This is a genomic window from Streptomyces sp. NBC_01171 (assembly GCF_045039805.1).
Classification (GTDB): domain Bacteria; phylum Actinomycetota; class Actinomycetes; order Streptomycetales; family Streptomycetaceae; genus Streptomyces.
This window is the reverse complement of the sequence record NZ_CP108609.1, coordinates 2,626,311-2,683,981: the sequence shown is the minus strand read 5'-3', so window position 1 is coordinate 2,683,981 and position 57,671 is coordinate 2,626,311. Positions and strand designations below refer to the sequence as shown.

Annotated in this window: 46 protein-coding genes and 1 pseudogene (2 of these 47 cut by a window edge); 28 read left to right on the top strand and 19 right to left on the bottom strand. The window is 72.5% G+C overall.

The window, feature by feature from the left end; all coding sequences use genetic code 11:
* The 4 genes in view from OG448_RS12145 to OG448_RS12130 are tightly spaced (at most 32 nt apart) and all read right to left on the bottom strand, a layout consistent with a single transcriptional unit that may run on beyond the window.
* Positions 1-1,223, bottom strand: partial view of a glycoside hydrolase family 3 N-terminal domain-containing protein gene (locus OG448_RS12145; RefSeq protein ID WP_405553477.1) — the 5' portion only. The gene continues 1,084 nt to the left of window position 1, outside the view; 1,223 of the gene's 2,307 nt are visible here — the first part of the coding sequence; it begins with the start codon at positions 1,221-1,223; the stop codon falls past the left edge of the window.
* Between the two features lie 32 nt (positions 1,224-1,255).
* On the bottom strand, positions 1,256-2,074 hold the full coding sequence (locus OG448_RS12140; protein WP_405553475.1) for a carbohydrate ABC transporter permease: 819 nt from the start codon (positions 2,072-2,074) through the stop codon (positions 1,256-1,258).
* A gap of 4 nt (positions 2,075-2,078) precedes the next feature.
* A complete protein-coding gene (locus OG448_RS12135) occupies positions 2,079-2,939 on the bottom strand; it encodes a carbohydrate ABC transporter permease (protein ID WP_405553473.1) in 861 nt (286 codons plus the stop codon).
* Entirely contained in the window at positions 2,936-4,243 is a 1,308-nt protein-coding gene (locus tag OG448_RS12130) for an ABC transporter substrate-binding protein (protein ID WP_405553471.1), read from the bottom strand. Before OG448_RS12130 ends, OG448_RS12135 begins: the two co-directional genes overlap by 4 nt.
* Positions 4,244-4,361: 118 nt before the next feature.
* Here OG448_RS12130 and OG448_RS12125 point away from each other — a divergent pair, with 118 nt between their 5' ends.
* Positions 4,362-5,396 (top strand): LacI family DNA-binding transcriptional regulator, encoded by a 1,035-nt coding sequence (locus tag OG448_RS12125; RefSeq protein WP_405553469.1) that lies wholly within the window; start codon positions 4,362-4,364, stop codon positions 5,394-5,396.
* A gap of 24 nt (positions 5,397-5,420) precedes the next feature.
* Here OG448_RS12125 and OG448_RS12120 read toward each other — a convergent pair whose 3' ends face one another.
* The gene (locus OG448_RS12120; RefSeq protein ID WP_405553467.1) at positions 5,421-6,605 is read right to left on the bottom strand and encodes a THUMP-like domain-containing protein; all 1,185 of its coding nucleotides are present in this window, start codon (positions 6,603-6,605) and stop codon (positions 5,421-5,423) included.
* A gap of 90 nt (positions 6,606-6,695) precedes the next feature.
* On the opposite strand from OG448_RS12120, the gene OG448_RS12115 reads away from it, so the two are divergent.
* The 4 genes from OG448_RS12115 (at position 6,696) to groL (ending at position 10,738) form a co-directional block, all read left to right on the top strand.
* Complete coding sequence (locus OG448_RS12115) at positions 6,696-7,601, top strand: polysaccharide deacetylase family protein (RefSeq protein WP_405553466.1); 906 nt, start codon at positions 6,696-6,698, stop codon at positions 7,599-7,601.
* Positions 7,598-8,362 (top strand): polysaccharide deacetylase family protein, encoded by a 765-nt coding sequence (locus OG448_RS12110; protein ID WP_405553464.1) that lies wholly within the window; start codon positions 7,598-7,600, stop codon positions 8,360-8,362. The genes OG448_RS12115 and OG448_RS12110 overlap by 4 nt, the downstream gene beginning before the upstream one ends.
* Positions 8,363-8,683: 321 nt before the next feature.
* Positions 8,684-8,992 (top strand): co-chaperone GroES, encoded by a 309-nt coding sequence (gene groES / locus OG448_RS12105; protein ID WP_018543953.1) that lies wholly within the window; start codon positions 8,684-8,686, stop codon positions 8,990-8,992.
* A gap of 117 nt (positions 8,993-9,109) precedes the next feature.
* The gene (groL, locus tag OG448_RS12100) at positions 9,110-10,738 is read left to right on the top strand and encodes a chaperonin GroEL (RefSeq protein ID WP_405553461.1); all 1,629 of its coding nucleotides are present in this window, start codon (positions 9,110-9,112) and stop codon (positions 10,736-10,738) included.
* Between the two features lie 98 nt (positions 10,739-10,836).
* On the opposite strand, the gene OG448_RS12095 is transcribed toward groL, so the two are convergent.
* Both OG448_RS12095 and OG448_RS12090 read right to left on the bottom strand, forming a co-directional pair.
* Complete coding sequence (locus tag OG448_RS12095; protein WP_030811798.1) at positions 10,837-11,610, bottom strand: SDR family oxidoreductase; 774 nt, start codon at positions 11,608-11,610, stop codon at positions 10,837-10,839.
* A gap of 53 nt (positions 11,611-11,663) precedes the next feature.
* Entirely contained in the window at positions 11,664-12,332 is a 669-nt protein-coding gene (locus tag OG448_RS12090) for an MOSC domain-containing protein (protein ID WP_405553459.1), read from the bottom strand.
* 80 nt (positions 12,333-12,412) lie between these two features.
* Between OG448_RS12090 and OG448_RS12085 the strand changes: the two genes are divergently transcribed.
* On the top strand, positions 12,413-13,312 hold the full coding sequence (locus tag OG448_RS12085; RefSeq protein WP_405553457.1) for a LysR family transcriptional regulator: 900 nt from the start codon (positions 12,413-12,415) through the stop codon (positions 13,310-13,312).
* Between the two features lie 53 nt (positions 13,313-13,365).
* Here the strand turns inward: OG448_RS12085 and OG448_RS12080 are convergent, their stop codons facing one another.
* Positions 13,366-13,689: a WhiB family transcriptional regulator gene (locus OG448_RS12080; RefSeq protein WP_030811804.1), complete on the bottom strand. Its 324-nt coding sequence runs from the start codon at positions 13,687-13,689 to the stop codon at positions 13,366-13,368.
* 381 nt (positions 13,690-14,070) lie between these two features.
* Between OG448_RS12080 and OG448_RS12075 the strand changes: the two genes are divergently transcribed.
* From OG448_RS12075 to OG448_RS12060, 4 genes are all read left to right on the top strand, one after another.
* Positions 14,071-14,682 carry a response regulator transcription factor gene (locus OG448_RS12075; RefSeq protein WP_003948568.1) on the top strand — a complete coding sequence of 204 codons (612 nt, stop codon included), beginning with the start codon at positions 14,071-14,073 and terminating at the stop codon, positions 14,680-14,682.
* 484 nt (positions 14,683-15,166) lie between these two features.
* Positions 15,167-15,754 (top strand): sigma-70 family RNA polymerase sigma factor, encoded by a 588-nt coding sequence (locus OG448_RS12070; RefSeq protein ID WP_030811807.1) that lies wholly within the window; start codon positions 15,167-15,169, stop codon positions 15,752-15,754.
* 247 nt (positions 15,755-16,001) lie between these two features.
* Complete coding sequence (gene guaB, locus OG448_RS12065; RefSeq protein ID WP_405553455.1) at positions 16,002-17,510, top strand: IMP dehydrogenase; 1,509 nt, start codon at positions 16,002-16,004, stop codon at positions 17,508-17,510.
* Between the two features lie 137 nt (positions 17,511-17,647).
* Complete coding sequence (locus tag OG448_RS12060; protein WP_030811813.1) at positions 17,648-18,772, top strand: GuaB3 family IMP dehydrogenase-related protein; 1,125 nt, start codon at positions 17,648-17,650, stop codon at positions 18,770-18,772.
* A 59-nt stretch (positions 18,773-18,831) separates the two neighbouring features.
* On the opposite strand, the gene OG448_RS12055 is transcribed toward OG448_RS12060, so the two are convergent.
* Entirely contained in the window at positions 18,832-20,034 is a 1,203-nt protein-coding gene (locus tag OG448_RS12055; protein ID WP_405553453.1) for a nucleotide sugar dehydrogenase, read from the bottom strand.
* Positions 20,035-20,327: 293 nt separating this feature from the next.
* On the opposite strand from OG448_RS12055, the gene OG448_RS12050 reads away from it, so the two are divergent.
* Positions 20,328-22,034, top strand: a complete 1,707-nt coding sequence (locus tag OG448_RS12050; RefSeq protein ID WP_405553451.1) for a glycerol-3-phosphate dehydrogenase/oxidase — start codon at positions 20,328-20,330, stop codon at positions 22,032-22,034.
* Positions 22,035-22,114: 80 nt separating this feature from the next.
* Here OG448_RS12050 and OG448_RS12045 read toward each other — a convergent pair.
* Positions 22,115-23,176 (bottom strand): annotated as a pseudogene (locus OG448_RS12045) (serine hydrolase domain-containing protein); the annotation flags it as partial.
* A 171-nt stretch (positions 23,177-23,347) separates the two neighbouring features.
* Here OG448_RS12045 and OG448_RS12040 point away from each other — a divergent pair.
* The 8 genes from OG448_RS12040 (at position 23,348) to OG448_RS12005 (ending at position 37,549) form a co-directional block, all read left to right on the top strand.
* Positions 23,348-25,306, top strand: coding sequence for a serine/threonine-protein kinase (locus tag OG448_RS12040; RefSeq protein ID WP_405553450.1), 1,959 nt, complete (start codon positions 23,348-23,350; stop codon positions 25,304-25,306).
* A 161-nt stretch (positions 25,307-25,467) separates the two neighbouring features.
* Positions 25,468-27,912 carry a protein kinase gene (locus OG448_RS12035; protein WP_405553448.1) on the top strand — a complete coding sequence of 815 codons (2,445 nt, stop codon included), beginning with the start codon at positions 25,468-25,470 and terminating at the stop codon, positions 27,910-27,912.
* 168 nt (positions 27,913-28,080) lie between these two features.
* Positions 28,081-29,640, top strand: coding sequence for a serine/threonine-protein kinase (locus tag OG448_RS12030; protein WP_405553446.1), 1,560 nt, complete (start codon positions 28,081-28,083; stop codon positions 29,638-29,640).
* 96 nt (positions 29,641-29,736) lie between these two features.
* Complete coding sequence (locus tag OG448_RS12025; RefSeq protein WP_405553444.1) at positions 29,737-31,305, top strand: protein kinase domain-containing protein; 1,569 nt, start codon at positions 29,737-29,739, stop codon at positions 31,303-31,305.
* A gap of 94 nt (positions 31,306-31,399) precedes the next feature.
* On the top strand, positions 31,400-33,004 hold the full coding sequence (locus tag OG448_RS12020; protein WP_405553442.1) for a serine/threonine-protein kinase: 1,605 nt from the start codon (positions 31,400-31,402) through the stop codon (positions 33,002-33,004).
* Between the two features lie 66 nt (positions 33,005-33,070).
* Positions 33,071-33,934, top strand: a complete 864-nt coding sequence (locus tag OG448_RS12015; RefSeq protein ID WP_405553440.1) for a serine/threonine-protein kinase — start codon at positions 33,071-33,073, stop codon at positions 33,932-33,934.
* A 124-nt stretch (positions 33,935-34,058) separates the two neighbouring features.
* Complete coding sequence (locus OG448_RS12010; RefSeq protein WP_405553438.1) at positions 34,059-35,672, top strand: succinic semialdehyde dehydrogenase; 1,614 nt, start codon at positions 34,059-34,061, stop codon at positions 35,670-35,672.
* Between the two features lie 56 nt (positions 35,673-35,728).
* The gene (locus tag OG448_RS12005; RefSeq protein ID WP_405553436.1) at positions 35,729-37,549 is read left to right on the top strand and encodes a GMC family oxidoreductase N-terminal domain-containing protein; all 1,821 of its coding nucleotides are present in this window, start codon (positions 35,729-35,731) and stop codon (positions 37,547-37,549) included.
* Positions 37,550-38,212: 663 nt separating this feature from the next.
* Here the strand turns inward: OG448_RS12005 and OG448_RS12000 are convergent.
* Positions 38,213-38,482, bottom strand: a complete 270-nt coding sequence (locus OG448_RS12000) for a chorismate mutase (protein WP_391295201.1) — start codon at positions 38,480-38,482, stop codon at positions 38,213-38,215.
* Between the two features lie 319 nt (positions 38,483-38,801).
* Here OG448_RS12000 and guaA point away from each other — a divergent pair, with 319 nt between their 5' ends.
* The 4 genes from guaA to OG448_RS11980 all read left to right on the top strand — a co-directional run bounded on the left by guaA (position 38,802) and on the right by OG448_RS11980 (position 43,536).
* Positions 38,802-40,382, top strand: coding sequence for a glutamine-hydrolyzing GMP synthase (gene guaA / locus OG448_RS11995; protein WP_405553434.1), 1,581 nt, complete (start codon positions 38,802-38,804; stop codon positions 40,380-40,382).
* A gap of 145 nt (positions 40,383-40,527) precedes the next feature.
* A complete protein-coding gene (locus tag OG448_RS11990) occupies positions 40,528-41,322 on the top strand; it encodes a class II aldolase/adducin family protein (RefSeq protein ID WP_405553432.1) in 795 nt (264 codons plus the stop codon).
* A 194-nt stretch (positions 41,323-41,516) separates the two neighbouring features.
* Positions 41,517-42,800: a hypothetical protein gene (locus OG448_RS11985; RefSeq protein WP_405553430.1), complete on the top strand. Its 1,284-nt coding sequence runs from the start codon at positions 41,517-41,519 to the stop codon at positions 42,798-42,800.
* A gap of 205 nt (positions 42,801-43,005) precedes the next feature.
* Positions 43,006-43,536: a DoxX family membrane protein gene (locus tag OG448_RS11980; RefSeq protein WP_405553428.1), complete on the top strand. Its 531-nt coding sequence runs from the start codon at positions 43,006-43,008 to the stop codon at positions 43,534-43,536.
* A gap of 43 nt (positions 43,537-43,579) precedes the next feature.
* Here OG448_RS11980 and OG448_RS11975 read toward each other — a convergent pair whose 3' ends face one another.
* Positions 43,580-43,795: a hypothetical protein gene (locus OG448_RS11975; protein ID WP_405553427.1), complete on the bottom strand. Its 216-nt coding sequence runs from the start codon at positions 43,793-43,795 to the stop codon at positions 43,580-43,582.
* Entirely contained in the window at positions 43,782-45,395 is a 1,614-nt protein-coding gene (locus tag OG448_RS11970) for a PspC domain-containing protein (protein ID WP_405553425.1), read from the bottom strand. Before OG448_RS11970 ends, OG448_RS11975 begins: the two co-directional genes overlap by 14 nt.
* Before the next feature lie 221 nt (positions 45,396-45,616).
* On the opposite strand from OG448_RS11970, the gene OG448_RS11965 reads away from it, so the two are divergent.
* A complete protein-coding gene (locus tag OG448_RS11965; RefSeq protein ID WP_399566702.1) occupies positions 45,617-46,909 on the top strand; it encodes a PspC domain-containing protein in 1,293 nt (430 codons plus the stop codon).
* Entirely contained in the window at positions 46,906-47,670 is a 765-nt protein-coding gene (locus OG448_RS11960) for a LuxR C-terminal-related transcriptional regulator (RefSeq protein ID WP_405553423.1), read from the top strand. The genes OG448_RS11965 and OG448_RS11960 overlap by 4 nt, the downstream gene beginning before the upstream one ends.
* 46 nt (positions 47,671-47,716) lie before the next feature.
* Here the strand turns inward: OG448_RS11960 and OG448_RS11955 are convergent, their stop codons facing one another.
* Positions 47,717-48,817 (bottom strand): NlpC/P60 family protein, encoded by a 1,101-nt coding sequence (locus tag OG448_RS11955; protein ID WP_405553421.1) that lies wholly within the window; start codon positions 48,815-48,817, stop codon positions 47,717-47,719.
* 446 nt (positions 48,818-49,263) lie between these two features.
* Here OG448_RS11955 and OG448_RS11950 point away from each other — a divergent pair, with 446 nt between their 5' ends.
* Positions 49,264-49,617: a hypothetical protein gene (locus tag OG448_RS11950; RefSeq protein WP_030811871.1), complete on the top strand. Its 354-nt coding sequence runs from the start codon at positions 49,264-49,266 to the stop codon at positions 49,615-49,617.
* On the opposite strand, the gene OG448_RS11945 is transcribed toward OG448_RS11950, so the two are convergent.
* Entirely contained in the window at positions 49,595-50,602 is a 1,008-nt protein-coding gene (locus OG448_RS11945; RefSeq protein ID WP_405553419.1) for a hypothetical protein, read from the bottom strand. The two genes, OG448_RS11950 and OG448_RS11945, sit on opposite strands and share 23 nt — an antisense overlap.
* A 161-nt stretch (positions 50,603-50,763) precedes the next feature.
* On the opposite strand from OG448_RS11945, the gene pcrA reads away from it, so the two are divergent.
* Positions 50,764-53,253: a DNA helicase PcrA gene (gene pcrA / locus OG448_RS11940; protein ID WP_405553417.1), complete on the top strand. Its 2,490-nt coding sequence runs from the start codon at positions 50,764-50,766 to the stop codon at positions 53,251-53,253.
* Between the two features lie 57 nt (positions 53,254-53,310).
* Here pcrA and OG448_RS11935 read toward each other — a convergent pair whose 3' ends face one another.
* From OG448_RS11935 to OG448_RS11925, 3 genes are all read right to left on the bottom strand, one after another.
* Entirely contained in the window at positions 53,311-54,771 is a 1,461-nt protein-coding gene (locus OG448_RS11935; protein ID WP_405553415.1) for a M23 family metallopeptidase, read from the bottom strand.
* 191 nt (positions 54,772-54,962) lie between these two features.
* Positions 54,963-55,538 carry an SMI1/KNR4 family protein gene (locus OG448_RS11930; protein WP_405553413.1) on the bottom strand — a complete coding sequence of 192 codons (576 nt, stop codon included), beginning with the start codon at positions 55,536-55,538 and terminating at the stop codon, positions 54,963-54,965.
* A gap of 62 nt (positions 55,539-55,600) precedes the next feature.
* Entirely contained in the window at positions 55,601-56,455 is an 855-nt protein-coding gene (locus tag OG448_RS11925; RefSeq protein WP_405553412.1) for an esterase/lipase family protein, read from the bottom strand.
* Positions 56,456-56,690: 235 nt separating this feature from the next.
* Here OG448_RS11925 and OG448_RS11920 point away from each other — a divergent pair, with 235 nt between their 5' ends.
* Positions 56,691-57,110 carry a cobalamin-dependent protein gene (locus OG448_RS11920; protein ID WP_391295168.1) on the top strand — a complete coding sequence of 140 codons (420 nt, stop codon included), beginning with the start codon at positions 56,691-56,693 and terminating at the stop codon, positions 57,108-57,110.
* A 6-nt stretch (positions 57,111-57,116) separates the two neighbouring features.
* Here OG448_RS11920 and OG448_RS11915 read toward each other — a convergent pair whose 3' ends face one another.
* A protein-coding gene (locus OG448_RS11915) for a DUF5691 domain-containing protein (RefSeq protein ID WP_405553410.1) crosses the window boundary here: on the bottom strand, positions 57,117-57,671 show its 3' end. It continues 1,047 nt past the right edge of the window; the window shows 555 of its 1,602 coding nt (coding positions 1,048-1,602); its start codon lies beyond the right edge, outside the window; its stop codon occupies positions 57,117-57,119.

Genomic DNA, 57,671 nt, shown 5'->3' with positions numbered 1-57,671 from the left:
CGGGTGCCGGGGGCCAGCGGGAGCAGTCCCGCCGGGTTCTCCAGCAGGATCACCGACTCCTCCGCCAGCCTCCGGGCCAGCGCCCGCCCCTCCGGGGAGTCCAGAGTGACGGGACCGGCCGGCTCCGGGTCCCAGTCGGGGTCCAGCAGGCCCAGCTCGCACTTCTGGAGCAGCACCCGGCGGGCCGCCCGGTCCACCAGGGCCTCCGGGACGCGGCCCGCCTCGACGGCGTCGACCAGCGCGGTTCCGTAGCAGTCCACAGTGGGCAGCTCCACGTCCACGCCCGCTTCCAGCGCCAGGTGGGCGGCCCCGGCGCGGTCCTCGGCCAGCCGGTGCTGGGTGCGCAGGAAGCCGACGCCGAAGTAGTCCGCGACCACCGTGCCGGTGAACCCCCACTCCTCGCGCAGCACCCCGGTCAGCAACCGGGCGTCGGCCGAGGCGGGCACCCCGTCGGTCTCGGTGTACGCGGCCATCATCGACCGGGCCCCGCCCTCGCGCAGCGCCAGTTCGAACGGGGGCAGCGTCACGTCGGCCAGCTCCCGCGCGCCCGCCCGCACCGGCGCCAGATTGCGGGCGCCCGCCGAGGCCGCGTACCCGGCGAAGTGCTTCAGCGTGGCCACGGTCCCGGCCGACTCCAGCCCGCGTACGTAGGCGGCGCCGACCGTGCCGACCAGATACGGGTCCTCGCCGATGGTCTCCTCCACCCGGCCCCAGCGTGCGTCGCGGACCACGTCCAGCACCGGGGCGAGGCCCTGGTGGACGCCGGCCGCGCGCAGGTCCCGGCCGATGCGGGCGCCCACCTCGGCCACCAGCTCCGGGTCGAAGGAGGCGCCCCAGGCGAGCGGCACCGGGTAGGCGGTGGCGCCCCAGGCGGTGAACCCGGCCAGGCACTCCTCGTGGGCGAGGGCCGGGATGCCGAAGCGGTTCGCGGCGGCGATCCGGCGCTGGGCCGCGGCGAGCGCGCGGGCCCCCTGCCCGGGGTCGACGGGGGCGGTGCCGAAGGAGCGGGTGAGCTGGCCGAGGCCGTGCGTGATCAGCTCGTCCCAGTCCGGCACCGCGCTCATCTCGCTCTGCAGCGGGGCGACTTCACCGCCGTCCGGACCGGCGCCCACCCAGACGCCGTACAACTGGGCGGTCTTCTCCCGCAGCGTCATCCGGGACAGCAGGTCCTCGACGCGTTGGGCGGCGGGCAGGGCGGGGTCGCGCCAGGCGGCGGAGGTCATGGAACTCCTGTCGGGAGACGTGGGGGAGGGGGTCACTTGCCGCCCGCGCCCATCAGGCCGCCGACCAGGGTGCGCCGGGCCACCAGGTAGACGGCGAACACGGGGACGCCGGAGAGGACGACCGAGGCGAGCAGGGCGGGGATGTCCACGCCGAACTGGCTGACGTAGGTGAACAGACCGAGGGTCAGCATCCGGCTGTCCTCGGACTGGGTGAAGATCAGCGGGAAGAGGAAGCCGTTCCACGCCTGGAGGGACGCGTAGACCACGACGGTGCCGATGCCGCCCCGGGCCAGCGGCACGACCAGCCGGAACAGCATCCGGGCCGGGGACGCGCCGTCCAGGGCCATCGCCTCGTACAGCTCCTCGGGGATGTCCCGCAGGGTGCCGGTGAGCACCAGCACCGACACCGGCATGGCGAAGGCTGCGGTCGGCAGGGCGACGGCGAGCAGGCTGTCGTAGAGGTCCAGCTTGGTGATCATCAGGTAGAGCGGGACCACCACCGCCTGCGCGGGGACGGCCACGCCCAGCAGGAACAGCCGGAACGCCCCGCCCGACCAGAAGCCGCGGGTGCGCACGGCCACGTACGCCAGCGGGACGCACAGCACCAGGACGATCCCCACCACCACGGCCGCGACCAGCACGGTGTTGGCCAGGAAGTGACCGAAGCCGTTGTCCAGGACGGTGCGGTAGTTGGCGAGGGTGGGGTGGCGCGGCGGGCGGAGGGCGTTGGTGCCGAGCGCCTCGTCCTGGCGGGTCAGGGACACCGAGACCATGACGTAGACCGGGACGAGGACGACGGCGAGCCAGATCACCGCGCCCAGGCCCGCCAGCGGGTTGGCCGGGCGGGTCACCGCGTCACATCCCTTCCCGGGTGCTGCGCATGGCGCCGAAGCCGGTCACCCGGACCAGCAGCAGCGACAGCGCGGTGGCGGCCACGACCAGGAAGGACGCGATGGCGCTCGCGTAACCGAAGTCGTACGCCTTGAAGCCCGCCTCGTACATCAGGTACGGCAGGATCGCGGTGTCGGTGCCCGGACCGCCCTGGGTGAGGATCAGCACGGTCTCGAAGTAGGTCAGCGAGCCGACCACCATCAGCACCAGCGAGGTCGCCGCGGTGTTGCGGAGCTGGGGGAGCGTGATGGAGCGGAACCGGCGCAGCCGTCCGGCGCCGTCGATCGCGGCCGCCTGGTACAGCACCTCGGGGATCTGCCGGGCGCCGCCCTGGTAGATCAGGGTGTGGAACGGGATGAACTGCCAGCCGCCGACGAAGACCAGGGCGAGGAACGCCCCGGAGGTCGTGCCGAGGGTGTCGCCGGGCACGATGCCGAAGTTGGGGTCGAGCAGGGCGTAGAACAGCAGCGAGACGGCGGTCGAGGAGAGCAGGAACGGTACGAAGAAGACCGCCGACAGCACCGCCCGGTTGCGCTGCGGGCCCGCCGCCCACACGCCGAGGAGCAGGGCGGCGGTCGTCTGGAAGGCGCAGCTCACCACGGTCAGCGCGACGGTGACGGCCAGCGAGCGGGTCAGCCGGCCGTCGGTCAGCAGGGCGTGCCAGTTGGCGAGTCCGGCCGGGCGCGGCTCGCCCAGGCCGTTCCAGGAGGTGAAGGACAGGCCGAACGCCAGGGCCATCGGGACCAGGGCGAAGAAGCCGAAGAACAGCACCGCGGGCAGCGCCCAGGAGGGGTGCGGGCGTCCGGCGCCCCTCGCGGCGCTCACTTCAGCTCCTTCAGCGCCGCCACGAACCGCTCCGGCGACGACTTGCCGACGAACAGCTTGTTGACCTCGGTGAGCATCGGCGTGGCCGCGTCCGGGTCGACCGCCTGGTCCCAGCTCAGCGTGAAGGCGGGGGCCTCGCGGACCATCCGGTACTGGAAGCGGGCGAACTCGGGGCTGGGCGAGGCGTCCAGCAGCTTGTCGGCATTGGCGGTGGCGGGCACGTCGCCGTTGGCGATCAGCTCGCGGGCGTAACTCTCCGAGGCGCAGGTCCGCAGGAAGGCGAGCGCGGTGTCCTTGTTGCGGGTACGGGTGTTCACCGACCAGTAGTTGGTGGGGTTGCCGACCACGTTGCGGATGTCACCGGCGCCGCCGTCGAACTCCGGGAACGGGCACCAGCCCAGGTGCTCGCGGGCGAAGTCCGGGAACTTGCCGAGCTGGGTGGAGTACTCCCAGGACCCCATCAGATGCATGGCGGCCTTGCCCTTGGCGAGCGCGGCCGGTGCCCCGCCGTTGGTGTACGCGACCGAGCTGAAGCCCTTGCCGAAGGCGCCGTCGTCGACGAGTTCCCGTACCGTCCGGGCGGCCTTCAGCACGGCGGGGTCGCCCCAGCCGGCCGGGTCGCCGTTCTTGACCCGGTCGAAGACCTTCGGGCCGCCGATCCGGTCCACCAGGTACTCCAGCCACATGAGTTCGGGCCAGATGTCCGCGCCGCCGAGGGCGAAGGGGGTGATCCCTGCCTTCTTGAGCTTCGTGTTGTTGTCGAGGAGCTGGTCCCAGGTGGCGGGCGGCTTCAGGCCGTGCTCGGCGAACAGGGTCTTGTTGTAGAAGAGGATCACCGGCTGCATGCCGCGCATCGGGATGCCGTACTCCCGGCCGCCGAGGGCGCCTGCGGCGAGGACGGAGGGCAGGAAGCCGTCCTTCAGCACCGGGTCACCGGCGATGGTGCCGGTGAGGTCGAGGATCTGGCCGGCCTCCTGGTACGCCTTGATGGAGCCGCCGCCCCAGTTGAAGAACACGTCGGGGGCGTTGGGCGAGCCCATCGCGGTGCGCAGCTTGGCCGGATACTCCGCGCCGGGCACCTTCTCCAGCCGGAGGCTGCCCTTGGTCTCGCGGGCCGCCGCCGAGGAGTTGAACCGGGAGACCGCCTTCGCCTGCACCTTCGCCGCGTCGTCGCCGTACACGAACGCCGTGAGGGTGCCGTCCGAGCCGCCGGGGCCGCCGGAGCCGCAGGCGGTGAGACCGGCGGCCGAGACGAGGGCGGTGGTGCCCGCGCCGAGGAACCAGCGTCTGCTGTAGGTCTCCATGTGCCGGGCACCCCTCACGATCGCGGCCGAAAGTTTCGAGCGGAAATTCGAATGTTCCGGGAACGTAAGGCCGTCCTGAGGGTTCGTCAAGGGGTCGCGCAGAGATACGATCACGGCCATGGAACCGCCGAAGACCGCCGCGAAGCGGAGCGCCACGCTCGCCGAGATCGCCCGAGAGGCCGGGGTGTCGGCTCCGACTGTTTCGAAGGTGCTGAACGGCCGGGCCGACGTCGCCGCGGCCACCCGTACCCGGGTCGAGGAGCTGCTGCGCGTCCACGGCTACCGGCGCAGGCGGGCCGAGGTCACCCGCTCGCCGCTGATCGACCTCGTCTTCCACGAGCTGGAGAGCGCCTGGGCGATGGAGGTCATCCGGGGTGTGGAGAACGTGGCCCGCGACGCCGGACTGAGCGTCGTCCTCTCCGAGAGCGCCGGGCGCCTGACGCCGGGCCGGACCTGGGCCGACCAGGTGGCAGGGCGCCGGCCGCACGGGGTGATCCTGGTGCTGTCCGGGCTCGACGCGGCCCAGCAGGCCCTGCTGACCAGCCGCTCCGTACCCTTCGTGGTGATGGACCCGGCGGGTGACCCGGGGTCCGACGTCCCCTCGGTCGGCGCCACCAACTGGCAGGGCGGGCTCGCCGCCACCCGGCATCTGATCGACCTCGGCCACACCCGGATCGGCGCGATCGGCGGGCCCTCGCGCATGATGTGCGCCCGCGCCCGGCTCGACGGCTACCGGGCCGCGCTGGAGACCGCCGGGCTGCCCGCCGACCCGGCGCTGATCCGGGAGGGCGACTTCCACCACGAGTCCGGCCACCGCCTCGGCCTCGACCTGCTGAGCCGCCCCGACCGGCCCACGGCCGTCTTCGCGGGCAACGACCTGCAGGCGCTCGGCCTGTACGAGGCCGCGCGCGAACTGGGTCTGCGCGTACCGGAGGACGTGAGCGTCGTCGGCTTCGACGACCTGCCCGTCGCCCGCTGGGTCGGACCGCCGCTCACCACCGTGCGCCAGCCGCTGACCGAGATGGCCGAGGCGGCGGCCCGGCTGGTGCTGGAGCTGGGGCGCGGGGAGCGGGAGCGGGAGCGGACGGCCACCCGGCTGGAGCTGGCGACCAGCCTGGTGGTGCGGTCGAGCACCACGGCGCCGGCCCTCTAGGGGCTTTTCGAAACTTTCGAAGGCTTACGCCGGGTGCCCGATCAGCATGGTCGGGGCGCCCGCCACGCGGGTCATGAACACCGTCGCCGAGTTCGGGCCCTGCGGCTTGACCTTCCGGCGCAGCTCCTCCGGCTCCACCGCCGAGCCGCGCTTCTTCACGGTCAGGTTGCCGACCCCGCGCTCCCGCAGCAGCGCCTTCAGCTTCTTGACGTTGAACGGCATCCGGTCGGTGATCTCGTAGGCCGAGGCGTACGGGGTCGGGCGGAGTTCGTCGGCGGTGATGTAGGCGATCGTCTCGTCCAGCAGGCCGCCGTCCAGCTCCTCGGCGACCTCCGCGACCAGATGGGCCCGGATCACCGCGCCGTCCGGCTCGTACAGGTACCGGCCGGGCGGGCGCACCGCCGGGTCGGGCAGGCCCCGGCCCTCGAGGGTGCGCGGGCCGGGGAGGAGGGTGGCGCGGACACCGCCCGGCGCTCCGGTGCCGAACCAGAGCACGGCCTCCTTCACGTCGCCCCCGTCCGAGATCCACTCCGCCTCGGCCTCGGCGGGGACCGCCTCGTGCGGGATGCCGGGCGCGATCTTCAGGGCGGCGCGGGGTGCGGCGAGCGCGGTGGCCACGGCCCAGGACAGGGGCGGCGAGTACGCCTCCGGGTCGAAGATCCGGCCGCGTCCGCCGCGCCGGGCGGGGTCGACGAACACCGCGTCCCACCCGGCGGTGCCCACCTCGGTGACATCGGCCTCGCGCACCTCGATCAGGTCGGCGAGACCCAGCACCTCGGCGTTGGCCCGCGCCACGGCCGCGGTCAGCGGGTCCCGGTCCACCGCGAGCACCCGGACGCCGGCGCGGGCCAGGGCGAGCGCGTCGCCGCCGATCCCGCAGCACAGGTCGGCCACCGAGGTGACGCCGAGCGCCCGCATCCGCTCCGCGCGGTACGCGGCCACGCTCGCCCGCGTCGACTGCTCGACCCCGTTCGGCGTGAAGAACATCCGCTGCGCGTCCGCCGCCCCGAACTTGGCTTCCGCCCGCTGCCGCAGCCGGGCCTGGCCGAGCGCGGCCGACACCAGTGCGGCCGGGTGGGTGCGGCGCAGCCGGGTGGCCACGGCGAGTTCGTCGGCCGGCGCGGTGCCGCGCACCTCGTCGAGGAGGGCCCGGCCCTCGTCGGTGCGCAGCGCGTGGAATCCCTGGAGGGCGGAGAGCTGGTCGTTCACCGGCTCATTGTGGGCCAGTCGGTGGACCGTACGCCTCCGGCGGCGGTGTCGGGCCGGGATCGGGGGCGGGGCCTGCCAAGATCCGGCACCATGCGACATGTAGGACAAAATGACAAATTCCGGTCCAGGTCCCGGTCCCTGGCCGTGCGTTGCTCGGTCGCCGCGCTGGCCACCACCGCCGTGCTCACCGGCTGCTCGGGTCCCGGCTCCGCCCCTGCCGGGCAGGGTGGCCCCGCCAAGGCCCCTGACGCCGCCTCGGCCCGTCTCGCGGAGCAGCGCCGCATGGTGGCCGCGGCCCGCAAGTGGCGGCTCGACCAGGTGCCGCTCACGGCCCCGGCCCCGCCGAAGGTCAAGCCGAGGATCACCGCGCGCGCGGGCTTCGAGGTGGACCACCAGGAGGACGAGGACCTCCCCCCGGTCTTCACCACCGTCCCCACCGACAAGAAGATCGTCTTCCTCACCATCGACGACGGCGCGGAGAAGGACCCCCGGTTCCTTCAGATGATGCGGGAGCTGAAGGTCCCGTACACCGCCTTCCTCAGCGACTACCTGGTGAAGGACGACTACGGCTACTTCCGCAAGAGCCAGGCGTACGGCAACACGCTCGACAACCACACCCTGACCCACCCCTACCTGCCCGGTCTCTCCTACGAGCAGCAGCGCCAGGAGATCTGCGGCATGCAGGACATCATGGAGAAGCAGTACGGCAAGCGCCCCGAGGTCCTGCGGCCGCCCTACGGCGACTACAACCAGGACACCCTGCGCGCCGCCAAGTCCTGCGGCATCAAGTACGCGCCGATCTGGAACGAGGAGGTCTTCGTCGACCACTGGGAGTACCGCGAGGACGACAGGCGACTGCGCCGCGGCGACATCGTCCTCACCCACTTCCGGGGCACCGACGACTGGGACGGCACGATGGTCGACGACATGCGCCGCTTCCTCGACAAGGTCACCCGCGAGGGATTCGCCGTGGCACGCCTGGAGGACTACCTGTGAGGCGCGGGGCGCGGCCGGCCCACCGTGCGGCACGGGCCGTCGCGCTCGCCTCGGCCGCACTGCTGCTCACCGGCTGCGCCCAGTCGGTCGACCCCATCGAACGCCTCGGCAAGAAGGCCGCGGAGGGCGTCCGCCGCTCGGCCCCGGCCCCCGAACGCGCCTACCGCCACTGGGGCCTCACCGCACCTCTGGCCGCCCCACCCCGTCACGCGGCCCGGCCCCTCTCCGTCCGTACCGGAACCCGCGTGGTGGACCGCGTGACCACGGCCGACCGGGTCGTCTTCCTCACCTACGACGAGGCGGCCGTACGGGACCCGCGCCTGGCCGACCTGGTGCGCGAACTCCGCCTGCCGGTCACCGTCTTCGCCGGCGCCGACGCCCTCGGCTCCGGCCGTGCCGCCCGACTGCGCGCGGCGGGCGTCACCCTCGGCGGCCGCCTCCCGCACGGACTGTCCCGCTCCCGGCAGCGGGACGAACTGTGCGCCGCCCGCACCCGGCTGACACGCGCGCACGCGGAGGTCCACGACGCCGCCACCTTGCGTGCGGCCGCCGACTGCGGCATCACCGCCCTCGTCCACTGGCGCGCCGAGACGACCCGCCACGGCCTCACCTACGCGCACACCCCCGAACACCTGACCCCCGGCGACATCATCCGCGTCACCCCGGACCGCAAGGGCGCCCTGGCCGAGCGCACGGGGCGAGTGCTGAGGGAGGCCCAGGAACGCGGCCTGACGGCGGGAAAGCTGGGCGACTACCTCTAGGTGTCCCGGCCCGTCCGGCGGCTGCGGACGAGGCCCGTCCGGGGCCGAAGCGGGGGTCCGGGGGCGGCAGCCCCCTGGGGACGCGCGTCCCAACGGCACCGTGAAGGCACGCCAAAGAGGTACCCGATGCCGACGCGCCACACGGCAATTGGCACTCCGCTTGACCGAGTGCTAACCCCGGTCATAGTCTCGGCACTGGCACTCGGCACACGAGAGTGCCAACAAAGCGACGGGCAGGTCCGGCACCCGCGACGACGGATCCACCTGGTCGCCACCTCAGACAGTCAACCCCGTGAATTCTCAGAAGGGGGAGGTCGGATCGTGACGACCGCCAGCTCCAAGGTTGCCATCAAGCCGCTCGAGGACCGCATCGTGGTCCAGCCGCTGGACGCCGAGCAGACCACGGCCTCTGGCCTGGTCATCCCGGACACCGCGAAGGAGAAGCCCCAGGAGGGCGCCGTCCTCGCCGTCGGTCCGGGCCGCTTCGAGAACGGCGAGCGCCTGCCGCTCGACGTCAAGGTCGGCGACATCGTGCTGTACAGCAAGTACGGCGGCACCGAGGTGAAGTACAACGGCGACGAGTACCTCGTCCTCTCGGCTCGCGACGTGCTCGCGATCATCGAGAAGTAGTTCACCCCGAGGCATCTGCTTCACCACTGCGCCCCTGGTTCCCGCGACCGTAAAGAAGCCGGGCGGCCGGGGGCGCAGGCACATCCACCCAGATTTTCCGAGAGGGCTCCCGCTGTCATGGCGAAGACACTGAAGTTCGACGAGGACGCCCGTCGCGCCCTTGAGCGCGGCGTCAACAAGCTGGCCGACACGGTGAAGGTGACGATCGGTCCCCGCGGCCGCAACGTCGTCATCGACAAGAAGTTCGGCGCGCCGACCATCACCAACGACGGTGTCACGATCGCCCGTGAGGTCGAGATCGAGGACCCGTTCGAGAACCTCGGCGCCCAGCTCGTGAAGGAGGTGGCGACCAAGACCAACGACATCGCGGGTGACGGCACCACCACCGCCACCGTGCTCGCCCAGGCCCTGGTCCGCGAGGGTCTGAAGAACGTCGCCGCCGGCGCGTCCCCGGCCGCCCTGAAGAAGGGCATCGACGCCGCCGTCAAGGCCATCTCCGAGGACCTGCTCGCCTCCGCGCGCCCGATCGACGAGAAGTCCGACATCGCCGCCGTCGCCGCGCTGTCCGCCCAGGACCAGCAGGTCGGCGAGCTGATCGCCGAGGCCATGGACAAGGTCGGCAAGGACGGTGTCATCACTGTCGAGGAGTCCAACACCTTCGGTCTGGAGCTGGACTTCACCGAGGGCATGGCCTTCGACAAGGGCTACCTGTCCCCGTACTTCGTCACCGACCAGGAGCGTATGGAGGCCGTCCTCGACGACCCGTACATCCTGATCAACCAGGGCAAGATCTCCTCGATCACCGAGATGCTCCCGCTGCTCGAGAAGATCATCCAGACCAACGCCTCGAAGCCGCTGCTGATCATCGCCGAGGACGTCGAGGGCGAGGCCCTGTCGACCCTGGTGGTCAACAAGATCCGCGGCACCTTCAACGCCGTCGCGGTGAAGGCCCCCGGCTTCGGCGACCGCCGCAAGGCGATGCTCCAGGACATGGCCGTCCTCACCGGCGCCACCGTCATCTCCGAGGAGGTCGGCCTCAAGCTCGACCAGGCCGACCTGGACGTGCTCGGCACCGCCCGCCGCGTGACCGTCACCAAGGACGACACCACGATCGTCGACGGCGGCGGCAACTCCGCCGACGTGCAGGGCCGCATCGCGCAGATCAAGGCCGAGATCGAGAACACCGACTCCGACTGGGACCGCGAGAAGCTCCAGGAGCGCCTCGCCAAGCTGGCCGGCGGCGTGTGCGTGATCAAGGTCGGCGCCGCCACCGAGGTGGAGCTGAAGGAGAAGAAGCACCGTCTGGAGGACGCCATCTCCGCGACCCGCGCCGCGGTCGAGGAGGGCATCGTCTCCGGTGGTGGCTCCGCGCTGGTGCACTCCGCGAAGGTCCTCCAGGACGGTCTGGGCAAGACCGGCGACGAGGCCACCGGTGTGAGCGTCGTCCGCAACGCGGTCGTCGAGCCGCTGCGCTGGATCGGCGAGAACGCCGGCCAGGAGGGCTACGTCATCGTCTCCAAGGTCAAGGACATGGAGAAGGGTCAGGGTTACAACGCCGCCACCGGCGAGTACGGCGACCTGGTCAAGGCCGGCGTCATCGACCCGGTCAAGGTCACCCGCTCCGCCCTGGAGAACGCCGCCTCCATCGCCTCCCTCCTCCTCACGACCGAGACCCTGGTCGTCGAGAAGAAGGAAGAGGAAGAGGCCGGCGCCGGCCACGGCCACAGCCACGGCCACTCCCACTAAGGCAACAGCCCTCTCGGGCAACCGACTTCGCCCCGCCGGGTGCTCCTGGCGGGGCGAAGCGCTGTGTCAGCGGTCTCCCGACTCCGGGTCGTCCTGCGTCAGCGGGGTCCGTACTTGCGCCCCGTACGCGCGCTGATTCCGCCCAGCAGACCCCGCGGGGCCACCTTTGCCAGGCCCATCAGGGCCTTGTAGCGGGGGTCGGGGATGGAGACGGTCTTGTTGCGGGCGAGGTCGTTGAGGGCCTCGGCGACGAGCTTGTCGGCGTCGAGCCACATCCAGCCGGGGATGTTGTCCGTGCCCATGCCGGCCCGCTCGTGGAACTCGGTGCGGACGAAGCCGGGGCACAGGGCCATCAGCCGGACCCCGCTGCCCGCCAGGTCCTTCGCCGCGCCCTGGGTGAACTGCACGACCCACGCCTTCGAGGCGCCGTACGTACCGCGCGGGACGAAGGCCGCCACCGAGGCGACGTTCACCACCCCACCGCGCCCGCGCTCGCGCATCGCCTCCGCCGCCGCGGAGGTCAGCCGGAGCACCGCCTCGCAGTGCACCTTGATCATCCGCAGCTCGTCGGCCATGGAGACGTCGAGATAGCGGCCCTTGTTGCCGAACCCGGCGTTGTTGACCAGCAGGTCGACCGGGTGCTTGCGGTCCCCGAGCCGCTCGGCCACCGTCTCGATGCCCTTGTCCTCGGCGAGGTCGGCGGTCAGCACCTCCGCCTCGATGCCGTGCCGGTCGTGCAACTCGGTCGCCTGCTCGCGCAGCCGCGCCGTGTCGCGCGCCACCAGCACCAGGTCGTGCCCGTCCGCCGCCAGCCGCCGTGCGAACGCGGCGCCGATGCCCGCGGTCGATCCCGTAATCAGAGCCGTTGTCATGGCCCAAGACTAGTGACCCGCACCGACGGCGCCCGGCCCGTCGTGACGGCCGCTCAGCGCGCCTGGTCCGCCAGGTGCTTGCGGACCCTGGCCAGCGTCTCGCCGTCCAGGGCGTCGCCCGCCGCGAGCAGCGAGGGCAGCAGCTCCCGCTCGGTGGTCACCGCGCGGAACTGCGTCGCCGCCGTCACCCCGTGGTCCGGCCGGTGCACGATCTCCACCGCGTCCCCCGCCCGTATCTCGCCCGGCTCGATCACCCGCAGGTAGGCACCCGTGACGGCCTTCCGGGTGAACCTCTTCACCCAGCCCCGCTCGGCCATGTGGCCCTGGAAGGTACGGCACGGGATCCGCCCCGACGCCACCTCCAGCACCACGCCGGACCCGATCCGCCAGCGCTCCCCGATCAGCGCCCCGGAGACGTCGAGCCCCTCTGTGGTCAGGTTCTCCCCGAAGCAGCCGTTGGACAGGGACCGGCCCAGCTCGCGCTCCCAGTCGTCCAGGTCCTCGCGCGCGAAGGCGTACACCGCCTGGTCGTCCCCGCCGTGATGGCGCAACTCGCACACCGCGTCCCCGGCCAGCCCGCTGCCGCCGACCCCCTTCGGCCCCGGCGCCGCCACCCGCACCGGACCCTCGACGGGCCGCTTGTCGATGCCCGTCACCCCCTCGGCCTGGTCGGTGTACGGCACCGCGCGGGGTCGCCCCAGATTGACGGAGAGAAGCCTCATGCGCGCACGGTACGTGACCGTTGCCCAAAGCGTCGACGCGATATCGAGACCCGCTCCCAAGCACCGCTTATGCTCGAAGGGTGATCGAGGCCCGCCATCTCCGCGTCCTGCGCGCCGTCGCCGCCACCGGTTCCTTCTCGGCGGCGGGGCGCGAACTGGGCTGCACCCAGCCGGCCGTCAGCCAGCAGATGAAGGCGCTCGAAGCCTCCGTCGGCACCCCGCTGCTGGTCCGGGGCGGCCGGGAGATGCGGCTGACCCAGGCCGGGGAAGCCCTGGTCAGGCACGCCTCCGGCATCCTCGCCGGGCTCACCGCCGCCGAGGAGGAGGTCGCCGCCATCGCCGGCCTGCGCGCGGGCCGGGTCCGGCTGGTCTCCTTCCCCAGCGGCACCTCCACCCTGGTCCCCACCGCCCTCGCCGCCCTGCGCGCCGCCCACCCCGGAACCCGCGTCTCCCTGGAGGAGGCCGAACCGCCGAGGTCGGTCGAGCTGCTGCGCGAGGGCGACTGCGACGTGGCCCTCGCCTTCCGCTACCAGGGCGCTCCCGCCACCGAGGAATGGGACGACCTGGTCGTACGACGGCTGCTGACGGACCGTCTGGTGGCCCTGGTCCCCGAGCGGCACCGGCTCGCGGGCGCCGAGGCCGTCGCCATCGGTGAGCTGGCCGAGGAGCCCTGGATCGCGGGCTGCCCGCGCTGCCGGGGCCAGCTCGTGCAGGTCTGCGAGGGCGCCGGGTTCACCCCCCGCATCGACTTCGCCACCGACGACTACCCGGCCGTGGTCGGCCTCGTCGGCGCCGGCCTGGGCGTGGCCGTACTGCCCCAGCTCGCGGTGGAGTCGGTACGGCCCAGGGGCGTGCGGGTGGTCCGGCTGGAGCCCGCGGTACGACGGGAGATCGTCGCGCTCACCCTGCCCGACCTGGCCCAGGTCCCGGCGGTGGCCGCGACGCTGGAACAGCTCGGCCGGGCGGCTTCGCGGAGCTAGGCACGGCTCGGGGGCACGCGGGTGCGTGCCCTGGTGAATGCAGAAACGTTCCTTCAGGCGTGGGAGCCGGGGCCCCCGCTGGTGGTGGACACCAGGCGGTTGCGCGCCCGGCCCATCAGCTCTTCGCGCTCGTCCTCGGTCAGCCCGCCCCACACGCCGTACGGCTCACGCACCGCCAGCGCGTGGGCCGCGCACTGCGCTCGGACCGGGCACCGCATGCAGACCTCCTTGGCCGAGTTCTCACGTGCACTCCGCGCCGCACCGCGCTCGCCCTCCGGGTGGAAGAAGAGCGAGCTGTCCACCCCTCGGCAGGCTGCCAGCAACTGCCAGTCCCACAGGTCCGCGTTCGGTCCGGGAAGGCGGGAGAAATCTGCCATTACGTGACCCCTTGTAGCCGTTCTGGGCGGGTACCGTGCCTTCGACCGTACATCTCCGGTCTAAGGAGATGAAAATATGACTCATTGCGAATCTAGCCTCAGACACTGAGAAACGGGACCAAAAGCGACTAAATGGGGCACAAGTTGTGCGGAAAACCCGTGGGTCCGTCGCGCATGACGGCACCGTGTCGGAGCCCTCACGTAGAGTGCCGAAGTCAGTACGCCGACCCGTAACTCTTTCGGGTGACCGTCGTTGAGAGTGCGGAGGCGGTTGAAAACACAAGTGCTCGGGCAGGCGTCCGAGACGGTCGACCGCACAGGTGACGATTCCGTACCAGCCTGGAGGCTCAAGGTGACGCGCATCAGCTCCGGAGGGCGGTCATGACTTCCGTCCTCGTCTGCGACGACTCCCCGCTTGCCCGAGAGGCCCTTCGCCGCGCGGTTGCGACCGTGCCCGGCGTCGAGCGCGTGACGACGGCTGCCAACGGCGAGGAAGTCCTCCGCCGCTGGGGCGCCGACCGCTCCGACCTCATTCTCATGGACGTACGCATGCCCGGCCTGGGTGGCGTCGAGACCGTGCGCCGTCTGCTGTCCGCCGATCCGGGCGCGCGCATCATCATGCTGACCGTCGCCGAGGACCTCGACGGCGTCGCCCTCGCGGTCGCCGCGGGTGCGCGGGGCTATCTGCACAAGGACGCCTCCCGCGCCGAGCTGCGCGCGACGGTGACGCAGGCCCTCGCCGACCCGACCTGGCGGCTGGCCCCACGCCGGCTGCGCTCGGCGGAGATGGGCGCGGCGCCCACGCTCACCGCGCGTGAGATCCAGGTGCTGGAAGGCATGAGCCACGGCCGCTCCAACGCGGAGATCGGCCGTGAGCTGTTCCTCTCCGAGGACACCGTCAAGACCCACGCCCGGCGCCTGTTCAAGAAGCTCGGCGCCTCGGACCGCGCCCACGCGGTGGCACTCGGCTTCCGCTGGGGACTGGTCCGGTAGGGCATGCGCGGCCGCTGCGCTCGGCCTTGGCCCTCGGGGACTTGGCGGGCGTTGGAGGGTGTTGGTGCGCGCGGGCGGTCGGCCCCGGCGACGGGGTCGGTCCCGGCTGATGCCGACGGCGCGTTCGTCGGAGGCGGCCGGTCGGGGCCGGCTGCGGCCGCCGGGTGTGAGGGGTCCGGTCCGCTACCGAGTCCGCTCCTGGCCGACGCCGCAGCTCACGGGCACCCCCGTAGCGGCCCCGTCGGCGGCGGGCAGGGCGGAATCGGTTCCGTTCGCGCCCCGCGAGGGACCGCGTGCTGCTTGTTTCGGCGGGGATGCCGCATCCTTGAGGTGTGGAGTCTCTCGGGGACGAGTCGAGCGAGCGGAAAACGAGCGGAAGGGGAGGGCGCAGGAGATGAGTGCCGGCGCACCTGCTCATAACGCTTCGGTGCACAACCACGAACGCGATGCCACGGACCGGACGGCCGCAAGGCACCATGGACCGATGCGCGACGACGAGGCGGGCACGGCCCCCGGGCCGATCGGCCCCCTGGTGCACCGTGCCGTCGACGGGGACGAGCAGGCCACGCACGACCTGCTCGCACACGTCCACCCCCTCGCACTGCGCTACTGCCGCACCCGCCTGTCCCGGCTGCCCGGCGACGCCCGGCACTTCGTGGAGGACCTCGCGCAAGAGGTCTGCGTCGCGGTGCTGCTCGCCCTGCCGCGCTACCGCGACACCGGCCGCCCCTTCGAGGCGTTCGTCTTCGCCATCGCCTCCCACAAGGTGGCCGATCTCCAGCGCGCCGCGATGCGCCACCCCGGCTCAACCGCCGTCCCCTCGGACGAGATGCCGGAGCGCCCCGACGACTCCCTGGGCCCCGAGGAGCGCGCCCTGCTCAGCTCCGACGCCGCCTGGGCGAAGAAGCTGCTGGCCAACCTCCCCGAGAACCAGCGCGAACTGCTGCTGCTCCGGATCGCCGTGGGCTTGACCGCGGAGGAGACAGGGCAGATGTTGGGAATGTCACCCGGAGCGGTGCGAGTGGCCCAGCATCGCGCGCTGAGCCGCCTGCGCGCTCTGGCCGAGCAGTAGCCCGCGACCGCGCGCCGAGGTGCCCCCCCCGGCGCGTCGGCGATGGATTCGCCTTGGCGTGAACGAGCCGGTGAGAAGCCCGCGAGGCTCCGCACCGGTCCCGCGCGGACCCGCGCGTGAGCATTCGCGCCGTCGAATCCGTACGAACATACGAAGCCTGAAGCGTCCCCGTAGTGTGGAATTTGCTCACGACGCTTCCCGTTAGCATGGACATCCGCACCGATCAAGGCCATTTGGGGAAGGTGTCATGACTGCCAACGTCGACGGAGTGCCCGGTAAATTCCAGACACTCGGGCTGACCTACGACGACGTGCTGCTGCTGCCGGGCTCGTCGGACATGGCGCCCGACGACATCGACACCGCCTCGTACGTCTCCCGGAACGTGCGGGTCAACATCCCGCTGCTGTCCGCGGCCATGGACAAGGTGACCGAGTCCCGCATGGCGATCGCCATGGCCCGTCAGGGCGGCGTGGGCGTGCTGCACCGCAACCTGTCCATCCAGGACCAGGCCAACCAGGTCGACCTGGTGAAGCGGTCCGAGTCGGGCATGGTCACCGACCCGATCACCATCCACCCGGAGGCCACGCTCGCCGAGGCCGACGCGCTGTGCGCCCGGTTCCGGATCAGCGGTGTGCCGGTGACCGACAACGACAAGAAGCTGCTCGGCATCGTCACCAACCGCGACATGGCCTTCGAGACCGACCGCGCCCGGCGCGTCCACGAGGTCATGACGCCGATGCCGCTGGTCACCGGCAAGGTCGGCATCTCCGGCCCGGAGGCCATGGAGCTGCTGCGCAAGCACAAGATCGAGAAGCTGCCGCTGGTCGACGACCGCGGTGTGCTCAAGGGTCTGATCACGGTCAAGGACTTCGTCAAGGCCGAGCAGTACCCGAACGCGGCCAAGGACTCCGAGGGCCGGCTGCTGGTCGGCGCGGCGGTCGGCGTGGCCGGTGACTCCTTCGAGCGCGCCCAGGCGCTGATCGAGGCGGGCGCCGACTTCATCGTCGTCGACACCGCGCACGGTCACTCCCGGCTGGTCGGCGACATGATCGCCAAGATCAAGTCCAACTCCTCCGGCGTCGACGTCATCGGCGGCAACATCGCCACCCGCGACGGTGCCCAGGCGCTGGTGGACGCCGGCGCGGACGGCATCAAGGTCGGCGTCGGCCCCGGCTCGATCTGCACCACGCGTGTGGTCGCGGGCGTCGGTGTCCCGCAGGTCACCGCGATCTACGAGGCCGCGCTCGCCGCCAAGGAGGCCGGGGTCCCGGTCATCGGCGACGGTGGCCTGCAGTACTCCGGCGACATCGCCAAGGCCCTGGTCGCGGGCGCCGACACGGTGATGCTCGGCTCGCTGCTCGCGGGCTGCGAGGAGTCACCGGGCGAGCTGCTGTTCATCAACGGCAAACAGTTCAAGTCGTACCGGGGCATGGGTTCGCTGGGCGCGATGCAGACGCGCGGCGACCGCAAGTCGTTCTCCAAGGACCGGTACTTCCAGGAGGGCGTCGCCTCCGACGAGGCGCTCATCCCCGAGGGCATCGAGGGCCAGGTGCCCTACCGGGGCCCGCTGTCCTCCGTGGTGCACCAGCTCGTCGGCGGCCTGCGTCAGTCGATGTTCTACGTCGGCGGCCGTACCGTCCCGGAGCTGCAGGACAACGGCCGGTTCGTCCGGATCACCTCGGCGGGTCTCAAGGAGAGCCACCCGCACGACATCCAGATGACGGTCGAGGCACCGAACTACAGCAGCAAGAAGTGACGCACGCGCACGCGTGCCGGTCGTGACGAGGGCGGTTCCGGGACACCCGGGACCGCCCTCAGCTTCGCCGGGGACGGCCATCGACGGCCCGGTCGGCGATACTGGAAGACGCTGTAAGCATCAGGGAAAGGCATGACGTGACTGAGATCGAGATCGGGCGCGGCAAGCGCGGCCGCCGGGCGTACGCCTTCGACGACATCGCCGTCGTCCCCAGCCGCCGTACGCGGGACCCGAAGGAGGTCTCGATCGCCTGGCAGATCGACGCCTACCGCTTCGAGCTGCCGTTCCTGGCCGCTCCCATGGACTCGGTCGTCTCCCCGGCCACCGCGATCCGCATCGGTGAGATGGGGGGCCTCGGCGTCCTCAACCTCGAGGGGCTGTGGACCCGGCATGAGGACCCGCAGCCGCTGCTGGACGAGATCGCGGAGCTGCCGGCCGAGGCGGCCACCCGCCGCCTCCAGGAGATCTACGCGGCTCCGGTCAAGGAGGAGCTGATCGGGCAGCGCATCAAGGAGGTGCGGGACGCCGGTGTGGTCACGGCCGCCGCGCTCTCCCCGCAGCGCACCGCCGAGTTCTCCAAGGCGGTCGTCGACGCGGGCGTGGACATCTTCGTCATCCGCGGCACGACGGTGTCGGCGGAGCACGTGTCCTCCTCGCACGAGCCGCTGAACCTGAAGCAGTTCATCTACGAGCTGGACGTGCCGGTGATCGTCGGCGGCTGCGCCACGTACACCGCCGCCCTGCACCTGATGCGCACCGGCGCGGCGGGTGTGCTGGTCGGCTTCGGCGGCGGCGCCGCGCACACCACGCGCAACGTGCTGGGCATCCAGGTCCCGATGGCCACCGCGGTCGCCGACGTGGCCGCCGCCCGCCGCGACTACATGGACGAGTCCGGCGGCCGGTACGTGCACGTGATCGCGGACGGCGGGGTCGGCTGGTCCGGCGACCTGCCGAAGGCGATCGCCTGCGGCGCCGACGCGGTGATGATGGGTTCCCCGCTGGCCCGTGCCACGGACGCGCCCGGCAAGGGCCACCACTGGGGCATGGAGGCGGTCAACGAGGAGCTGCCGCGCGGCCAGAAGGTCGACCTCGGCACCGTCGGCACCCTGGAGGAGGTCCTCACCGGCCCCTCCCGCACCCCCGACGGCTCCATGAACTTCTTCGGCGCCCTCCGCCGAGCCATGGCCACCACGGGCTACAGCGAGCTGAAGGAATTCCAGCGCGTAGAGGTGACGGTCGCGGACAGCCAGCACCGCCGCTGATCGTTTTTCGCGGAGAGGGCCCGGTCACCTTCGGGGTGACCGGGCCCTTTCGTGTGCGCTCAGAGGCGGTGCGCCGCTCCCGTGGGGGTCGCCCCTCGGGTGTCCAGGAGGAGTTGGGCTTTTACGGAGAGGCCCTGGAGGTCGTAGGTGCGGTGGGGCTGGAGGAGGAGGGTGAGGTCGGCGGCGGCCGCGGCTTCGTAGAGGGAGTCGGCGCGGGGGACCGGGCGGTCCAGGACGTGCCAGGCGGGGATGTGGGGGTCGTGGTAGCTGACGGAGGCGCCGAGTTCCATCAGGCGGACGGCGATCTCGTGGGCGGGGGCGCCCTGCTGGTCGGCGAGGTCGGCCTTGTAGGTGACGCCGAGGAGGAGGACGCGGGCGCCGCGGGCGGACTTGCCGTGCTCGTTGAGGAGGGCGGCGGCGCGCTGGACGACGTAGTGCGGCATGCGCTCGTTGACCTGCTGGGCCAGCTCCACCATGCGCAGGCCGCGGCTCGCGTGCCCGGTGAGGTCCTGCGGTACGCCGTGGCCGCCGACGCCGGGCCCCGGCCGGAACGCCTGGAAGCCGAACGGCTTGGTCTCCGCGCAGCGGATCACGTCCCACAGGTCGACGCCCAGCTCGTGGCAGACGACGGCCATCTCGTTGACCAGCGCGATGTTGACGTGCCGGAAGTTGGTCTCCAGCAGCCGTACCGCTTCCGCCTCGCGCAGCCCCCTCGCCCGGACCACCTTGTCGGTGAGCCGGCCGTAGAACGCGGCGGCCGACTCGGTGCAGGCCGGGGTGAGGCCGCCGATGACCCTCGGGGCGGGGGTGTGGTCGCGGCTGCCGGGGTCGGCCCGGCTGGGGGAGTAGGCGAGGTGGAAGTCGCGCCCGGCGCGCAGTCCGGAGCCGCGCTCCAGGATCGGCCGCAGCAGCTCCTCCGTGGTGCCGGGCAGGACGGGCGACTCCAGGATGACCGTGGTGTGCGGGCGCAGCCGCTCGGCCAGGGTGCGGGCGGCCGCCTCGACCTGGCCGAGGTCGAGTTCGCCGTCGGCGCCGCGCGGGGTCGGCGCGCAGATGACGGCGGTGCGGACCCGGCCGAGCTGGGCGGGGTCGGTGCTGAGCCGGAAGCCGGTGGAGCGCATCCGGCGCAGTTCGGCGGGGCTGAGCGACCCCGCCTCGGGGCCGGTGGCGTACCCGATGGTGGGGATGCCTGCGGCGACGGCGGCCTGGGCCAGCGGCATGCCGTAGGGACCGAGTCCGATGACGGCGAGATCTGCGGGCATGGCGTGGGCCGTCCTTCCCGATAGCCGAAGTGGGAATGGTGCGCAAGCCCGGTGGACCGCATGAGCGAGCGCACAGTCAGACTAGGTACAAATATGACCGTTATGTGTGATTGTGTTCGTGTGTCTTCGGGGTGATACACGCAGGTTGTCCACAGGTGGGGGCCCGTGGTGGCCGAACCCGGCCGAGCCCGCCACACTTTTGAGCATGAGGTTCTGGGCATGAGGAGGGGACGAAGGGGCCGCGCCGCACCGGGCACGGCCCACCAGCGGGTTTGCGAGAGCGGGAGGCAGCGGTGAGGACAGCGACCCTAGACCCGGCGCAGCGCGCCGAGGCACTGGCGGAGATGGCCGAGCGCGAACTGGACGTGCTGGTGGTCGGCGGCGGCATCGTGGGCGCGGGCACCGCGCTGGACGCGGCCACCCGTGGCCTGTCCACCGGTCTGATCGAGGCGCGGGACTGGGCGTCCGGCACCTCCAGCCGGTCCAGCAAGCTGATACACGGCGGCCTGCGCTATCTGGAGATGCTCGACTTCCCGCTCGTGCGCGAGGCACTGAAGGAGCGCGGCCTGCTGCTGGAGCGCCTCGCCCCGCACCTGGTCAAACCGGTGCCCTTCCTCTACCCCCTCCAGCACCGCGGCTGGGAGCGGCTGTACGCGGGCGCGGGCGTCGCGCTGTACGACGCGATGTCCATGGCCCGGGGCCACGGCCGGGGCCTGCCCACGCACCGCCACCTCAGCCGCAGCCGCGCCCTGCGCGTCGCCCCCTGCCTGCGCAAGGACGCCCTGGTCGGCGCCCTCCAGTACTACGACGCCGAGGTGGACGACGCCCGCTTCGTCGCCACCCTGGTCCGCACCGCCGCGTCCTACGGCGCCAAGGTCGCCAACCGCGCCCGTGTCACCGGGTTCCTGCGCGAGGGCGAGCGGGTCGTCGGGGTCCGGGTGGAGGACGTGGAGGGCGGCGGGGAGTACGAGATCCGCGCCCGCCAGGTGGTCAACGCCACGGGGGTGTGGACCGACGACACCCAGGGGCTGGTGGGTGAGCGCGGCCAGTTCCACGTCAAGGCGTCCAAGGGCATCCACCTCGTCGTGCCCAAGGACCGCATCCACTCCAGCACCGGGCTGATCCTGCGCACCGAGAAGTCCGTCCTCTTCGTCATCCCCTGGGGCCGGCACTGGATCGTCGGCACCACCGACACCGAGTGGGACCTCGACAAGGCCCACCCGGCCGCGTCCAGCGCCGACATCGACTACCTGCTGGAGCACGTCAACTCGGTCCTGGCGGTACCGCTCACCCGTGACGACGTCGAGGGTGTCTACGCGGGCCTGCGCCCCCTGCTGGCCGGCGAGTCCGAGGCCACCAGCAAGCTGTCCCGCGAGCACACCGTGGCCCACCCGGTGCCGGGTCTGGTGGTCGTCGCGGGCGGCAAGTACACGACGTACCGGGTGATGGCGGAGGACGCCGTCGACGCGGCGGTGCACGGCCTGGACCGGAGGGTGGCCGAGTCCGTCACCGAGGAGATCCCGCTGCTCGGCGCCGAGGGCTACCCGGCGATGTGGAACGCCCGCGAGCGCATAGCCGAGCGCAGCGGACTGCACGTGGCCCGCGTCGAGCACCTGCTGAACCGGTACGGCTCGATGGCCGACCAGCTCCTCGACCTGATAGCCGCCGACCCCTCCCTCGGCGAACCCCTGCGGCACGCGGACGACTACCTGCGCGCCGAGATCGTCTACGCCGCCTCCCACGAGGGCGCCCGTCACCTGGACGACGTCCTCACCCGCCGCACCCGCATCTCCATCGAGACCTTCGACCGGGGCACCCGCAGCGCCCGCGAGGCCGCCGAGCTGATGGCACCGGTGCTCGGGTGGGACGAGGACCAGATCGCCCGTGAGGTCGAGCACTACGAGAAGCGGGTCGAGGCCGAGCGTGAGTCCCAGCGCCAGCCCGACGACCTGACGGCGGACGCGGCCCGGCTGGGCGCGCCGGACATCGTGCCGCTGTAGGGCGAGCCTGAGGCTGGTTCACTCGAACGAGTGGCCGGGTCCGGGATCTCCGTTCCCGGCCCGCTCGTTCCAGGAAGTGCGGGACAGAACTCGGCGGCGAGCAGAGCCCGTTCGAGCCGGGGGTTCGTCTCAGCGTCCGTGTTCACCCGGAAGGTGACGACGCGGCTGCCGTCGGCGGTGGCCGCGGTGCGCACATAGCTTCCCGCGATCCGGCCGTTGTGTCCCCAGACGGTGAGCCCGCAGGGAAGCCGGGCCGGATACACGCCCATGCCGTAAGCGCCCTGTGTGGCACGGGTGTCCAGCATCTCGCGCAGCCGGCGCGGGGGCAGCAGGGCGCCGCCGAGCAGGGCCGCGTAGAAGCGGTCCAGGTCGGCGAGCGTGGTCACCAGCTCGCCCGCCGCCCCGGCCACGCGGGGGTCGAGTTCGGTCACGTCGGAGCCGTCGGCGGCGTAGGCCCGGCCGTGCGGAGAGGGCAGGGAGCGGCGGGAGCCGGGGAAGGAGGTGCCCGCGAGGCCCAGCGGGGTGATGATCCTGCGCCGTGCCTCGGCGGCGTAGGAGTGGCCGGTGACCTGACGGATCACCATGCCGAGCAGGACGTAGTTGGTGCTGGAGTAGGAGTGGTGGCCCGGGCGGCCGGCGGGGAGGGCGAGTGCGAGCCGGACGGCCTGAAGGGGAGTCAGCGGGACCCTGCCCCGGGTGGCGTCGGTGAAGTCGGCGATGCCGCTGGTGTGGGTGAGCAGGTTGCGCAGGGTGAGGCGGGATTCGTCGCCGGAGTGCCGTGTCCCGGCGCGGAGTCGGGGCAGGAGTCCGGGGAGGTGCTGTTCGACGGTGTCGGACAGGGAAAGCCGGTGCTCCGCGGCGAGTTGCAGCACGACGGTCGCCACGAAGGTCTTGGTGACACTCCCGGCGCGGAAATGGTCGGCACGGGCGACACCCCGGCCCGCGTCCGCGTAGCGCCATGCGCGGCGTGAGCCACGAAGGTCCTGCGCGAGCAGGGCCGCGGCGGGGGCTCCATCCTCGCTGACCAGCAACGGAAGCACAGTGTCCGAGAACCCGGCGACGGGGGTCGCGCCGGGAGCAGTGGGGGTGAGCAGCAGAGCCACGAGAACCGGTATGGACAGGACTGTCCGAAGGGTCGGCATCCCTGGCTCCTTCCGTGTCGGGGGACATCATCCCGGCAACTGGAACATCTGGTTCAGGGGGCCCGCCGACACGGCGGACGAGGTGCACCCGGAGGGGCCCCCTGGGCGTCGGCCGGTTGCCGGGTGAGGGACAATGAAGGCTCTGTCAGGGCGGGTTGCATGAGGGGACGCATGTCGGAGGCGGAGCGGGCGGGGTCATCCCGTCAGGAGACTCGTCAGGGCAAGAACGAGCGTCGTCTTCTCGCCGGGCGGTACCGGCTGGGGGACGTGCTGGGCCGGGGCGGCATGGGCACGGTCTGGCGTGCCGAGGACGAGACCCTGGGCCGGACGGTGGCCGTCAAGGAGCTGCGGTTCCCGTCGAACATCGACGAGGAGGAGAAGCGGCGCCTGATCACGCGCACGCTGCGCGAGGCCAAGGCGATCGCCCGTATCCGCAACAACAGCGCGGTGACGGTCTTCGACGTGGTCGACGAGGACGACCGGCCGTGGATCGTCATGGAGCTGGTCGAGGGCAAGTCCCTGGCCGAGGTCATCCGTGAGGACGGCGTACTGACGCCCCGTCGGGCCGCCGAGGTCGGGCTGGCCGTGCTGGACGTGCTGCGGTCCGCGCACCGCGAGGGCATCCTGCACCGCGACGTGAAGCCGTCCAACGTGCTGATCGCCGAGGACGGCCGGGTCGTGCTCACCGACTTCGGCATCGCCCAGGTCGAGGGCGACCCGTCCATCACCTCCACCGGCATGCTCGTCGGCGCCCCCTCCTACATCTCCCCGGAGCGGGCCCGCGGGCACAAGCCGGGTCCCGCCGCCGACCTGTGGTCGCTGGGCGGCCTGCTGTACGCGTCGGTCGAGGGCGTGCCGCCCTACGACAAGGGGTCGGCCATCGCCACCCTGACCGCCGTGATGACCGAGAGCCCCGAGGAGCCCAAGAACGCGGGCCCGCTGGGCGAGGTCATCAAGGGCCTGCTCACCAAGGAGCCCGCGCAGCGGCTCGACGACGCCGGCGCGCGGGCCATGCTCAACAAGGTCATCAACGCCGGTGACCCCGAGCCGCTGGACGCCACGCGGGTCGTGCCGATCCCGGCGCAGCCCGACTCCCCCGAGACCGAGCGGGAGGAGTCCGGGGACAAGGTGCGCGGCGCGCTGCGCTCGGTGCGCAAGGCCGCCGGTGCCGCGTCGGCCGCCGCTGCCGCCCGGTCGAAGAGCGAGTCCGGCGCGACGGCCGGCGCCGGTGGGCGCGGGACGTCCGACACGCCGAACTCCAGCACGAACAAGCCAAGTTCGAGCTGGCCCGTGATGCCCCGGCCCGACATGGATCTCCCGCCGAGGCCGGCGCCGAAGGCGTCGCTCACCGACGTGGTGCCCAGGCGCACGCTGATCGTCATCGCGGTGGTGATCGCGCTGATCCTGGTGGTGGCCGGCATCGTTCTCGCCGTCACCCTCGGCGGTGGCGGCGACAAGGGCAACGGCGCACAGGGCGCGCCCAGCGCCAGTTCCTCCACCAAGCGGGACCCGGGCAAGGGCGGCTCCGGCGCCACCGGTCCCGACGGTTCGGGCTCCGCGCCCGCCACCGACGGCTCCCGCTCCGGCGGGGCCGGCGACGGGAGCACCGCCGACGACTCCGACGGCAAGAACGGCAGCGGCGATTCGGACGACGGCTCCTCCTCCGGCTCCTCCGGGAAGAAGGGCTCCGGCAGCGCGCCCGCCGTGACGACGCGCAAGAGCTCCCAGGGCTACTCGATCGGGCTGCCCAAGGGCTGGAAGTACGGGTCGTCGAGCGCCGCGGGCGACCGTTACACCGGCCCCGACGGGCAGAAGCTGCTCGTCGCCTGGACCAGCACGCCCAAGAGTGACCCGGTGAAGGACTGGGAGAACCAGGAGCGCTACATGGTGCGCTCCCAGTACGACCGCATCCGCATAGAGAAGGTGGACTACCGGGGCTGGAACACGGCCGACTGGGAGTTCACCTACGTGGACGGCGGCACCAAGTACCGCTCCATCGACCGGGGTTTCGTGGTCAACGACCACCTGGGGCACGCGCTGATGTACACCGCGAAGAGTGCCGGCTGGGACGACGCGCTGCGCAAGGACACCTGGAAGACGCTCACGACGTCCTTCGAGCCCAAGTCGTGACCTGAACGAGCCCGGGTCGGGAGCCTGGAAATCGGTCATCCCCTCGGTGCGGGTTGCCTCCGGCACGTATCGTGAATGGTTGAGAACCGTACGCAGCCGGGTGCGACGCGTGACGGGCGGTGAACGATCGCGGGCGACCGGAACGGCAGGGGGTGGCAGACGTGGACGACTACGCGGGGCGAGTGCTCGCCGACCGCTACCGCCTGCCGCTGCCGCCCTCCGACGAGTACGAACTCACCGAGACGTACGCCTTCGACACCTACAGCGGGCAGGAGGTGCTGGTCCGTCAGGTGCCGTTGCCGGAGGTCGTCGAGGCCGAGGTGATCGGCGCCGAGGGACTGCCCGAGGGGTTCACCGCGCGTGAGCGCGGCCGGCGCGCCCCGGCGGGCCGCAGCGCCACCCGTACGCCCCGGGACCCCGCCGTCCGGCGCGCCGTGGAGGCCGCGCAGGCGGCGGCCCGGATACCGGACCATCCGCGGCTGGACCAGGTCTTCGACGTGTTCGCCGAGGGCGGTTCGCTGTGGATCGTCAGCGAGGCGGTGTCGGCGCGCCCGCTGTCCGCGCTCCTCGCCGAACAGCCGCTGTCGCCGTACCGCGCGGCCGAGGTCGCGGCCGACGTGGTGATGGCGCTGCGCGTGCTGCACGCCCACGGCTGGACCCACCGCAACATCACCGCCCGCACGGTCCTGATCTGCGACGACGGACGGGTCATGCTGACCGGCCTCGCGGTCGGCGCGGCGGAGGAAGCGCTCTGCGGATACGACCCGGTGCCGGCCCAGGACGGCCCGGAGGACCACCCGCTGCCGGACCAGCGGCAGCCCGGCGGGAGTGTCGTACCGCGTACGGCCGCGGCGGCGGCCGTCGCCGACACGGACCCCGAGGCCGCACGGCGTGCCGCGATCCAGGCCCGCGTGGCCGGCGGACTTCCCGCACCCGCCACCAACGGCGACTCCGGCGCCCCCGCGCCGGCCCTGCCGCGCCCCGTGGAGAGCGGGGACGACATCCGGGCCGCCCGCGCCGGGGCCATCGCCGCGTACCGCGCGGGGGCCCGTGCCGCCGCCCGCGTACAGGAGGCGCAGCGGGGCGGCCGTACCGCCCTGCCCGGCGCGCGGACGCCGGCCGAAGGGGAGATCGCGGCGGAGAACGGTACGCCGCCGGGCTCCGTGGCCGACCCGTACGGGGTCGCCGGACGCCCCTGGCACGGCGCGGCACCCCGTCCCGCCCAGCCGGAAGCGGCGCCCCCGTACCCGTTGAACCCCGCCCAGCCGGGCGTGCCCGCTCCGCCCCGGCCCGCGCCGCCCGCGCAGAACGGCGGGTCCGGCGTTTCCGGATGGGACGAGCCCGAGACCGCCGGGGCGCGGCGCGGACCCGGTACCGCCATCGCGGCCGAGCGGTCGCGGCACATGCGGATGACCGTGGTCGGCCCGGTGACCGAGCGGTGGGCGCCCGAGCAGGCCGGGCCGGTCCACGAGAACTGGCAACTGGCCGCGCCCGTCGGCCCCGCGACCGACCTGTGGGCGCTCGGCGCGCTGCTCTTCCGTGCCGTCCAGGGACATGCGCCCTACCCGGAGGAGTCCACCGCCGAGCTGGTGCAACTGGTGTGCGCGGAGCCGCCCGCCTACGCCGAGGAGTGCGGGCCGCTGCGCCCGGTCGTGGAGTCGCTGCTGCGTCAGGACCCCACCGAGCGGCTGGACTTCGAGGAGCTGAGCGGCTGGCTGCGCTCGCTGGTGCGGTCCGCGCCCGAGCCGGACGCCGGTGCCCATGTGGTGCCGGTGCCGCCCGCCGACCCGACCCGGCTGCCGATAGTGCGCCGGCGCGGCGAGCTGGCGCGGTGGCGGCGCCGCAACAAGGCGCCCATGCCACATCCGCACGCCCGGCACAAGCGGGCCCGGCAGGAGGCGCAGGGCTCCCCGCGCAGCCTCGGCCGCACCCTGCTGCTGCTCGTCCTCCTGCTGCTGGCCGGGGCCGTGGCCTACGCGGTGATGTTCATGCCCAAGCAGGGCGAGGACGACGGCCGTACCGGAGCGGCGGGGCAGGCGAGCCCCGCCCCCTCCCACGAGCGGCAGCAGCCGTCGGACGAGGCGAGCGCTCCGGGCGACGGTCCCACCGCGTCCTCGCCCGCCACCGAGACCCAGACCGGCGGAGGGGCGGCGGCGGACGGGTTCACGCTGCGCACCGACCCGGCCGGCTTCAAGGTCGCCGTCGCCAAGGGCTGGTCCCACACGCCGCGCAACGGCAGCGGCCAAGTGGTGTACTCGCACGGGAACTTCGAGCTGGTCGTGGTGCCCGGCCGAGACAGCACCTCCACCTACGGCAGCGACCCGATGGTGTACCAGCGGGACAAGGAACGGGAGTTGCAGCCGTACCGCGACTCCAGTTGGGCCACCGCGTCGGGACTGCGCACCATCGAGGTGGGCGGACGGACCATGGCCGAGGGGCAGTTCACCTGGACCGACGCCCAGGGGCGCGACCTGTTCGTGCGCAACATGGCGATGCTGCTCAACGGGCGGTACCACATCGTGCAGGTCCGCGGCCCGGAGGCGGAGCGGGACGAGGTCACCCGGCTGTACGACCAGGCGACGGCCACGTACCGCTACACCGGCTGAGGCGACGCTCCGACAGGGCCCTTTGCGGAAGCGGGCGTTCGGTTGCACCGACTGTGCGGAAGCGACAACAGTCACAGTGCGGATTCCGTGGTACCCCGCCGGTTCCCTGGGCGGGGGCCGGTCCCTAGTCTGACCCTGACAAGAACATTGCGGGGCAACGTGAATCAGATGCAGGGCCAGCTCGTGGCGGGCCGTTACCGGCTCACCGATTCCATCGGCAGCGGCGGCATGGGACGGGTGTGGCGCGCCCATGACGAGGTGCTGCACCGGAAGGTCGCCGTCAAGGAGCTGACCGCGGCGCTGTACGTCTCCGAGAGCGACCAGCACGTGCTGCTGGCCCGCACCCGCGCCGAGGCCCGGGCCGCCGCGCGCATCAACCACTCCGCCGTCGTCACCGTGCACGACGTGCTGGAGCACGACGGCCGCCCGTGGATCGTGATGGAGCTGGTCGAGGGCGAGTCGCTGGCCGACGCGGTGAAGGAGCGCGGGCGGATCGAGCCCCGCGAGGCCGCGCGGATCGGACTGTGGGTGCTGCGGGCGCTGCGCGCGGCGCACACGGCGGGTGTGCTGCACCGTGATGTGAAGCCCGGCAACGTCCTGCTGGGCCGGGACGGCCGGGTGCTGCTCACCGACTTCGGCATCGCCCAGATCGAGGGCGACAGCACCATCACCCGTACCGGTGAGGTCGTCGGCTCGGTCGACTACCTCGCGCCGGAGCGAATACGCGGCCACGACCCCGGTCCCGCCTCCGACCTGTGGGCGCTCGGGGCGACGCTGTACACCGCCGTCGAGGGCCGCTCGCCCTTCCGCCGCACCTCGGCCCTGGGCACCATGCAGGCCGTCGTGGAGGAGGAGGCCGAGGAGCCGCGCAACGCCGGCCCCCTCGCCCCGGTCATCGCCGCCCTGCTCCACAAGGACCCTGCCCGCCGCCCCGACCTGTCCACGGCCGAGCGCATGCTGGACGACGCGGCAGCGGGCCGCCAGACGCAGACCGCGCCGGTGTTCACCCCGCCCCCGCAGAGCACCGTCCCGGCCCCCCGCGACACCGCCGTCACGCCCGTAGCCCCCGGCCCGGCCCGTCGCGGCCACCGCACCCGCATGCTCGCCCTGGCCGCCGCAGCCGTCCTGGTCTTCGGCGCGAGCCTGGCCGTCGGCTACCTCCAGTGGGGCGGGGGCCACCAGGCGGCGGGCGAGGACGACCCCACGGACAGCCCGTCCGCCTCCGCGTCGGCGACGAACGGCTCCAACGCCGTCCCCGACGACTGGGAGCGGTACGACGACCCGGTCGGCTTCAGCCTCTCCCTGCCCAAGGGCTGGAAGCGGTCCGTCTCCATCGACCAGGACGGCATACGGCAGGTCGACTACTCACCCGACAGGGGTAAGCACCTGGTCCGGGTCGCCGTCGACACCGACCCGGACTTCCGCACCTCCTACGAGCACCTGACCGACCTGGACCAGCGGGTCTCACCCCGGCTGCTGGAGTACAAGCGGCTGGTCCTGAAGGAGGAGGTGTTCCGCGACGAGCCGGGCGCCCGCTGGGAGTACACCTGGAACGCCCTGGCCAAGGACGGCCCCCACTACTTCCCGGGTCCCTACCACGCGATCGACGTCGGCTACATGAAGGCCGACGACACCGAGTACGCCGTCTACGCGTCCTCCCCGGCCGACGACTGGCCCACCACCAAGAAGCAGTTCAACTGGATTCTGCGCAGCTTCCAGGAGGGGTGACGGCCCGGGCGTGGTCGGGGCGGGCGGCCGTCAGCGCCGTACCTTGGCCGGTCAGCGCCCCGGAGGGGGTGGGTCCGGTGCGGCATGATGGGCGGTATGGGGACCGAGGGGCACGACCTCCGTGTGGTCGCGGGCCGTTACCGCCTTGAGGCGCGCATCGGACGCGGCGGGATGGGTGTCGTCTGGCGGGCCGACGATCTGGTGCTGGGGCGTCAGGTGGCGGTCAAGGAACTCACCCTGGACGACTCGCTGTCCGAGGAGGACGCGCGCCGGAGGCGGGAGCACTCCTTCCGGGAGGCGCGAGCGGTCGCGCAGTTGCGGCATCCGCACATCATCGTGGTGCACGACGTGGTCGAGCAGGACGAACGCCCGTACCTCGTCATGGAGTTGATCGGCGGCTGCTCGCTCGCCGAGCGCATCGCCGCCGGCGGCCCGGTGGACGCCGCCGAGGCCGCCCGGATCGGCGCCGACCTGCTGAGCGCGCTGGCCACCGCGCACGCGGCCGGGGTGCTGCACCGGGACATCAAGCCCGCCAACGTGCTGCTGGAGTCCGGCACCGACCGGGTCGTGCTCACCGACTTCGGTATCGCCCGGGTCGCGGGAGCGACGACGCTCACCGAGACCGGTTCCTTCGTCGGCTCGCCCGAATACACCGCCCCGGAGCGGATGTCGGGGCTGCGCGGCGGGCCCGCCTCCGACCTGTGGTCGCTGGGCGCGCTGCTGTGTGCCGCGCTCAGCGGCGAGTCGCCCTTCCGGCGCGACTCGCTCGGCGGCATCCTGCACGCCGTCGTCACCGACGAGATCCGGCCGCCCGCCGAGGCCGGCCCGCTGCTCCCCGTCATCCGGGGCCTGCTGGAGCGCGACCCCGAACTGCGGCTCGGCGCCGCCGACGCCGAACGCATGCTGCGCACCTACCTGGAGACCGGCCGTATGCCGCCCGCGTCCGGCGTCCCCGCCGCCGCGCGCACCCTCCGGCTGCTCGGCGCGGTACGCGGCGCCAAGTCCGACGCGCCGCCGGCCGTGCCCGAACCACCGCAGAGCCCCGCCGCACCGGCGTCCCCGAGGCGGGCCCGGCTGATCGCCGCCCTGCTGGTCGCCGCGGTGGCCGGAGCGGCGGTGTCGGCGGCGGTGCTGATGCTGCACGAGAACCGGGGCGGCGGCGACGACGCGCCCGGCGCCCCCTCCGCCTCCCGCACACCGGGCCCCACCGGCACCCAGGCGCCCTCCGGGTACCGCACCGCCCGCGACCCCGCGGGCTTCGCCCTGGCCGTGCCGGACGGCTTCACCCGTGAACGGCAGGGCGAGCGCGTCTTCTACCTCTCCGCCGGGGGAACCTTCCGCCTCGGCATCAAGATCTCCCCGCCGGAACCCGGAGGCCCCGCCGCCGTCCTGGAACGCCTCGCCGCCGAGGGCGCGGACAGCAACCCCGGCTACCGCGACGGCCGCGTCACCGAGACCAGCCACGAGAAACACCCCGCCGCGCTCTGGGAGTTCACCTGGAACGGCTACACCCGCGCCGAGGGCGCCCGGCACACCTACGACCTGTGCTGGGAGGAGGGCGGCCGGATGTACGACGTGTGGGTCTCGGGCCCCGTCGGCAAGGTGCGCGAGGCCCGCGAGCACTTCGACGTGGCCGTGGACACCTTCACCGTCACGGCTCCCTGAGACGACCACGGGGCGGACCCGGCTTGGTCACGGCTCTGTGACCGGTTCCCGTTCCCCCTGGCTGCATGCGTGGACCGCTTGGTAGGCATGAACCATGAGCAGCGACGGGGGAGTCGGCCGTGCGGCCGACGACACGACGAGTTTCGTACTGCGTCCACCGGACCAGGACCCGGGGCCGCCGCGCGAGCCGGCCGTACCCGCGCAAGCGCCCCAGCCGGCCCAGGAGCCCGGCGCGGGGCGGCTGATCGCCGGCCGGTACCGGCTGCTGGGCAAGCTCGGGCACGGCGGGATGGGCACGGTGTGGCGGGCCAGGGACGAGACGGTGGAGCGCGAGGTGGCCGTCAAGGAACCCCGCGTGCCCGACCACCTCTCCGAGCGCGAACGCGCCAACGTCTTCGAGCGGATGCGCCGCGAGGCCCGCGCCGCGGCCCGTCTCGACCACCCGTCCGTGGTGGACGTGCACGACGTCGCCGTGGTCGACGGCCGCCCCTGGATCGTCATGGAGCTGGTGCACGGCCGCTCCCTCGGCAGCGCCCTCCAGGAGGGCACACTGGACCCGCGCGAGGCGGCCCGGATCGGCCTCGACGTGCTCGGCGCGCTGGAGACCGCGCACACGGCGGGCGTCCTGCACCGGGACGTGAAGCCGGACAACGTCCTGCTGGGCCGGCACGACCGGGTCGTCCTCACCGACTTCGGCATCGCGCAGATCGAGGGCGAGACCCAGCTCACCGACACCGGCGGTTTCGTCGGCTCGCCCGAGTACACCGCGCCCGAACGGGTGCTGGGGCAGCGGCCGGGACCGGCGAGCGACCTGTGGTCCCTCGGCGTCGTCCTGTACACGGCGACCGAGGGCGTGTCGCCGTTCCGGCGCAGCAACACCCCGGCCACCCTCCAGTCCGTGCTGCACGCCACCCCCACGCCGCCCGCCGCGCGGGGCCCGCTGGCCGAGGTCATCGACGGCCTGCTCCGCAAGGACCCGGCCGCCCGTCCGACGGCACCACAGGTACGCGCCCTGCTGGAGGCCGCCGTTCGGCCCCCGGCGCCGCCGCCCCGCACCGAGGCCGTGTCCGCGCCCCGGTGGCGGCCGGGCCGCCGGACATGGCTCGGGGCCGGAGCAGCCGTGGTGGTGGCCGCCGTCGTCGGCTGGCTGGTGCTGGCCGACCCGTTCGCGGGCCCGCTGCCCGACGGTTGGACCGACCGGAAGGCGCCCGCGCTGGGTGCCACCCTCGCCGTCCCGGAGAGCTACCAGGTGAAGCTCCCCAAGAAGGACGACACCGACCGGAACTGGGTGTCGTACTCCGACTGGAGCGGTGCCGTCTCCGTCGTGCTGAGCCTGGACCGCAAGGGCGACGACTCCCTGAACGCCATCCAGAGCAACGCGGCCGCCCAGATGTACGCCGACGACGAGAAGTTCAAGAAGGACGGCGCGTACCAGCTCGACATGCCGGGCGGCGCGAAGACGAAGCCGGACGGCTCGGCCACGTACCAGGGGCGGAAGGCGGCGCGGAACACCGTCTCCTACACCACCGACGACACGCAGAACCCGCTCCCGCGCGAACTCCAGCTCTTCTACTACCGGACCGCCTCGGGCGACATGTACAAGCTCGTCGTCGGCTATCCGGGCAAGGGCGACTTCACCGCGCGGGGGCGCGAGGTGGCCAAGGAGGCCATTGCCGGGGTGCGCTTCGACAAGCCCTGAAACCGGCCGAGTTGAAGGCGTGCACCCGCGTCGACAAGGACCGGGTGCGCGCGGTACTGATGGGGCATGAGTGACGACGGCGCACCCCCGCTCGACGGACCCTCGCTCGGCGGGCGCTACCGGCTCCTCGAACGGGTCGGGGCCGGTCCGACCGGCACCGTCTGGCGCGCCCGCGACGAGCGGGACGGGGACCTGGTCGCCGTCAAGGAGCCCCGGCTGCCCGGCGGTCCGGCGGGCGAGGAGGCCGGGCGGACCGCGCACCGGCTCCAGCGCGAGGCGGGCGCCGCCGCCCGCGTACGCCACCCCTCCGCCGTGCGGGTCCTGGACGTGGTCGGTGAGGACGGGCTGCCCTGGATCGTCATGGAGTGGGTGGAGGGCGAGTCGCTGCGCGAGACCGTACGGCGCGGTCCGCTGCCGTCCGCCGAGGCGGCCCGGATCGGGCTCGCCGTGCTGGGCGCGCTGCGCGCCGCGCACGCCGTGGGCATCGTGCACCGGGACATCAAGCCCGCCAACGTGCTGATCGAGTCCGGCACCGGGCGCGTGGTCGTCACGGACTTCGGGATCGGTGACCGGCACACCGAGGACGCCCCCGAGGGGTTCGTCGCGCCGGAGCGGGCGTCCGGGCGGGGTGCCGGACCCGCGTCCGACCTGTGGTCGCTCGGCGCGCTGCTCGCCGCCATGACGGACGGCGCCCCCGGCCCGCTCGCCCCGCTGCTGGACCGCCTGCGCACTCCGGACCCCGACACCCGGCCGGACGCGGCGCAGGTGGCGGCGGAGCTGGAGAGATGCGCCGGCGTGAAGGTCGGGGAGCCGGAGCCCGAACCCGTCACGGAACCCACGCAGACGATCGTGACCCCCGCCCCGGTCGTCCGCCGTACCCCGCTCGCGGCCCTCGGACTGCTGCTGTCGAAAAAACCCGGAGCCGAGTGACCGGGCCGACAACGCGCTGATCAGCACGTTCACCGCCAGTGATCACTGGCGGAATGTGTGCGGCCGGTGAAACCCCGTTACCGACGGGTACCGAAAGGGCGGCCACCGGCATACCCTGCGGCTCATGACGGACTCGCAGGCCCCGGAAGTCACCGGCACCAATCCGATCGCCCCGGCCCCCGAGGGCGTGCGCACCGCCACCGACGTGGTCACCCCCGAGCTGCTGGCCCAGCTCACCAAGGGCGTCACCGGCTCGGGCCGGACCAGCAACCACACCCCGCTCACCGGGGCAAAGCTCGCCGACCTGCCCGAGTCCAGTCCGGACGACGTCGCCGCCGCCTTCGAGGCCGCCCGCGCCGCCCAGCGGGTGTGGGAGCGAACCCCGGTGCGCGAGCGGGCGGCGGTGCTGCTGCGCTTCCACGACCTGCTGCTGGAGCGCCAGTCGGAGGTGCTCGACCTCATCCAGTTGGAGACCGGCAAGGCGCGGCTGCACGCCCACGAGGAGGTGCAGGCCGTCGTCGTCGCCGCCCGGCACTACGGCCGCCGGGCCCCCGCCTACCTGCGGCCCAAGCGGCACACCGGTGCCATGCCGACCCTGACCAAGGTCACCGAACTGCGGCACCCGCGCGGGGTCGTGGGCCAGATCGCCCCCTGGAACTACCCGCTCGAACTCTCCGTCGGCGACGCCCTGCCCGCCTTCGTCACCGGCAACGCGGTCGTGATGAAACCGGACACCGAGACCTGCCTGACCGCCCTGTGGGCCCGTGACCTGCTGATCGAGGCCGGACTGCCCGCCGGGGTCTTCCAAGTGGTCCTCGGCGAGGGCCCGGTGGTCGGCCCGGAGATCGTCCGCCACGCCGACTACGTCTCCTTCACCGGCTCCACCCGCACCGGCCGCGAGGTCGCCCAGGGCGCCGCCGCCCGCCTGATCGGCGTCTCCCTCGAACTCGGCGGCAAGAACGCCATGCTGGTCCTGGACGACGCGGACATCGAGAAGGCCGCCGCCGGCGCCGTACGCGCCTGCTTCTCCTCGGCCGGGCAGCTCTGCATCTCCATCGAGCGGCTGTACGTCCACGAGTCGGTCGCCGACGCCTTCCTGGAGCGCTTCGCCGCCCGCACGAAGGCCATGCGGCTCGGCACCGCCCTCGCCTACGGCGCCGACATGGGCTCGCTGGCCGGGGAACGCCAGCTCAAGGCCGTCGAGGCGCATGTGACCGAGGCCGTCGCCAAGGGCGCCAAGGTGCTCGCGGGCGGGGTGGCCCGGCCCGACATCGGCCCGTACTTCTTCGAGCCCACCATCCTCGACGGCGTCGACGACACCATGTCCGTCTGCGCCGAGGAGACCTTCGGCCCGGTCGTCTCCGTCTACCGCTTCGGCTCGGACGACGAGGCCGTGGAGCGCGCCAACGCCACGCCGTACGGCCTCAACGCCTCGGTGTGGACGACCAGCGCCAAGCGCGGCCTGGAGATCGCCGCCCGGCTGCGCACCGGCACGGTCAACGTCAACGAGGGGTACGCCCCCGCGTACGGCAGCGCCCAGTCCCCGATGGGCGGCATGAAGGACTCCGGCCTCGGCCGCCGCCACGGCTCCGAGGGCATCCTCAAGTACACCGAGGCCCAGACCGTCGCCCACCAGCGGCTGCTGCCCATGGCGCCCTCGCTCGGCATGGACGACGCCGCGTACGCGGCCTTCATGAGCCGCAGCCTGAAGGTGATGAAGGCGTTCCGCTTCCGCTGACGCCTTCTCGCCGACCTGATCCGCCGTTCCACCACCGTTCTCGACGAGGAGAGCACGTGCCGCAGGAGAAGACTGTCCAGACCCGGAACGAGGAAGGGCGCGACGACGGTTACGACTACGACGTGCTCGTGGTCGGCTCCGGCTTCGGCGGCTCGGTGACCGCCCTGCGCCTGACCGAGAAGGGCTACCGCGTCGGCGTCCTGGAGGCGGGCCGCCGCTTCACCCCCGCCACCCTGCCCCGCAACTCCTGGGACCTGCGCAACTACCTCTGGGCCCCGAGGCTCGGCCTGTACGGCATCCAGCGCATCCATCTGCTGGGCAACGTCATGGTGCTGGCCGGCGCCGGCGTCGGCGGCGGCTCCCTCAACTACGCCAACACCCTGTACGTACCGCCGAAGCCGTTCTTCGAGGACGCCCAGTGGCGGCACATCACCGACTGGCAGGACGAGCTGTCGCCGTACTACGACCAGGCCAAGCGGATGCTCGGGGTCCGGCTCAACCCGACGACTACCCCCTCCGACACGCATCTGAAGGCGGCGGCGCAGCGGATGGGCGTCGGCGACACCTTCCACATGGCGCCGGTCGGCGTGTTCTTCGGGGACGGCGAGGACGCCGACGGTGCGGCCAAGGCGCGGCCCGGCGAGCAGGTCGCGGACCCGTACTTCGGCGGTGCCGGGCCCGCGCGGCGGGCGTGCACCGAGTGCGGCGAGTGCATGACCGGGTGCCGGCACGGCGCGAAGAACACCCTCAACGAGAACTACCTGTACCTCGCGGAGAAGGCGGGCGCGGTGGTGCACCCGCTGACCACCGTCGTCTCCGTCACCGACGACTCGCGCGGCGGCTACGCGGTCGCCACCCTGCCCACCGACCGCAAACGCACCGGCCGAGGGCGGCTGTTCACCGCCCGCCGGGTCGTCCTCGCGGCCGGCACCTACGGCACCCAGACCCTGCTGCACCGCATGAAGGCCAGCCACCTGCTGCCCCACCTCAGCCCCCGGCTCGGTGACCTCACCCGCACCAACTCCGAGGCCCTGGTCGGCGCCCAGACCGACAACCGGCGCTACCGCAAGGCGCACGGCGCGGACAAGGTCGACTTCACGCGCGGGGTGGCCATCACGTCCTCCGTCCACCCGGACGCCGACACCCACATCGAGCCGGTCCGCTACGGCAAGGGCTCCAACTCGATGGGCGGCCTCACCATCCTCCAGGTGCCCTACGCCGAGGGCTCCTCGCGCGTCCTCGGCTGGCTCGCGCACGCCGTCCGGCACCCGGTGCAGCTCGCCCGCTCCGTCTCCAACCGGCGCTGGTCGGAGCGGACCATCATCGGCCTGGTGATGCAGTCGCTGGACAACTCCCTGACGACGTACCTGAAGCCCGGCGGCGTCGGCAAGGGCCTGCTGACCGCCCGGCAGGGCCACGGCGCGCCCAACCCGACCCAGATCAAGGCCGCCACCGAGGCCGCCTCCGCGCTCGCCGCGGAGATCAACGGCTTCGCGGGCAGCAACGTCGGCGAGCTGATGGGCACCCCGCTGACCGCCCACTTCCTCGGCGGCTGCCCCATCGGCGACTCCGCGGAGACCGGCGTGATCGACCCGTACCACCGGCTGTACGGGCACCCCGGCATCTCGGTGGTGGACGGGGCGGCGGTCTCCGCGAACCTGGGCGTGAACCCGTCGCTGACGATCACCGCGCAGGCCGAGCGGGCCATGGCGTACTGGCCGAACAAGGGCGAGGAGGACCCGCGGCCGGCGCCGGGAGCGGCGTACGAGCGGCTGGAGGCGGTGGCGCCGCGCACTCCCGCCGTCCCGGCGGACGCCTTCGGCGCGCTCCGGCTGCCGTTGCTGGCGGTGCCGGAGGTGCCGCCGAAAAAGAGCTGAACGGGCGGCTGGGAAAGAGACAGGGACCTGCGTCCCCCTCCGAACGCAGGTCCCTCGATTCTCACCGTTTTCTTGATCCCGGTGCCTGGTTCGATGCGCGAGGACGGCCGGGGGTTGTACCGGTGGCCCGGATTCCGGTGTGGCGTCGATCACGCCAGGGTGCGGGCGTGACGAAGGGCCCCGCGGGACTCGGCCGCGAGGCCCTTGTCGTCAGCACCGGCGTGAGGGAAGCGCCGGTGCCGGGGAAGCGGCGCCGGGGGGTCACGCCGCCCGCCTCGACGGTCCGCACCGGTGGCGGTGGTGGTGCGGCGAGGGTGCCGGGGATGCGCGGGGGACATGGGGAGGGTGCGCTGCGTGCCGCACGCCCTGAGGCGTCCGCGGCCGCCCGGTCCGGCACGGGTTCATATGTGCAGTTGTCCGTCGGACGGCCCCGGGCGTCCCCGGAGCCGGCCGTTCTCTTGGGTGACCGGGCTGCTGTCCCCTGCCGTCCGGTCACTACTCCGGGACGAGGTCCCACGGCGTACGGCACGACCCGTACGCCTCATCGCCCCGGCGAGCCACGCGTGGTTCTGTCGGGCCCGCCCCTGGCTGGCACGGACAACGGGCTCAACGAAGCGGTGCGCGAGCCGGTCACGCGCCGTACGGGTGAGAGCGGCACCGAACTCAGATGCGACCCCGGCACAGCTCCAGCAGGGTCATGGCGAGCGCCGTGCCGGGCTTGCCGAGGGCGTCCCGGTAGCGGCCGAGGATCTCCATCTCGCGGGAGAGGCTCACCCGGCGGCCGCCGGAGGCGATCCGGGTCTGCTGGACGACGGCGGAGACGGCCATCCGCTCCTGGACGAGGCCGATGATCCGGTCGTCGAGCGCGTCGATCCGCTCGCGGGCGTCGTCGATGGTCCGCTCGGGCCCGGTGTGCGGGGTGGCAGTGGTCATGCGGGGCTCCTGGTCGCTGATGGCCGCCCCGGACCGGCAGGACCCGGAAAGACGACAGGCGCTCCGGGCCTTGTCGGCCCGGAGCGCCTGTCGGAAGTCGCTTGTTATGTGCTCAAGCAGAACGACCATGGCAGCCGGCGGGCCCGGTGCCATAGGTAAAGCGGAAGGTCGTCTGGGTGAACACGGGGTCAGTATGCCACGGCTGCCAGTCACCCCGGACCGCCTGTGGACCTCTTCCTCCGGCGTCCGGGAGGGGGTCGGCGCCCACCCCGTTAGAATCGGTCATACAGACCCCCGCCCAACCGCCGGAAGGCACCCCGTGTCATCAGCGACCCAGTCTGCCGCCGCCCCCGACACCGTCCTGGTCGTCGACTTCGGCGCGCAGTACGCCCAGCTCATCGCCCGTCGCGTCCGCGAGGCGCGGGTCTACAGCGAGATCGTGCCCAGCAGCATGCCGGTGGCCGAGATGCTCGCCAAGAACCCCGCGGCGATCATCCTCTCCGGAGGCCCCTCCTCGGTCTACGAGGAGAACGCCCCGCAGCTCGACGGCGACCTCTTCGAGGCCGGCGTCCCCGTCTTCGGCATGTGCTACGGCTTCCAGCTCATGGCCCAGACCCTCGGCGGCACCGTCGACAACAGCGGCGCCCGCGAGTACGGCCGTACCGGGCTGCACGTCTCCATGTCCGGCTCCACCCTGTTCGAGGGCACCCCGGACGAGCAGCCCGTGTGGATGTCCCACGGCGACGCCTGCTCCGCCGCCCCCGAGGGCTTCACCGTCACCGCCTCCACCGACGTGGTCCCGGTCGCCGCCTTCGAGAACGACGAGAAGAAGCTCTACGGCGTCCAGTACCACCCCGAGGTCATGCACTCCACGCACGGCCAGCAGGTGCTGGAGCACTTCCTGTACCGGGGCGCGGGCCTGACCCCGTCCTGGACCACGGGCAACGTCATCGAGGAGCAGGTCGCCGCGATCCGCGAGCAGGTCGGCGACAAGCGTGCCATCTGCGGCCTGTCCGGCGGCGTGGACTCCGCCGTCGCCGCGGCCCTGGTCCAGAAGGCCATCGGCTCCCAGCTCACCTGCGTCTACGTCGACCACGGCCTGATGCGCAAGGGCGAGACCGAGCAGGTCGAGAAGGACTTCGTCGCCGCCACCGGCGTCCAGCTCAAGGTCGTCGACGCCGAGGAGCGCTTCCTCAAGGCGCTCGCCGGGGTCTCCGACCCCGAGGAGAAGCGGAAGATCATCGGGCGCGAGTTCATCCGCGTCTTCGAGCAGGCCCAGGCCGAGATCATCGCGGACGAGGGCCCGGCCGTGGAGTTCCTGGTCCAGGGCACCCTGTACCCGGACGTGGTCGAGTCCGGCGGCGGCACCGGCACCGCCAACATCAAGTCGCACCACAACGTCGGCGGCCTCCCCGAGGACCTCGAGTTCCAGCTCATCGAGCCGCTGCGCAAGCTGTTCAAGGACGAGGTCCGCATGGTGGGCCAGGAGCTGGGCCTGCCCGACGAGATCGTCCAGCGCCAGCCCTTCCCCGGCCCCGGCCTCGGCATCCGCATCGTCGGCGACGTCACCAAGGAGCGCCTGGACCTGCTGCGCGACGCCGACGCCATCGCCCGCGAGGAGCTGACCGCCGCCGGTCTCGACCGCGAGATCTGGCAGTGCCCGGTCGTCCTGCTCGCCGACGTCCGCTCGGTCGGCGTCCAGGGCGACGGCCGCACCTACGGCCACCCGATCGTGCTGCGCCCGGTCTCCTCCGAGGACGCCATGACCGCCGACTGGTCCCGGCTGCCCTATGACGTGCTGGCGAAGATCTCCACCCGGATCACCAACGAGGTCCGCGACGTCAACCGCGTCGTCGTCGACGTGACCTCCAAGCCGCCGGGCACCATCGAGTGGGAGTGACCCCGGTGCCGGCCCGCTGACCGGCATCGCACGAGGTGGAACGGCTCCGGCCGTTCCACCTCTTTTTCGCTACTCGGCCTCTTTTGGTACCCCGCCACCCGACGGTAACTTCCGGTCCGTAAAGCACCCCAGCGCTGGAGGACTCATGCACCGGCCCACCCCTCCCTCGCCGCTGCCCACCGACAAGCTGCGGTTCGCCATGCCGCCCATGCACGAGTCGGTCGACGAGGAACGCCGCCACCGCAAGGAACGCCTCGCGGGTGCCCTGCGCCTCTTCGGGCGCGCCGGGTTCGAGGAAGGCGTGTCGGGCCACATAACCGCCCGTGACCCGGAGTTCAGCGACTGCTTCTGGGTCAACCCCTTCGGGATGCCCTTCAAGCACGTCACCGTGAGCGACCTGGTCCTGGCCAACCAGGACGGCCAGGTCGTCGAGGGCCGCTACCACGTGAACCAGGCCGCCTTCACCGTCCACGCGGCGGTCCACGCGGCCCGCCCGGACGTCGTCGCCGTCGCCCACTGCCACTCCGTGCACGGCCGCGCGCTCGCCTCCCTCGGCGAGGTCCCCGACCCCATCACCCAGGAGAGCTGCGCCTTCTACGAGGACACCGCGCTCTACGACGCCTACACCGGCGTCACCGTCGACGCCGAGGAGGGCCGCCGCATCGCCTCGGTGCTCGGCTCCAACAAGGCCCTGGTGCTGCGCAACCACGGCCTGCTCACCGTCGGCGACTCGGTCGACGCGGCCGCCTGGTGGTTCATGTCCATGGAACGCTCCTGCCAGGTCCAGCTCACCGCCGAGGCCGCCGGACGCCCCGTCCTCATCGACCACCGGCAGGCCGTCGCCACCCGCGAACAGCTCGGCGGCGACCTCGTGGCCTGGATCAACTACCAGCCCCTGTGGCAGGACATCAGCCGGAGCGAACCCGACCTGCTGAGCTGAGCGTCCCGCACGGGCGTGCGAGTGGGTCAGCAGGATGGGCGGTCCTTTCCGCCCTGCGCGGACCGGCGAACCCGGGGTGCCCGGCGTAGGGCACAATTCGCATCTGTCAAAGGGGAGTTGCTCGGCCTCCGCACGCGCTGTGGGTGACGGCCGTATTCCGGGATCTCGGGTAGCGGGGAAGGCGGGCGTCGGTCGTGGCGGTGCAGGAGGCGAGGCAGAGCGCGGCGGACGGTGCGGGGGCCCACGGGGGCGGTTGTGCGTGCGGGGACTGCCCGCACGGGGCGCGCGAGGGCCACCGGCGTGCCCTCGCCGCCTTCCGGCAGGGCCGGGACGAGTTCGCCGCCGGACGCGGGCTGCCCGCTGCCGTGGCCCATTCCGCCTCGGCGTCCCGCCAGTGGATCTCCGCCGAACTGGCCCAGCGCGCCGAGGCGGTCGCCGAACGCGGCCGCGCCGAGGGCGACGCCTGGCTCGCCGGCCTCTGGACCCGCACCGCCTTCCTGGCCTGGGGCGCCGTGGTGATCCTGCTGCTCGCCCAGGCCCTCACCGCGATCGGCGCGGGCTGGAGCAGCGCCCGCACCGCCGCACTGCTCGCCGCGGTGGCCGTCGCGGGTGCGCTGACCCTCGCCGGCTTCTTCCACCGGGCGCGCGGCGGGGCGCTGGCCCCGATGATCGGCGAGGACAACCGGATGTCCACCTCCCGCACGGTCGCGGCCTGCTGGGTGCTGTTCGTCGCCTACGCCGTCCTGCTGCTCGCGGGCCGCCTCGCCGCCGCCTCCGACCCCGCCGAACGCGACTCCCTCCTCGCCGGTCTCGACCTCGCGCGCGGCGCCGGTGTGGTGACCGTCCTCGCCGTGGTGTGCGGCATCGCGGTCCTGGTACGCCGGGTGGTCGGCCTGCGCGTCCTCGGCCAGCGGCTCCAGAAGGTCCCGGCGCACCGGCCGCGCGCCGCCGACCTGCTCACCGACGACGCCGGCCGGGGTGCCTTCGCCGACATCCAGTACGTCGTCATCAGCGCCGTCGCCCTGGTCTTCGCCGCCGTCCGCCTCGGCCGCCGCCCCGACCAGCTCCCCGACCTGCCCTGGGGGCTGGCCGTGCTGGTGCTGATCTCGGCGGCCACCTACCTGGCGGGCAAGTACGCCGAGGGCGGCCGTCCGGTGGTGCTCTCCGTGGTCCGCGCCCGCGAGCCCGGCGACCTGGACGGCCCGATCCGCACGGGTGACGACATCGAGATCCGCGGCACCGGCTTCGTCCCGCCTGGTGCCCAGGGCGCCGACCGCCTCGCCCGCATGGTCGTCCGCATCGGCGCGGTCGACGTCCATGTGCCCCTGGTCCCGGTGGCCGGCGGCTTCCGCAACCCCACCGACGGCGTCCTCACCGTCCCGGTCCCGGTCGAGGTGGAGCCCGGCGCGGTGGAGGTGCAGGTGGTGACGGCGGCGGGGCTGGCCACCAACCGGTACCCGATCGAAGTGACGGACTGACCCGGGGCCGTGGGCCGGGCCGAAGTGTCGGGCCGGGCCGAAGTGACGGGCCGGGTGGTGGGCCGGGTCGGAACGGCCGACTGAGTACCCCGTACGGTGCACCGATATCCGGAAAATCGTCCGGGGAGGATTGAACCGGCTCCCTTCGTCATACGTATCGTCGGGTGAGGGGTCCGGGACGGCGGGCGAGAGGCGGCTAGCAGTGATGACTCACGGTATGCGGACGGACACACACACCTCCCATCTCAACGAGGACCGTGACTGGCGGGCGACCGCCACCCGTTACGCCCTCCTCCCACTCCGGATCTTCCTCGGCGTCACCTTCGTCTACGCCGGTCTGGACAAGCTCACCGACAGCGCCTTCATGAAGGCCGCCGGCGCCGGTTCGCTCGGCGACACGATGCGCGCGGTCCGGGACTCCTCCGCCATCCCGGCCCTCGTCGACCTGGCCCTCAAGAGCCCCGTCGGCTTCGGCTACGCCATCGCCTTCGGCGAGCTGGCCGTCGGCATCGGCATCCTGATCGGACTCCTCGGCCGGCTGGCCGCCCTTGGCGGTGCGCTGATCTCGCTGAGCCTGTGGCTGACCGTGAGCTGGGCCACCAGCCCGTACTACTACGGCAACGACCTCGCCTACCTGATGGCCTGGCTCCCTCTCGTCCTCGCCGGCACCCCCTATCTCTCCGTCGACGCCTCCCTCCGTGACCGCCGCCGACGCCGGTCGGGCGGGTACCGCTAGCCGGGGGCGGACCCGGCTGGGCGGGGCTGGACCGGGCGGGCTCTCAGACCTTCTCGTCCTCCGCGCCGTTCCTTCTGCGTATGGCGCGAGTGAGCGCGGTGGTCACGCCCGCCAGGAACAGGCCGCCGACGGCCAGAGGGATGGCCGTGAACCACGGGATCTCCCACAGCCCGCGCACGTCCCCCAGGTAGAGGGCGCCCGCGACGGTCAGGCAGACCCCGCCGACCAGCCGGCCGGGCTGGAACTCATGACGCAGCACGGCTGACCTCCACCTGTCCGATGCCCACATGCAGGTCGATCCGCAGCACACCAGCCTCCTTCGTGCCCTTGTCCGGCACCAGGTTCGTCGTCTCATGCCGGCCCGGCCGCACGTCCACGTCCTTCGTGTCGTCACCGGGCAACCGGATGTCGCCCACCCCCACGTCGATGCTCAGCACCGCCGCCGCGTCCGCCGGGACGATCACGCGCAGCCGGCCTGCCCCCAGCCCCGCCCTGGTGGACACCGTCTGGTCCTTGGTCAGGCGCACCTTGGTCAGGTCGAGGGTGGCGGAGCCGGACCCCAGCTCGTAGACGGGCCGGACGTCCGCCGGGGCCGCCGGCCGCCAGGCCGTCTGCCGCCAGTGCGAGGTGGCATCGCTCGGCAGCACCGCGCTGCCGGCCAGCAGCAGCGCCGTCAGCAGGGCCATGAAGGCGGACCCGCCCCCCGTGCGCCCCAGGAAGGCGCTGACGGCTATGCCCAGTCCGAACACCACCAGCGCGCAGGCCAGCCCGGTCTGGAGGCTGGTGGCCAGCGGGCGTGTCTCCCAGTTGCGGCTGCCGCCCAGGCCGCCCGCCAGCAGGGCGAGCAGGAACACCCAGCCGCTGATCCAGCGCGCTCCCCGGGGCTTGGTGCGCCTGTCGCGCGGTATGCGTCCGGCGAGCGAGTGGGGCCAGGGGAGCTGCATGACGAAGTCGAGGGGCGGGGAGGGCGAGACGTGCTCCTCGTAGGCGTCGCTGGGGCCCCAGAAGTACCCCGTGCCGCCGACGTGGGTGCCGTCCTTGACGATCGGGTCCCGCCACCAGGAGGGCCCGCTGTAGTAGATCGGCGGTGCCTGGGTCTCCGGTGGGGCGTCGGCCGCCGCCTGCGCGGCTATGGGGTGGCCCCTGGGCGAGTTCGGCTCGTCGCTCGGGGAGGGGCCGGGGTCGGTGGTGGCGCGGTGCCGCGACCAGTACCCGGCCCCGGCCAGCAGCAGGGAGAGCACCACGGCGAAGGTCAGCACCCCGCCGTTGCGCAGGGTGGTCAGGATGACCCCGCAGCCGATCAGGGCGAACAGGACGGCGGCCAGCGCCTGTCCGTCGACCCGGCCGGTCAGCAGCTTGCGTACCTCGTTCTCCTCCTCGTCGTCGAAGGGCACGAGGAGCCAGGCGAAGCCGTAGAAGATGAGGCCGATGCCGCCGGTCGCGGCCAGCACCGCCAGGGTGATGCGGAAGATCACCGGGTCCATGTCCGTGTGCCGGCCGAGGCCCGCGCACACGCCCGCGATCATCTTGTGCCGACGGTCGCGGCGGAAGCGGTGGGGGGTCTCGGCGGTGCCGGGGCGGTGCCCTGCCGGGGTGTCCGCTTCTCCCGCGCCCCCCGAGCCCCTGGCTGCCGAGCCCTGCGCTGCCGAGTCCTTCTCTCCCGTGTCCCTCACTCCTCCACCCCCTCTCTCCGCGCCCTGCGCTCCCGCGGGCGTCTCCTGTGTCCCTGTGGTGTCCGCCTGAGCCGGTCCCGTCCGCTCCGTCGCGGCGGGTTCGGCATCCGTCGGCCCGGTGCCCGAGGCCGGGCGTGGGCCGGTGCCGGGTCCCGGACCCGTCGCGGCGTGCTCGTGATCCGTCATGTGTCCATGGTGACGGGCCGGGAGCCGTGTGGGCAGTCGGGTCGACCCTGGTCGAACCCTGAAATCGCCCCTGAGACGAGCGGGGGAGATGTTCGACTCCGGGCCGTGGCTCCGGCCCGGACCGGTCCGCCGGGACTCAGGGGAACCCCGGTGAAGATCAGGGGAGTCTCGGGGGACGACCCTGATGCCCCGGTCCCCGCCGCCGTGTGACCATCGTTGGCATGCCGGAAGCCGCAGCACTCCCACTCGAAGACCCGCGGCCGCCGCGCAAGCTCTACCGCAGCGGTGACGGCCGCTGGCTGGGCGGAGTGGCGCGGGGGCTCGCCGGGCATCTCGGGCTGCCCGTGGTGTGGGTGCGGCTGGCCTTCGTCGGCCTGCTCATGGCGAACGGACTCGGTGCGCTGCTGTACGCCGCGTTCTGGTTCTTCGTCCCGCTCGGCGTCGGCGGTGTGGGCGACCACAAGCCGGCCTCGCTGGTCGGCACGGAGACCTCGCCGGAGGGGCGCCGCAGACTGGTCGCCCGCAAGCCGGACAAGGGGCAGATGGTCGCGCTGCTCCTCATGGTCATCGTGTCCATCGTCTTCCTGGGCAGCGTCAACCTGACCAACACGGCCAAGGCGTACCTGGTGCCGGTGGTGCTGGTCGCGGCCGGTGTCGCCCTGGTGTGGCGGCAGGCGGACAACGCCCGCCGGGCCCGCTGGGTCGAGGTCGGCGGCCGTCGGCGCACGCTCACCCTGCTCCGGGCGGCCGTGGGCGTGCTGCTGGTCACCGCCGGGGTCTCCGCGATCTTCGTGATGCAGGTGTCCGCCGCCCACCTGGGCGCGGTGCTGGAGGCGGCGCTCGCCGTGCTCGTCGGCATCACCCTGCTCGCCGGCCCCTATCTCGTCCGCGTGACCCAGGACCTGTCCGAGGAGCGCCTGATGCGCATCCGCGCCCAGGAGCGGGCCGAGGTCGCCGCGCACGTCCACGACTCGGTGCTGCACACCCTCACGCTGATACAGCGCAACGCGGACAACGCCGGGGAGGTGCGTCGCCTGGCCCGTGCGCAGGAGCGGGACCTGCGCACCTGGCTGTACAAGCCGGAGGGCACCGGCAAGGACGAGGCCGACGAGCCGGACACGGTCGCGGAGGCGGTGCGGCGCAACGCGGCCGAGGTGGAGGACAAGCACGGCGTGCCCATAGAGGTCGTGGTGGTGGGCGACTGCCCGCTGGACGACCGGACGACCGCGCAGATGCAGGCCGCGCGCGAAGCGATGGTGAACGCCGCCAAGTACGGTGGCGAGGGCGGCGCCGTGCAGGTCTACGCCGAGGTCGAGGGCCGTACGGTCTTCGTGTCCGTCCGCGACCGGGGTCCGGGCTTCGACCTCGACTCCATACCCGCCGACCGCATGGGGGTCAGGGAGTCGATCATCGGGCGTATGGAGCGCAACGGCGGTACGGCCCGGCTGCGGTCGGTGCCGGACGGCGGCACGGAAGTCGAGTTGGAGATGGAGAGGGCGGAGAAGACGGCATGAGTGACGCGACCGAGGCGAACGGCACGACGGGGGAGGCGGAGGTGGCCGATCCCGGACGCGACACCGCGGAGACGGCGGAAGGCACCGAGGGCACGGTCGGGCGGCATGTGCGGGTCGTGCTCGTGGACGACCACCGCATGTTCCGTACCGGCGTGCAGGCGGAGATCGGGCAGACCGCGCGGACCGGGGTCGAGGTGGTCGGTGAGGCCGCGGACGTCGACCAGGCGGTCTCGGTCATCACCGCGGCCCGGCCCGAGGTGGTCCTGCTCGATGTCCATCTGCCCGGCGGCGGCGGGGTCGAGGTGCTCCGGCGCAGCGCGGCCCTGATGGCGGACCCCGAGCAGCCGGTGCGCTTCCTCGCGCTCTCCGTGTCCGACGCGGCGGAGGACGTGATCGGGGTGATCCGGGGCGGGGCGCGCGGCTACGTCACCAAGACCATCACCGGGTCGGACCTGATCGACTCGATCTTCCGGGTGCAGGAGGGCGACGCGGTCTTCTCGCCCCGGCTGGCCGGGTTCGTGCTGGACGCCTTCGCCTCCACCGATGCCCCGCCGGTCGACGAGGACCTCGACCGTCTCACCCAGCGCGAGCGTGAGGTGCTGCGGCTGATCGCGCGCGGCTACGCCTACAAGGAGATCGGCAAGCAGCTCTTCATCTCGGTGAAGACGGTCGAGTCCCACGTCTCCGCGGTGCTGCGCAAGCTCCAGCTCTCCAACCGGCACGAGCTGACCCGCTGGGCCACGGCCCGCCGGCTGGTCTGACCCGGACCCGGCCGCCCCGGAAGCCCGGCGCACCCCGACGGCACCCCTAGGCCACCCGGGTGGCCCCCGCGAACGGCATCTGGTCGATGGGCGCCACCCGGACCGGCGCGGAGGGATTGGGCGCGTGGATCATGCGGCCGTTGCCGACGTAGATGCCCACGTGGCTGACGCCGGAGTAGAAGAAGACCAGGTCACCGGGCTGGAGCTGGGAGCGGGAGACGCGCCGGCCCGCGTTGATCTGGGCGTAGGTGGTGCGAGGGAGGGAGATGCCCGCGGAGCGGTAGGCGGCCTGGATCAGCCCCGAGCAGTCGAAGGCGTCGGGGCCGGTCGCGCCCCACACGTAGGGGCTGCCGAGCTTCCGGTAGGCGTAGGCGACGGCCGCCGAGGCGCGGGAGGTGGGCGCGGGCACCCGAGCGGTCGGCGCGGTCGTACGGCCGGTGGACGCCTTGCCGGAGGTGGCGGGAGCCGGGGCGGAGCGGCCCCCGGTGCCGGCGCGGACGGGCACCGCCGGGGCGCCGGTGGTGGTCTTCTCCCGCTCGGGCGGGGTGAGCCGGGCGAGCAACTGCCGGGCCCGCTCGAGCTTGGTGGTGACGGCGTCCTTCTGCCGCTTCAGCTCCGCCTGCCGGGACCGTACCGACTTCGCCTCGATGCGGGCCGCGCCGCGCAGCCGCTCGATCTCCCGGAGCTGGGCGCGTACCCGGGTCACCTGCTGGGCCTGGCGGTGGCCGGCGCGGTCGGCGAAGGCGGCGTCGTCCAGGTAGCGGTCGGGGCTGCTGGAGAGGGCGAGCTGCCAGCTCGGGGCGATCGCGCCGTCGCGGTACTGCGCGGCGGCGAAGGCGCCCAGGGCGCCACGGGCGGTGTTGAGTCTGTCCTGCCTGCGGGCGGTCTCGTCGCGCAGGGTGTTCAGCCGGTGCTGGGCGGCGCTCGCCTTCTCGTGGGCGCCGTTGTACTTCTCGGTGGCGGTCTCCGCCTCCCGGTACAGCCGGTCCACCTGGGCCTTGACCTGGGCGGTGGTGAGTTGCGGCTCGGCGTGTCCCGTTCCGTCGAAGGCCGTCGCGGTGGCCGCTCCCGCCAGGGCGAGAGTGGCGGCCGTGCGGGCCGTGTTGCCGCTGAGTGAGCGCGCTCGGAGCTTTCGGTGCGCTGCCACCTGGACCGTCACGTCCTTCCATGGGACTCGTGCGGCCGAGAACCTCCGATCCCTTGGCGGGCCGGTGTCCGGCGGCCGTCCGCACAGGGGAGACGGCGGCCGACGGACGGTCCTCGGCGGTGATGTCCGGCTGCCGCCCCTGGTCTGGGCGGCTGTGGGGAGCCGGTCACCTGGGGGAGGACGCTAGGCCGGTTGGTGACAGGTTGGTAACGCGTGTACGGAACTGTCCTCGACGGATCGGGAGGTGACCGTTTCGGACCGGGTTGCCGGGGTGGCGGAGGCGCCCATCCGAAGCGTGACGATCAAAGAGGGGAAGGCGGGACCCGAGGGAGGTGCGGGGTGCTATGACCCGCGAGGCCGTGAGCGGGTGAGATCGGCCGGAGCCGTGAGCCGGACGCGGACCCGGTACGGGGCCGACAGCGTGTCGGGAACTAGGCTCGGTTTTTATGACCGTACTCATCCATGTCTTCGTCGCCCTGCACATCATCGGCATCGCCGCGCTGCTCGGCGGCTTCCTCACCCAGATGAAGGCGATGGGCCGGGGTACGGCCCGCTTCGTGCCCGCCATGCTGCACGGCGCGATCACCATGCTGGTCACCGGTGTGGTGCTGGTGGGCCTCAACGAGGCGGACGGCCACCACGTCAACAACATCAAGATCGGCATCAAGCTGGCGCTGCTGATCGTCATCCTCGGGCTGGTCTATGTGAAGCGCGACGAGGAGACGGTCGACAAGGGGATGTTCGGGCTGGTCGGTGCCCTGACCACGGCGAACATCTTCATCGCCGTGCTGTGGACGTGACGTCCGGCGCCCCCGTCTCCCGCGGGCCGCGGTGCCCGGTGCGCGCCGCGAGCACCGCGCCCGTGGCGGCCGCCAGCCACACCGCGACCGCCACCCAGACCAGCACCGTCCCCGGCCCGCTCAGCCAGGACACGTCCAGGGCGGCCGCGACCGCGAGGGTCGCCGCCGCCGTCATCCCCATCGAGAACACGGTGGCCCAGCGCAGCAGGCCGTAGCGTGGCCGAGGGCGCGCCAGCTCGGCCAGCACCAGGACCGCGTAGCAGGCCAGGTCCAGGACCAGCAGGATCGCGGTGACCTGGTGCAGGACCTCGCTGTCGTCCTTGTTCCACAGGTACAGCCGCGCGCTGTCGGCGGAGACCAGCCGGGCGCCGGCCAGCGCCGAGATGGACAGCGCGCCGCCCGCGATCCAGTGGTCGCCCGGCCCCTGGAGGACCTGGCGGGAGTCGAAGCGGGGCAGGGCGAGGGCGTAGAGCAGCAGGCCCAGCCAGAACAGCACCAGCGCGGCGTGCGCGAGCCAGGTCGTCGCCTCGGCCCCGCCCAGGGTGGCCGCCAGTACCGCGAGCGCCTGTGTGGCCACGCAACACATGAACACCGTGCCAGGCATGCGCTGCCCCCAGTGCCGCAGCACGGAGACCAGCAGCACCGGCCAGAGCAGCGCAGCCAGCGCCAGCAGAGCCCCGGCCAGGGGCTGGACGCCGAGCAGCGAGATACGGGTACCGAGCACCGCCGTGGCCGCCACCGCCGTGAGCGCGGCCGGGTCGCGGGCCTCCTCCGCCCAGCGTCTCCGCTGCCCGGCCAGCCGTACCGCGAAGGTGGCGGCGAGGGTCAGCCAGGCGAGGCAGGCCGGCACCAGGAAGATCCGGGACACCGCCTCGGCGCCGGCCAGGCGCAGGCCGATGGAGATCACGGCGGTCGCCATGACGGCGGTGCCCGCCGCCGGAGGACGCTCCGCCACCCACGTTCGCAAGCCCGAGATGCCCGACATGTCCCTGATGCTAGGGAGCGGCGCGCCCCCGGCAGGGAGGGCACGCGCGCGTGGGGCTCGAAAAGAGGACCGGGCCGTGGGGAGATCGTTCCGCCGGGATTCCGGCCAGGTTCCCGGGACCGGGACCGGTTGTCGGTGCGGCGCCCTAGACTCGTAGAGCGATGAGCAGCCTCTTTGACGACAACTTCCTGGCCAGCCTCCAGCCCCCGCGGGGACCCGAGGAGGAGTCCGCGCCGCCCGAGGACGAGCACGCTCCGGAGCCGGTCCCGGACGACCTGTTCGGGGGGAAGTTCGACGTGCCCCCGGACCGGGACACCCACTACCGTGACGGCGCCCCGCGCCCCCCGGTCGACGCCGCGGCCCTGCTGGAAGGGCTGAACGAGAACCAGCGCGCGGCCGTCGTCCACGCGGGCTCCCCACTGCTCATCGTCGCGGGCGCCGGTTCCGGCAAGACGCGGGTGCTCACCCACCGCATCGCCCACCTCCTCGCCGAGCGCCATGTGCACCCGGGCCAGATCCTCGCGATCACCTTCACCAACAAGGCCGCGGGCGAGATGAAGGAGCGCGTCGAGCAGCTCGTCGGCCCGCGCGCGGGCGCGATGTGGGTCATGACCTTCCACAGCGCCTGCGTCCGCATTTTGCGCCGTGAGTCGAAGAGGCTGGGCTTCACCTCGTCGTTCTCGATCTACGACGCGGCCGACAGCAAGCGGCTGATGGCCCTGGTCTGCCGCGACCTGGACCTCGACCCCAAGCGCTACCCGCCCAAGTCCTTCAGCGCCAAGATCAGCAACCTGAAGAACGAGCTGATCGACGAGGAGGACTTCGCCGCGCAGGCCACCGACGGCTTCGAGAAGACCCTCGCCCAGGCGTACGCGCTCTACCAGTCGCGGCTGCGCGAGGCCAACGCGCTCGACTTCGACGACCTGATCATGACGACGGTCAACCTGCTGCGCGCCTTCCCGGACGTGGCCGAGCACTACCACCGCCGCTTCCGGCACGTCATGGTCGACGAGTACCAGGACACCAACCACGCGCAGTACGCGCTGGTCCGCGAGCTGGTCGGCACCGGGGCTCGCGCCGAGGAAGACGCCGACGTGCCGCCCAACGAGTACGATGTCCCGCCCGCCGAGCTGTGCGTCGTGGGTGACGCGGACCAGTCGATCTACGCCTTCCGGGGCGCGACCATCCGCAACATCCTCCAGTTCGAGGAGGACTACCCGGACGCGACGACGATCCTGCTGGAGCAGAACTACCGCTCCACGCAGACCATCCTGTCCGCCGCCAACGCGGTCATCGAGCGCAACGAGTCCCGCCGCCCCAAGAACCTGTGGACCAACGCCGGCCAGGGCGCGGGCATCACCGGCTATGTCGCGGACACCGAGCACGACGAGGCGCAGTTCGTCGCCGACGAGATAGACCGCCTCACCGACGCGGGCGACGCCAAGGCCGGGGACGTGGCGGTGTTCTACCGCACCAACGCCCAGTCCCGTGTGTTCGAGGAGATCTTCATCCGGGTCGGCCTGCCGTACAAGGTCGTCGGTGGGGTGCGCTTCTACGAGCGCAAGGAGGTCCGGGACGTCCTGGCCTACCTGCGCGTCCTCGCCAACCCCGAGGACTCGGTGCCGATGCGCCGCATCCTCAACGTGCCCAAGCGGGGCATCGGGGAGCGCGCCGAGGCGATGATCGACGCCCTCGCCCAGCGCGAGAAGATCAGCTTTCCGCAGGCACTGAAGCGGGTGGACGAGGCGTACGGCATGGCCGCGCGCTCCACCAACGCGGTCCGGCGGTTCAACGCGCTCATGGACGACCTGCGCACCATCGTCGAGTCCGGTGCCGGGCCGGCCACCGTGCTGGAGGCGGTCCTCGAGCGCACCGGCTACCTCGCCGAACTCCAGGCGTCCACCGACCCGCAGGACGAGACCCGGATCGAGAACCTCCAGGAACTCGCGGCCGTGGCGCTGGAGTTCGAGCAGGAGCGCGAGGACGGCGAGCAGGGCACGCTGGCCGAGTTCCTGGAGCGGGTCGCGCTCGTCGCCGACTCGGACCAGATCCCGGACGAGGAGGACGGCGACGGCGTCATCACGCTGATGACCCTGCACACCGCCAAGGGCCTGGAGTTCCCGGTCGTGTTCCTCACCGGCATGGAGGACGGCGTCTTCCCGCACATGCGCGCCCTCAACCAGACCAAGGAGCTGGAGGAGGAGCGGCGCCTGGCCTACGTCGGCATCACGCGCGCGCGGGAGCGGCTCTACCTCACCCGCGCCGCGCTGCGCAGCGCCTGGGGCCAGCCGTCGTACAACCCGCCCTCCCGGTTCCTGGAGGAGATCCCGGCCACGCACCTGGAGTGGAAGCGGACCGGTGCCTCGGCCGCGCCCTCCTTCGGCAAGGCCGCCTCCTCGGTCGCGTCCACCCTTTCCTCGTCCCGGTCCCGCTCCTCGGCGGCCGGTGCCTCGGGGTTCGCCACCCGCAGGGCCGGCGAGAAGCCGGTGGTGTCGCTGGCGATCGGCGACCGTGTCACTCACGACCAGTTCGGCCTCGGCACGGTGGTCGCGGTGGCCGGCGAGGGCGACAAGGCGCAGGCCACGATCGACTTCGGCGGCGGCAACGCCAAGCGGCTGCTGCTGCGGTACGCGCCGGTCGAGAAGCTCTAGACAGACGACGCGAGCCCCGCCGGAATGGCGGGGCTCGTTCATTTCAGGGCAGCGGGATCAGGTCGGGTCCAGGCCGTGGCTGCGCAGCCACGGCAGGGGATCGATGGCGGCGCCGCCCGCCGGGCGGACCTCGAAGTGGAGGTGGGGGCCGGTTGAGTTGCCGGAGTTGCCGGAATAGGCGACCGGTTCGCCGGCCTTGACCGAGGTGCCGGAGGGTACGCGGTAACTGGAGAGGTGGCAGTACCAGGTCTCCGTGCCGTCCTTCGCGGTGAGGACCAGCATGTTGCCGTAGGCGCTGTTCCACTTGGTGGTGACGACACCGTCGGTCGCGGCCATCACGGTGGTGCCGTACGAGACGGGGAAGTCGATGCCGGTGTGGACGGACATCCAGTTGACGCCCGCCTGCCCGAACTGGGCGCTGAGCCCCCTCTGGAGCACCGGGAGGACGAACTTGGGGCGGAGTCTCTCCTTGAGCGCGGCCTCGGCGGCGGCCTTCTTCTTCTCCAGCGCCTGCTGCGCCCTGAGGTCGATGCGCTCCTGGGTCCGGCTCACCCGGTCGGTGAAGTCGTCGGCCCCGGCGGACAGGGTCCGCAACTGCGTGTCGAGCTTGCTGTTGGCCACGGACGGCTTGACCGTGTGCGTGTCGGCCGCGGAGGCGGCGGCCTCCTGCGTCTCACCGGTCAGGTCGCCGACCGAGGCGGCGGCGATACCGGCCACGCCCATCACACAGGCCGAGGGCACGGCGACGGTCAGCAGCGCGGAGCGCTTGGCGGGCGTGCGTCGCCGGGAGCGGGCCGCGGCGCGTGAACCCGCGCGGGGGGCCGGGATGACCTCCTCCTGGTCGTCCAGGAGGGCGGGGACGGCGGGGAGTTCACCGGTGCCGGTCAACTCGTCGTCGGTGTCCGGGTGTTCGTGGTACTGGTGGTCCGCGTACTCGCCGTAAGTGGCGTCGTCCCCGTACGGGTCGTGGGTCACCTGGTCGAAGGTGGCCGTCGCCTGCTGGTCGAACGGCTCCTCGGCCCGCTGGTGCTCGGGGGGTGTGCCGTCGGTGTTCCACTGGGTGGCGTCGTAGGCGCCGGTGTCGAAGGTCTGGGTGCCCCAGTCCCACTGCTGGGCGGGGTCCGGGGCGAGCTGCTGCCCGTACTGCGTCCAGGCGCCGGTGTCCTCGGGGGTGCCCTGCGCGGGGACGGTCCAGGCGGTGGTGTCGTAGGCGCCCGTGTCGTACCCGGTGTGCTGCTGGGCCGCGTAGGGGTCGTGGGCGAGGTGCCCGCCGTCGCCGGTCTGCCAGTGCGTCGTGTCGTACGCGCCCGTGGCGTGCTGGCCGCCCGGATAGCCGCCGAGGTGCGGGTCGGCGGAGTAGGCCGCCTCGGCCACCGGAAAACCGGTGGTGTCGTAACCGCCGTACGTGGTGAGGTCGTCGTACGGGACTTCCGGTGCTCCGTACGGCGCGTAGTGCGCGGTGGAGGCGTCGGAAGCCGGAGCCGGGGTCATGGTCCCCGACGGGTGACGGTCGTTCACCAACTTCTCTTTCGCCTCGACAACAGGGGCTGCCAGAGCAGTGCGGCGACTGTACCCGGCGGTATGCGGGCGCGACAATCTTCCGCTGGTTTCGTGTGGACGGGAAACGGGCATTCGGCCGTGTTTCGGGGTTTGCTGAACGCGAGTTTGGCCTTGTGTTCGAAGAGTGTTCGAGGGTTTGTGACACTGCGTCACCCCTGAGAAGGCTGTGACAGGGCTGCCAGCCACTTCGTGTACCAAGTGTGGAAGTCGCGGTCCAATGGAGTGAAGCCGCCCCAGTCGGGGTCGAGGAACCAGATCTCACCGGTGTGCGGACCGTTCAGGACGAGGCGGAAGTACATCCCGCAGCCCTCGTCGGCCAGCAGCAGGGTGCCTCGGGTCAGCGGGTCGGCGGTGGCGCCGAGGCGGCCGGGCGCGGGCGCGGGCGCGGTCAGCGGGAACGGGGAGGCCAGGTGGCCGGGGAGTCGGTCCCGCGCCCACTCGTCGTCCACCGCCCAGTCGTCGTCGGCGTCGGGGTGCGGGGTGATCAGCGGCAGCAGCCCATGGGCCGGGCCGGCCGGGCCGTCGCCCACCTCGCCCACGAAGGAGCGGTATTCCGGCGGCAGCCCGATGCCGTGGGTGGTCTCGAAGGCGCGGATCTCCGGCTCCGGCAGCGGAGGTCGCAGTTCGTAACGGTGTGTATTCGCCCCGAAACGCTCCATGGCCAGGTCCTGCGCCGCGGCCTCCCGTAGGCGTGCCCTTACGGCGGTCCGGTCCCAGGTCTCCATGGGGTCGAACCTAACGAGGGCGGGCGACCTGTTGTGGGCGGGGTTTCCCCGGCGGGGGTTTCTCAGGCGACCGTGAGGCCGCCGCCCTCCTGCCGCTTCATGGCGACCTCGGAGTCGAGGGCCTCGCGTATGCCGGCGGCGACCGTGGGGTGGACCGGGAGGGCGAGGTGGCCGATGCCGCTGACCTGGATGTTGTGCGCCTCCAGGTCGGGGTGGTCGACGCAGGCCGCCTCCAGCGGGGCCATCACGGAGTCCAGGTCGCTCCAGAAGCTCACGAACCGGGTACGGCAGCCCGGTGCCGGACGCGCCAGCTCCTCGATCACCGGCGAGTCGGGGCGCATCTGCCGCACGATCGGGTGCGCGTTCGCCAGCGGAATCGCGCGCGTGCCGGAGTGCGGGGTGCCCAGGGTGACCACGGTGCGCACCCGGACGTCACCGCCGAGGCACTGTGCGTAGTACCGGGCGATCAGACCCCCGAGGCTGTGGCCCACGATGTCCACCTGGGCGCTGCCGGTGCGCTCGCAGATCTCCTCCACATGCCGGCCCAGCAGCTCCGCCGCGGTGCGGATGTCGCAGGTCAGGGGGGAGTAGTTCAGCGATTCCACCCGCTGCCTGCCGTGCTGGGCGAGGTTGCGGCGCAGCAGGACGAACACCGAGCGGTTGTCGATGAAGCCGTGCACCAGGACGACCGGCGGACCGGTCGGCACAGGCAGCCTCGCCGTGCCCGCCGGCGCGGGAAGGGCGGCCTGGCGGCGCTCCTGGGTGAGGCCGGTCGGGTACAGCAGCATGTGACCGGCCAGGATCGCGGCCTCCAGTGCGGTGGCCTTCACCAGCGTCACGGACACGGAGGCCAGTCTGCCGGGCCAGAGACGACGGCAGATCGGGAGGAAGAGTGGCAATACCCCGGTGACCTTCATTGGCCGACCTCCTGTCGGCACGCGGGGGGCGGCTCTGTCCTCCGCGTGCCCTCATGTCCCACCATGTGATTTCCCCCTCGCGGGGTGCCGTGAAACAGTCCGCTGCGGGATGCTGGGGATAACGTTCGTTCACTTTCGACAGGTGGCGGAACGTGCCAGGTGTGCGGTACTTGTCGGTACGGGACGGAAGCGGCCGCTTCGGTCCCTTGATGGTGGTCGCTTGATGGAGGCAGTGATGGGTGTGGCAGCCGGTCCGATCCGCGTGGTGGTGGCCAAGCCGGGGCTCGACGGCCACGATCGCGGGGCCAAGGTCATCGCCCGCGCGCTGCGGGACGCGGGCATGGAGGTCATCTACACCGGCCTGCACCAGACCCCGGAGCAGATCGTCGCCACGGCGATCCAGGAGGACGCCGACGCGATCGGCCTGTCCATCCTCTCGGGCGCCCACAACACGCTCTTCGCGGCCGTCATCGACCTCCTCAAGGAGCGCGACGCCGCCGACATCCTCGTCTTCGGCGGCGGCATCATCCCCGAGGAGGACATCCCGCCGCTGCGCGAGAAGGGTGTCGCCGAGATCTTCACGCCGGGTGCGACCACCACGACCATCGTGGAGTGGGTGCGGAAGAACGCGCGTCAGCCGGCCGCCTCCGGCTGAGCCCGCTCAGGGCCGATCGTCCGAGGCCAGCTCGCGCACCATCGCCGCGCGCAGCCGCAGGGTGGTCGCCAGCCGCTGGAACGCCTCCGCCCAGTAGCCCCCGGCGCCGGGGGAGGCGTCCTCCCGCTCGTCGGGCACGGCCAGCAGGCTGTCCAGCCGGGCCGTCTCCGCCGGGTCGAGGCAGCGCTCGGCCAGACCCATCACCCCGCTGAAGCTCCATGGGTAACTGCCCGCCTCCCGCGCGATGTCGAGGGCGTCCACGACCGCGCGGCCCAGCGGTGCCGTCCACGGCAGGGCGCACACCCCGAGCAACTGGAACGCCTCGGACAGGCCGTGTCCGGCTATGAACCCCGCCACCCACGTGGCGCGTTCGTCCGCCTCCAGCGCGGCCAGCAGCTTGGCCCGGTCCGCCAGGGACACCGCGCCGGGACCGCCCGCCTCCGGTGCCGACGGCGAACCCAGCAGCGCCCGCGCCCACCGCGCGTCCCGCTGCCGTACGGCGGCACGGCACCAGGCGGCGTGCAGTTCGCCCTGCCAGTCGTCCGTCACGGGCAGCGCCAC

What these genes read in the sequence shown, in the direction of transcription:
- guaB (WP_405553455.1), top strand. Translation starts at nt 16,002, where the DNA reads ATGACTGCCAACGTCGACGGAGTGCCCGGTAAATTCCAGACACTCGGG.
- OG448_RS11965 (WP_399566702.1), top strand. Translation starts at nt 45,617, where the DNA reads ATGCCGGAAGCCGCAGCACTCCCACTCGAAGACCCGCGGCCGCCGCGC.
- OG448_RS12000 (WP_391295201.1), bottom strand. Translation starts at nt 38,482, where the DNA reads ATGACCACTGCCACCCCGCACACCGGGCCCGAGCGGACCATCGACGAC.
- OG448_RS11945 (WP_405553419.1), bottom strand. Translation starts at nt 50,602, where the DNA reads ATGTCGGGCATCTCGGGCTTGCGAACGTGGGTGGCGGAGCGTCCTCCG.
- OG448_RS11990 (WP_405553432.1), top strand. Translation starts at nt 40,528, where the DNA reads ATGCACCGGCCCACCCCTCCCTCGCCGCTGCCCACCGACAAGCTGCGG.
- OG448_RS12095 (WP_030811798.1), bottom strand. Translation starts at nt 11,610, where the DNA reads ATGACAACGGCTCTGATTACGGGATCGACCGCGGGCATCGGCGCCGCG.
- OG448_RS11960 (WP_405553423.1), top strand. Translation starts at nt 46,906, where the DNA reads ATGAGTGACGCGACCGAGGCGAACGGCACGACGGGGGAGGCGGAGGTG.
- OG448_RS11920 (WP_391295168.1), top strand. Translation starts at nt 56,691, where the DNA reads ATGGGTGTGGCAGCCGGTCCGATCCGCGTGGTGGTGGCCAAGCCGGGG.
- OG448_RS11950 (WP_030811871.1), top strand. Translation starts at nt 49,264, where the DNA reads ATGACCGTACTCATCCATGTCTTCGTCGCCCTGCACATCATCGGCATC.
- OG448_RS11930 (WP_405553413.1), bottom strand. Translation starts at nt 55,538, where the DNA reads ATGGAGACCTGGGACCGGACCGCCGTAAGGGCACGCCTACGGGAGGCC.
- OG448_RS12070 (WP_030811807.1), top strand. Translation starts at nt 15,167, where the DNA reads ATGCGCGACGACGAGGCGGGCACGGCCCCCGGGCCGATCGGCCCCCTG.
- OG448_RS11970 (WP_405553425.1), bottom strand. Translation starts at nt 45,395, where the DNA reads ATGACGGATCACGAGCACGCCGCGACGGGTCCGGGACCCGGCACCGGC.
- OG448_RS12125 (WP_405553469.1), top strand. Translation starts at nt 4,362, where the DNA reads ATGGAACCGCCGAAGACCGCCGCGAAGCGGAGCGCCACGCTCGCCGAG.
- OG448_RS12015 (WP_405553440.1), top strand. Translation starts at nt 33,071, where the DNA reads ATGAGTGACGACGGCGCACCCCCGCTCGACGGACCCTCGCTCGGCGGG.
- OG448_RS12130 (WP_405553471.1), bottom strand. Translation starts at nt 4,243, where the DNA reads ATGGAGACCTACAGCAGACGCTGGTTCCTCGGCGCGGGCACCACCGCC.
- OG448_RS12010 (WP_405553438.1), top strand. Translation starts at nt 34,059, where the DNA reads ATGACGGACTCGCAGGCCCCGGAAGTCACCGGCACCAATCCGATCGCC.
- OG448_RS12075 (WP_003948568.1), top strand. Translation starts at nt 14,071, where the DNA reads ATGACTTCCGTCCTCGTCTGCGACGACTCCCCGCTTGCCCGAGAGGCC.
- OG448_RS12080 (WP_030811804.1), bottom strand. Translation starts at nt 13,689, where the DNA reads ATGGCAGATTTCTCCCGCCTTCCCGGACCGAACGCGGACCTGTGGGAC.
- OG448_RS11925 (WP_405553412.1), bottom strand. Translation starts at nt 56,455, where the DNA reads ATGAAGGTCACCGGGGTATTGCCACTCTTCCTCCCGATCTGCCGTCGT.
- groL (WP_405553461.1), top strand. Translation starts at nt 9,110, where the DNA reads ATGGCGAAGACACTGAAGTTCGACGAGGACGCCCGTCGCGCCCTTGAG.
- OG448_RS12115 (WP_405553466.1), top strand. Translation starts at nt 6,696, where the DNA reads ATGCGACATGTAGGACAAAATGACAAATTCCGGTCCAGGTCCCGGTCC.
- pcrA (WP_405553417.1), top strand. Translation starts at nt 50,764, where the DNA reads ATGAGCAGCCTCTTTGACGACAACTTCCTGGCCAGCCTCCAGCCCCCG.
- OG448_RS12090 (WP_405553459.1), bottom strand. Translation starts at nt 12,332, where the DNA reads ATGAGGCTTCTCTCCGTCAATCTGGGGCGACCCCGCGCGGTGCCGTAC.
- OG448_RS12040 (WP_405553450.1), top strand. Translation starts at nt 23,348, where the DNA reads ATGTCGGAGGCGGAGCGGGCGGGGTCATCCCGTCAGGAGACTCGTCAG.
- OG448_RS12055 (WP_405553453.1), bottom strand. Translation starts at nt 20,034, where the DNA reads ATGCCCGCAGATCTCGCCGTCATCGGACTCGGTCCCTACGGCATGCCG.
- OG448_RS12020 (WP_405553442.1), top strand. Translation starts at nt 31,400, where the DNA reads ATGAGCAGCGACGGGGGAGTCGGCCGTGCGGCCGACGACACGACGAGT.
- OG448_RS11980 (WP_405553428.1), top strand. Translation starts at nt 43,006, where the DNA reads ATGACTCACGGTATGCGGACGGACACACACACCTCCCATCTCAACGAG.
- OG448_RS12030 (WP_405553446.1), top strand. Translation starts at nt 28,081, where the DNA reads ATGCAGGGCCAGCTCGTGGCGGGCCGTTACCGGCTCACCGATTCCATC.
- OG448_RS12025 (WP_405553444.1), top strand. Translation starts at nt 29,737, where the DNA reads ATGGGGACCGAGGGGCACGACCTCCGTGTGGTCGCGGGCCGTTACCGC.